This is a genomic window from Pseudomonas sp. Z2-11, assembly GCF_054161305.1.
The window spans coordinates 5,675,344-5,733,014 of sequence record NZ_CP096395.1; the positions used below are offsets into that span (position 1 = coordinate 5,675,344).

General features: G+C 61.6%; 45 protein-coding genes (2 of these 45 only partly in view). 23 read left to right on the forward strand and 22 right to left on the reverse strand.

The window, feature by feature from the left end; genetic code table 11:
* The 5 genes from M1E16_RS25300 to M1E16_RS25320 all read left to right on the forward strand — a co-directional run.
* Positions 1–40 carry the 3' end of a hypothetical protein gene (locus tag M1E16_RS25300; protein ID WP_458128657.1) on the forward strand. 539 nt of this gene lie to the left of the window's left edge, so only the last 40 of its 579 coding nucleotides appear in the window; the start codon falls outside the window, past its left edge; its stop codon occupies positions 38–40.
* A gap of 194 nt (positions 41–234) precedes the next feature.
* Positions 235–942, forward strand: a complete 708-nt coding sequence (locus M1E16_RS25305) for a lytic polysaccharide monooxygenase auxiliary activity family 9 protein (protein WP_434696589.1) — start codon at positions 235–237, stop codon at positions 940–942.
* A gap of 40 nt (positions 943–982) precedes the next feature.
* Positions 983–1,984, forward strand: coding sequence for an RHS repeat-associated core domain-containing protein (locus M1E16_RS25310; protein ID WP_458128658.1), 1,002 nt, complete (start codon positions 983–985; stop codon positions 1,982–1,984).
* A gap of 128 nt (positions 1,985–2,112) precedes the next feature.
* Complete coding sequence (locus M1E16_RS25315; RefSeq protein WP_458128659.1) at positions 2,113–3,156, forward strand: RHS repeat-associated core domain-containing protein; 1,044 nt, start codon at positions 2,113–2,115, stop codon at positions 3,154–3,156.
* Between the two features lie 29 nt (positions 3,157–3,185).
* Positions 3,186–4,169: an RHS repeat-associated core domain-containing protein gene (locus tag M1E16_RS25320; protein WP_458128660.1), complete on the forward strand. Its 984-nt coding sequence runs from the start codon at positions 3,186–3,188 to the stop codon at positions 4,167–4,169.
* 81 nt (positions 4,170–4,250) lie between these two features.
* Here M1E16_RS25320 and fdhA read toward each other — a convergent pair whose 3' ends face one another.
* The 8 genes from fdhA to M1E16_RS25360 form a co-directional block, all read right to left on the reverse strand.
* Positions 4,251–5,450, reverse strand: coding sequence for a formaldehyde dehydrogenase, glutathione-independent (fdhA, locus tag M1E16_RS25325; RefSeq protein WP_003177608.1), 1,200 nt, complete (start codon positions 5,448–5,450; stop codon positions 4,251–4,253).
* Positions 5,451–5,597: 147 nt separating this feature from the next.
* The gene (gene purU / locus M1E16_RS25330) at positions 5,598–6,455 is read right to left on the reverse strand and encodes a formyltetrahydrofolate deformylase (protein ID WP_458128661.1); all 858 of its coding nucleotides are present in this window, start codon (positions 6,453–6,455) and stop codon (positions 5,598–5,600) included.
* A 158-nt stretch (positions 6,456–6,613) separates the two neighbouring features.
* Positions 6,614–7,246 (reverse strand): sarcosine oxidase subunit gamma, encoded by a 633-nt coding sequence (locus M1E16_RS25335; RefSeq protein WP_458128662.1) that lies wholly within the window; start codon positions 7,244–7,246, stop codon positions 6,614–6,616.
* A 163-nt stretch (positions 7,247–7,409) separates the two neighbouring features.
* Positions 7,410–10,427, reverse strand: coding sequence for a sarcosine oxidase subunit alpha (locus M1E16_RS25340; protein ID WP_434699028.1), 3,018 nt, complete (start codon positions 10,425–10,427; stop codon positions 7,410–7,412).
* Entirely contained in the window at positions 10,424–10,753 is a 330-nt protein-coding gene (locus tag M1E16_RS25345; RefSeq protein ID WP_434561923.1) for a sarcosine oxidase subunit delta, read from the reverse strand. The genes M1E16_RS25340 and M1E16_RS25345 overlap by 4 nt, the downstream gene beginning before the upstream one ends.
* A 14-nt stretch (positions 10,754–10,767) precedes the next feature.
* Positions 10,768–12,018, reverse strand: a complete 1,251-nt coding sequence (locus M1E16_RS25350; protein WP_305498311.1) for a sarcosine oxidase subunit beta — start codon at positions 12,016–12,018, stop codon at positions 10,768–10,770.
* A 21-nt stretch (positions 12,019–12,039) separates the two neighbouring features.
* Positions 12,040–13,293: a serine hydroxymethyltransferase gene (gene glyA, locus M1E16_RS25355; RefSeq protein WP_030139294.1), complete on the reverse strand. Its 1,254-nt coding sequence runs from the start codon at positions 13,291–13,293 to the stop codon at positions 12,040–12,042.
* Positions 13,294–13,601: 308 nt separating this feature from the next.
* Complete coding sequence (locus tag M1E16_RS25360; RefSeq protein WP_458128663.1) at positions 13,602–14,306, reverse strand: TraX family protein; 705 nt, start codon at positions 14,304–14,306, stop codon at positions 13,602–13,604.
* 194 nt (positions 14,307–14,500) lie between these two features.
* On the opposite strand from M1E16_RS25360, the gene M1E16_RS25365 reads away from it, so the two are divergent.
* Positions 14,501–15,541 carry a threonine aldolase family protein gene (locus M1E16_RS25365; RefSeq protein WP_458128664.1) on the forward strand — a complete coding sequence of 347 codons (1,041 nt, stop codon included), beginning with the start codon at positions 14,501–14,503 and terminating at the stop codon, positions 15,539–15,541.
* A 187-nt stretch (positions 15,542–15,728) separates the two neighbouring features.
* Here the strand turns inward: M1E16_RS25365 and gbcB are convergent, their stop codons facing one another.
* A complete protein-coding gene (gene gbcB, locus M1E16_RS25370; RefSeq protein ID WP_305498306.1) occupies positions 15,729–16,829 on the reverse strand; it encodes a glycine-betaine demethylase subunit GbcB in 1,101 nt (366 codons plus the stop codon).
* Positions 16,830–17,110: 281 nt separating this feature from the next.
* Between gbcB and gbcA the strand changes: the two genes are divergently transcribed.
* Positions 17,111–18,406, forward strand: a complete 1,296-nt coding sequence (gbcA, locus tag M1E16_RS25375; protein WP_305498304.1) for a glycine-betaine demethylase subunit GbcA — start codon at positions 17,111–17,113, stop codon at positions 18,404–18,406.
* 114 nt (positions 18,407–18,520) lie between these two features.
* On the opposite strand, the gene M1E16_RS25380 is transcribed toward gbcA, so the two are convergent.
* From M1E16_RS25380 to M1E16_RS25420, 9 genes are all read right to left on the reverse strand, one after another.
* A complete protein-coding gene (locus M1E16_RS25380) occupies positions 18,521–19,765 on the reverse strand; it encodes a metallophosphoesterase (RefSeq protein ID WP_434696581.1) in 1,245 nt (414 codons plus the stop codon).
* 27 nt (positions 19,766–19,792) lie between these two features.
* Complete coding sequence (locus tag M1E16_RS25385; protein ID WP_458128665.1) at positions 19,793–21,661, reverse strand: c-type cytochrome; 1,869 nt, start codon at positions 21,659–21,661, stop codon at positions 19,793–19,795.
* A 154-nt stretch (positions 21,662–21,815) separates the two neighbouring features.
* Positions 21,816–25,268 (reverse strand): GMC oxidoreductase, encoded by a 3,453-nt coding sequence (locus M1E16_RS25390; protein WP_458128666.1) that lies wholly within the window; start codon positions 25,266–25,268, stop codon positions 21,816–21,818.
* A 1,138-nt stretch (positions 25,269–26,406) separates the two neighbouring features.
* Positions 26,407–27,177: an electron transfer flavoprotein subunit beta gene (gene etfB, locus M1E16_RS25395; protein WP_458128667.1), complete on the reverse strand. Its 771-nt coding sequence runs from the start codon at positions 27,175–27,177 to the stop codon at positions 26,407–26,409.
* A gap of 15 nt (positions 27,178–27,192) precedes the next feature.
* Complete coding sequence (gene etfA / locus M1E16_RS25400) at positions 27,193–28,413, reverse strand: electron transfer flavoprotein subunit alpha (RefSeq protein WP_458128668.1); 1,221 nt, start codon at positions 28,411–28,413, stop codon at positions 27,193–27,195.
* Entirely contained in the window at positions 28,413–30,362 is a 1,950-nt protein-coding gene (gene dgcB / locus M1E16_RS25405) for a dimethylglycine demethylation protein DgcB (RefSeq protein ID WP_458128669.1), read from the reverse strand. Before dgcB ends, etfA begins: the two co-directional genes overlap by 1 nt.
* Before the next feature lie 171 nt (positions 30,363–30,533).
* On the reverse strand, positions 30,534–32,594 hold the full coding sequence (gene dgcA, locus M1E16_RS25410; protein WP_305498294.1) for a dimethylglycine demethylation protein DgcA: 2,061 nt from the start codon (positions 32,592–32,594) through the stop codon (positions 30,534–30,536).
* 15 nt (positions 32,595–32,609) lie between these two features.
* The gene (locus M1E16_RS25415; RefSeq protein ID WP_018612374.1) at positions 32,610–33,140 is read right to left on the reverse strand and encodes a DUF5943 domain-containing protein; all 531 of its coding nucleotides are present in this window, start codon (positions 33,138–33,140) and stop codon (positions 32,610–32,612) included.
* A 79-nt stretch (positions 33,141–33,219) separates the two neighbouring features.
* The gene (locus M1E16_RS25420; RefSeq protein ID WP_030139307.1) at positions 33,220–34,197 is read right to left on the reverse strand and encodes a dipeptidase; all 978 of its coding nucleotides are present in this window, start codon (positions 34,195–34,197) and stop codon (positions 33,220–33,222) included.
* Between the two features lie 232 nt (positions 34,198–34,429).
* Here M1E16_RS25420 and M1E16_RS25425 point away from each other — a divergent pair, with 232 nt between their 5' ends.
* Both M1E16_RS25425 and M1E16_RS25430 read left to right on the forward strand, forming a co-directional pair.
* Positions 34,430–34,831, forward strand: a complete 402-nt coding sequence (locus tag M1E16_RS25425) for a lysozyme inhibitor LprI family protein (protein WP_434655090.1) — start codon at positions 34,430–34,432, stop codon at positions 34,829–34,831.
* A gap of 58 nt (positions 34,832–34,889) precedes the next feature.
* Entirely contained in the window at positions 34,890–35,306 is a 417-nt protein-coding gene (locus M1E16_RS25430) for a DUF3010 family protein (RefSeq protein WP_458128670.1), read from the forward strand.
* Positions 35,307–35,489: 183 nt separating this feature from the next.
* On the opposite strand, the gene M1E16_RS25435 is transcribed toward M1E16_RS25430, so the two are convergent.
* Positions 35,490–36,449, reverse strand: a complete 960-nt coding sequence (locus M1E16_RS25435) for a GlxA family transcriptional regulator (protein ID WP_434627534.1) — start codon at positions 36,447–36,449, stop codon at positions 35,490–35,492.
* 193 nt (positions 36,450–36,642) lie between these two features.
* Here M1E16_RS25435 and choX point away from each other — a divergent pair, with 193 nt between their 5' ends.
* The 6 genes from choX to M1E16_RS25465 all read left to right on the forward strand — a co-directional run bounded on the left by choX (position 36,643) and on the right by M1E16_RS25465 (position 42,120).
* On the forward strand, positions 36,643–37,587 hold the full coding sequence (choX, locus tag M1E16_RS25440; RefSeq protein ID WP_458128671.1) for a choline ABC transporter substrate-binding protein: 945 nt from the start codon (positions 36,643–36,645) through the stop codon (positions 37,585–37,587).
* A gap of 71 nt (positions 37,588–37,658) precedes the next feature.
* Entirely contained in the window at positions 37,659–38,546 is an 888-nt protein-coding gene (locus M1E16_RS25445) for a beta-keto acid cleavage family enzyme (RefSeq protein WP_305498288.1), read from the forward strand.
* Positions 38,547–38,705: 159 nt separating this feature from the next.
* Positions 38,706–39,671: an L-carnitine dehydrogenase gene (locus M1E16_RS25450; protein ID WP_458128672.1), complete on the forward strand. Its 966-nt coding sequence runs from the start codon at positions 38,706–38,708 to the stop codon at positions 39,669–39,671.
* Positions 39,672–39,813: 142 nt separating this feature from the next.
* Complete coding sequence (locus M1E16_RS25455; protein WP_458128673.1) at positions 39,814–40,290, forward strand: thioesterase family protein; 477 nt, start codon at positions 39,814–39,816, stop codon at positions 40,288–40,290.
* 20 nt (positions 40,291–40,310) lie between these two features.
* A complete protein-coding gene (locus M1E16_RS25460; protein ID WP_458128674.1) occupies positions 40,311–41,474 on the forward strand; it encodes a gamma-butyrobetaine dioxygenase in 1,164 nt (387 codons plus the stop codon).
* 382 nt (positions 41,475–41,856) lie between these two features.
* A complete protein-coding gene (locus tag M1E16_RS25465) occupies positions 41,857–42,120 on the forward strand; it encodes a hypothetical protein (protein ID WP_305498284.1) in 264 nt (87 codons plus the stop codon).
* 127 nt (positions 42,121–42,247) lie between these two features.
* Here M1E16_RS25465 and gbdR read toward each other — a convergent pair whose 3' ends face one another.
* Together gbdR and M1E16_RS25475 are read right to left on the reverse strand one after the other, a co-directional pair.
* Positions 42,248–43,351: a choline metabolism transcriptional regulator GbdR gene (gene gbdR / locus M1E16_RS25470; protein WP_003177576.1), complete on the reverse strand. Its 1,104-nt coding sequence runs from the start codon at positions 43,349–43,351 to the stop codon at positions 42,248–42,250.
* 573 nt (positions 43,352–43,924) lie between these two features.
* Positions 43,925–45,301: an L-serine ammonia-lyase gene (locus M1E16_RS25475; protein WP_458128675.1), complete on the reverse strand. Its 1,377-nt coding sequence runs from the start codon at positions 45,299–45,301 to the stop codon at positions 43,925–43,927.
* Between the two features lie 434 nt (positions 45,302–45,735).
* Here M1E16_RS25475 and M1E16_RS25480 point away from each other — a divergent pair, with 434 nt between their 5' ends.
* The 3 genes from M1E16_RS25480 to choV all read left to right on the forward strand — a co-directional run bounded on the left by M1E16_RS25480 (position 45,736) and on the right by choV (position 48,769).
* A complete protein-coding gene (locus tag M1E16_RS25480) occupies positions 45,736–46,683 on the forward strand; it encodes a choline ABC transporter substrate-binding protein (RefSeq protein WP_434627513.1) in 948 nt (315 codons plus the stop codon).
* A 65-nt stretch (positions 46,684–46,748) separates the two neighbouring features.
* Positions 46,749–47,594 carry a choline ABC transporter permease subunit gene (gene choW / locus M1E16_RS25485; RefSeq protein WP_305498280.1) on the forward strand — a complete coding sequence of 282 codons (846 nt, stop codon included), beginning with the start codon at positions 46,749–46,751 and terminating at the stop codon, positions 47,592–47,594.
* Entirely contained in the window at positions 47,591–48,769 is a 1,179-nt protein-coding gene (gene choV / locus M1E16_RS25490) for a choline ABC transporter ATP-binding protein (RefSeq protein ID WP_434602082.1), read from the forward strand. The genes choW and choV overlap by 4 nt, the downstream gene beginning before the upstream one ends.
* Positions 48,770–49,008: 239 nt before the next feature.
* On the opposite strand, the gene M1E16_RS25495 is transcribed toward choV, so the two are convergent.
* A complete protein-coding gene (locus M1E16_RS25495; RefSeq protein WP_458130366.1) occupies positions 49,009–50,544 on the reverse strand; it encodes a BCCT family transporter in 1,536 nt (511 codons plus the stop codon).
* 366 nt (positions 50,545–50,910) lie between these two features.
* Between M1E16_RS25495 and betI the strand changes: the two genes are divergently transcribed.
* The 5 genes from betI to M1E16_RS25520 form a co-directional block, all read left to right on the forward strand.
* Positions 50,911–51,531, forward strand: a complete 621-nt coding sequence (gene betI / locus M1E16_RS25500; protein WP_305498277.1) for a transcriptional regulator BetI — start codon at positions 50,911–50,913, stop codon at positions 51,529–51,531.
* Between the two features lie 79 nt (positions 51,532–51,610).
* Entirely contained in the window at positions 51,611–53,083 is a 1,473-nt protein-coding gene (gene betB / locus M1E16_RS25505) for a betaine-aldehyde dehydrogenase (protein ID WP_458128676.1), read from the forward strand.
* Positions 53,084–53,300: 217 nt separating this feature from the next.
* Positions 53,301–55,004, forward strand: coding sequence for a choline dehydrogenase (betA, locus tag M1E16_RS25510; RefSeq protein ID WP_458128677.1), 1,704 nt, complete (start codon positions 53,301–53,303; stop codon positions 55,002–55,004).
* A gap of 403 nt (positions 55,005–55,407) precedes the next feature.
* Complete coding sequence (locus tag M1E16_RS25515) at positions 55,408–56,850, forward strand: TldD/PmbA family protein (RefSeq protein ID WP_434699045.1); 1,443 nt, start codon at positions 55,408–55,410, stop codon at positions 56,848–56,850.
* Positions 56,850–57,671, forward strand: partial view of a TldD/PmbA family protein gene (locus M1E16_RS25520; protein WP_458128678.1) — the 5' portion only. The gene runs 516 nt beyond the window's last position; the window shows 822 of its 1,338 coding nt (coding positions 1–822); its start codon is at positions 56,850–56,852; its stop codon lies off the right edge, out of view. Before M1E16_RS25515 ends, M1E16_RS25520 begins: the two co-directional genes overlap by 1 nt.

A 57,671-nucleotide genomic window follows, 5' to 3' on the forward strand; every position in this document is an offset into this window, starting at 1 on the left:
CTGCCAGCGGGTCGGCGAAGCCATAACGAGCCAACCCTGAACGCGGCCATGCCGCATGCTCCGGTTTTTTTTGACGCAGTACTGTCAACTCTGACAGTAGGCAGCAGTTCAACCCGGTCCTAAGCTCGGATCGTCGAAGGTAAAAACCTTGGCAGATACCGTTCCTTTGCGCTGAAAACAGCCCGGACGTCGTGTTCGAAATAAAGGAATTTTCTCTAGAAAAAGGAATTTACAATGAAATATTCCAGCCTAGCCCTGAGCTGCATTCTTCTGTCCGGCATCGGTCTGATCAGTTGTACTGATGTCAAAACCCCGTCCAAGAGCCCGGAGATAAAACACGGTACCTCGCAGATGCCGCCGTCTCGCCAGTACTATTGCTGGGATCAGCAGGACTTCAACAATGGCAGCGCAAACATCAAGAACGCTGCGTGCCGGGAAGCCTTTACAGCGGCAGGCGACGCCGATTGGGAACGCGCCCGTCTGTTCAACGATTGGAACGCCTACTCGCAAAACATCCCCGAAGGCACAAAGCCGGAAGATGTCGCTCCCGATGGGAAACTGTGTTCCGCCGGGCAGGATCGCTTCGACAGCATCAATATCAAAAGCGCTGCCTGGCACACCACCAACCTGGACGTGAAGGATGGCCGCGTGCAGCTCACTTACGTGGCGAGCCAGATGCATGACCCCAGCGAATTCAAGGTTTACCTGACCGACCCGGACAATCTCAACTGGGCCGCGCTGAAGCAATCCCCTGACGTCAAGGTGAGGCTCGCTCCGGACACCAAGGGACCGGGTACTTATTACCTGGACGTTCAATTACCTGCAGGCTACGCCACGGACAGCCGGTCAGTGATCTTCATCATGTGGCAACGCCATGAAGACCCTGCCCGTGAAACATTCTTCAGTTGCAGCGATGTGGTGCTGGCAAATGGGAAAAGCTGACGACTGATCCTTATCGTTAATTTCACTAATGGTCGACTCCATGCCGAAGAACCAGCGAACCCTACTCTGCCACTATTATTACGATCCACTGGATCGCTTGGCCGACTTCGCAGGAGCGGACCAGACCAGCACCCGGCGCTTCTACCTGAAAGAGCGCCTGACCAGCGAAATCCTGGGCTCGGTCCAACGATCGATTTTCCAGCAGGACGACCAACTCCTGGCGCAACAACAGCGCCAGGACGGCGTCGTCGAAACCACCTTGCTCGCCACCGACCTTCAGCGCTCGATATCGCACGCGCTCGATGCCACGCAGCCTCATTCCCTCGCCTACACACCCTACGGACATCGCGCCCCGCAAAATGGCTTACTCAGCCTGCTTGGCTTCAACGGCGAACGAGCGGATCCGGTGACCGGGCATTATCTGTTGGGTAATGGCTATCGGGCGTTCAATCCGGTGTTGATGCGATTTAACAGCCCGGACAGACGCAGCCCATTCGATAAGGGTGGAATAAACGCTTATGCCTATGCCTTGGGAAATCCTGTTAATCACACGGACCCGACAGGCGAGTTCGCCCTGGCGATATTGGCTCCGATACAACGCAGTTTAACCATTGCGCTGCACACCATAGTGCCTGCGGGCATGATCTTAGGACCCAAAGTGAGTGGCGCTGCGCTGTGGGCCACCCGTGTCAGCCTGTCAGGCTCCGCAGGTACTGCAGCGGGGGCAGTCATGCAACTTGCCGGCAACCCGATTGGTCCCTATGTTTCGGCCGTGGGCACGGCAGCGTTAATCGGAGGAGCCGCTACCCGCGGCGTCCTCGCGCTACGCACCGCGCAAAAAGCCGGCCCGCTATGGAACAAGATAAAAGGTAACGTTAGACAAATTTTCGGATTTTCGAAGAAAGAAAAACTGCCCGTCAAAATACCGGAGGCAGGTACGCCGAATCTCTCCTCTTCCTCCCCTTCAATTGCTATTTCCGTACCTGACGATCTCAACCAAACAGCCGAGTCGATAAGGGTATCAAGCGATTCTCACATTTGATTGTGTATAGGTTGAAGGTCGGAAAACGTGAGCAGCCAAACTAACACTTCCGCTAGCTAGACAACCATTCGCATCTGCCTGAGCCTTATACCTGCGTCCGAGGTTTTCTTTTATTCAGAGCGAAGCCCATGCCTTCTATCGACGAAACGCTTCTTTGCCGCTATCACTACGATCCTCTTGATCGCCTGGCCAATTGCATAGCAGCGGCCCAGGCCAGCACCCAGCGCTTCTACTTGAAGAATCGGCTGACCTCAGAAATCCAAGGCTCGGTGCGACGATCGATTTTCCAGCACCACGACCGGTTGTTGGCCCAGCAGCAATGGAAAGATGAGACCAGCGAGACTGTATTGCTCGTCACCGATCAGCAGCGTTCTGTTTTGCAGATGCTTGACGCAGCACAACCCCATCCCCTTGCCTACACGGCCTACGGTCACCGCCCTCAGGAAAACGGCTTGCTAAGCCTGCTTGGCTTCAACGGAGAACGACCCGATCCGGTGACCGGGCACTATTTACTGGGTAATGGATATCGCGCATTCAACCCGGTGCTGATGCGCTTCAACAGTCCGGACAGTTTGAGTCCGTTTGGCAAAGGTGGGTTGAATCCATATGCCTATTGCTTAGGGGACCCGGTAAATTATGAGGATCTCACAGGACATATACCGCTCAGGGGGTTATTCAGAAGCTTGAGACAACTTTTTACGCCAACAAGAAAAACACAAAGCTCAACAAAAAATGCCAAGCAGTCTTTATCGCCACCCGTTTCGCCAGCGGCGAAAACATCTACGGATAGAAGAAGAGACTTCATTGGTTTCCACGGCACGAGCCGCGAAAATGCAGAGCAAATCATAAAAAAAGGCATTCGAAGCAAGAGCAAAGGAGACTCCTTTTTTGTCACCAACACTTTTGACAGCGCAAACAACTATTCCAGTCTTCAAAAGAACGGTGCCGTCCTCGAGATCTACAGCAACGACATTGACCAGGTTCGGTCGCTTTCAACACGTAGCATGGTCAAGCAATCGAATATCCCACAATTGAAGATCCCCGAGGCAGCGCATAGATCCTTGAGTTTCAAGATTGTCTCCTCCACCGATAGAAGCTCTAACTTCAACAGATTCATGACTGAGCAAGAAAGTGCCGCTTATTGGATTGGCGTATTTCGAAAACAGCTGTAAATAAAAACGGGCTTTTACGGAGCAATTTTATGTTGACAGAGAGAACAGATACGCTTTGCCGCTATCACTATGACCCGCTCGATCGCTTGGTCGACTGCACCCCAGCGGCCCAGGCCCGCACTCAGCGCTTTTACCTGAAGGAGCGCTTGGCCAGTGAAATCGAGGGGCCGGTGCAACGATCGATTTTCCAGCACAACGACCAATTGCTGGCACAGCAGCAACGGGAAAATGCGATTAGCAAAACCACGGTGCTCGCCATCGATCAGCAGCGTTCTGTTTTACAGATGCTCGACGCAACGCAACCTTACGCCTTCGCTTACACGGCCTACGGTCACCACCCTCATGTAAACGGCTTGCTCGGCCTGCTTGCCTTCAATGGAGAACGACCCGACCCGATGACCGGCCATTATTTATTGGGTAATGGATATCGCGCATTCAATCCTGTGCTGATGCGGTTCAACAGTTCGGACAGTTTGAGTCCGTTTGGCAAGGGTGGGTTGAATGCTTATGCGTACTGCATTGGAGATCCGGTTAACAAGTCCGATCCCTCTGGGCATTTCCCTAACGTATGGAAAGGTCTTCTAAACCTTATCCGGCTCAGGACACCTCAACGCTACAAAGCACCACTTGGAGCGTTTGAAAAGATCAAGGGAGCGCCACATATCCTTAAGGAAATCGTCAGCTATTTACCTGCACCGGACATGGTCTCGCTTGCTTCGACATCACGGGCCATGAAACAAGAAGTCTATTCGATTGCCAAGTCACCTGCCCGCCTCTTCAAACCGGAACTAGGAGAAGCCTCAATAGATAGTGTCAAATCCGCAGCACGGGGTCACATGAACGGAATAGTTCCTGCTCACGCGATCGAAATGATAAATGCTTATCAACAAAAAAAACGCGCATTGAATACTCTTCTTATCCGTAGGGCTGTGGCGAGGGAGGATGCCTACCACGCCGAATTTGGGCGGTATGATAGTTTAGGAAGAGAACGTGGAGTTTATTTACCTGACTGATTCTGCCCGCCTCGAAAACGCCGTGAGCACATAAAAGGGGCGGCATCTCACTGCCGCCCTTTCATTACTGCAGACCCAACCTCACGCCGCACTAAACAACTTATGCGGATCAATCACAAACTTCTTCGGCACACCCGCATCGAACTCGCCATAGCCCTTCGGCGCGTCATCCAGGCTGATGACCTGCACGCCGACGATTTCAGCAATGTTGATGCGGTCCCACATGATCGCCTGCATCAGCTGGCGGTTGTACTTCATCACCGGGGTCTGGCCGGTGTGGAAGCTGTGGGATTTGGCCCAGCCCAGGCCGAAGCGGATGCTCAGGCTGCCCATTTTTGCGGCTGCATCGACTGCGCCCGGGTCTTCGGTGACGTAGAGGCCGGGAATGCCGATCTTGCCGGCCACGCGGACCACGCCCATCAATGAGTTGAGTACGGTGGCCGGGGCTTCGTGCTTGACGCCGTCATGGCCGTGGCCGCGGGCTTCGAAGCCCACGCAATCGACGGCGCAGTCCACCTCCGGTTCGCCCAGCAGCGCGGCGATTTGCTCGTGCAGTGGGGTGTCTGTGGACAGGTCGACGATTTCAAAGCCTTGGGCCTTGGCGTGAGCCAGGCGGATGGAGTTGACGTCGCCGATGATCACTACCGCAGCACCCAGCAGGCGGGCGGAAGCGGCAGCCGCGAGGCCAACCGGGCCGGCGCCAGCGATGTAGACGGTGCTGCCAGGGCCGACGCCGGCGGTGACGGCGCCGTGGTAGCCGGTCGGCAGGATGTCGGACAGGCAGGTCAGGTCGCGGATTTTCTCCATGGCCTTGTCGCGGTCCGGCAGTTTCAGCAGGTTGAAGTCGGCGTACGGCACCAGCACGTATTCGGCTTGGCCGCCGGTCCAGTCGCCCATATCGACGTAACCGTAGGCACCGCCGGCACGGGCCGGGTTGACGGTCAGGCAGACACCGGTGTGTTGCTCCTTGCAGGAACGGCAGCGCCCGCACGCAACGTTGAATGGCACCGAGACCAGATCACCGATTTTCAGGTTTTCGACGTCGCTGCCCTTTTCGATCACTTCACCGGTGATCTCGTGACCCAGGACCAGGCCGGTCTGGGCAGTGGTACGGCCGCGCACCATGTGTTGGTCGGAGCCGCAGATGTTGGTGGAGACTACGCGCAGGATGACGCCGTGCTCGATCTTCCTGCCGCGCGGGTCCTGCATTTTGGGATAGTCGATTTTCTGTACTTCGACCTTGCCGTTGCCGAGATACACGACACCACGATTACCAGACATGCTTTCACCTCGCTGTTGTTTTTGTGGAACTGCGTTGCCCAGGCAGGCAGCGCGTTGATTGCTCGGGTTGATGCCTGAGCTTCAAGCGGCAAGCACAAGCCGCAAGAAGCACGCATACCGCCTTTTCTTGCGGCTTGAAGCTTGTGGCTAAAGCACCACGGTACGATTGGCGTTCAGAAATACTCGTCGCTCGATGTGGTACCCCACCGCGCGGGCCAAGGTGAGCCCTTCGATATCGCGTCCCTTGGCGATCAGGTCTTCGGGATAGTGGCTGTGATCCACCACTTCCACGCCCTGGGCGATGATCGGGCCTTCGTCCAGGTCGTTGTTGATGTAATGCGCCGTGGCGCCTACCAGTTTCACGCCTTTGTTGTAGGCCTGGTGATACGGCTTGGCGCCCTTGAAGCCCGGCAGCAATGAGTGATGGATGTTGATGGCCTTGCCGTCGAGCTTGCGGCACAGTTCCGGCGACAGCACTTGCATGTAACGGGCAAGAATCACCAGCTCGGCGCCGGTCTCCTCGATCACCTGCCACACCTGCCGCTCCTGGGCCGGCTTGTCGTTCGGGTCCAGGGGGAAATGGTAGTAGGGAATCTGGTGCCAGTCGGCCAGCGGCTGGAGGTCCGGGTGATTGGAGACCACCGCCACCACGTCCATCGACAACTGGCCGATGCGTTGGCGGTAGAGCAAGTCGTTGAGGCAGTGATCGGCCTTGGAGACCATGATCACTACTTTCGGCCGGTAGTTGGGCGGCGTCAGTTCGAAGACCATGCCGAAGGCTTGCGCCCGCTCGGCCAGGCCGGCGCGGAAGCTCTGCTCGTCGAAACCGTCAGGTTGGCGAAACTCCACGCGAATGAAGAAGCGCGCCGAGAGCCGGTCGTCGAAGGAATGGTGCTCGGTGACGTAGCAGCCCTGCTCGAACAAAAAGCGGGTCACCGCATCCACCGTGCCGAGCACGCTGGGGCAGTCGGCGGTCAAGATCCATGTGTCTGGGGCGCGGCTCATTGCGGTGACTCCTGTTCCAAATTAACGAAGCGACACAGAACTCCGTGGCGAGGGAGCTTGCTCCCGCTGGGCTGCGAAGCAGGCCCAGGATCTTGCGGTCGCTGCGCAACCGAGCGGGAGCAAGCTCCCTCGCCACGACAGCATTCCAAGGCCAAGAATCAGGCCTGCACGCTCAACCCATACTCAGCCGCCGCATCCTGCAACCACAGCCACCAGTAATCGGAAAAGCTGCGGCGGATCACCAGTTCCCAGGTGTCTTCAGCCGTGTGGCGGATCACCAGTTGCGACTTGGCGAACACCGTGCCCACGGCCTTGCCCACCGGGAAGTTGCTTGGGTGTACATCGTAGCTGGTGGATTTCATCAGCACGTCGCGCACGTTCGGGCCCGACAGTTCAAGGATCTGCTGGCCGCCGCTGACGTTGACGATCTGGATGTGCAGGTCGCCCAGGGCTTCGCGCAGGTTCTTTTCGGCGACGAACTCTTCGCCAGAAGGCACCATCAGCAGCCATTCATCCGGACCCAGCCATTGCAGGCTGGTTTCGCCCTTGACGATGACAGCCAGCGCACCCGGCAACTCCAGGCCCAGGGCCTTGTGCACGCCCGCGGCGAACGCCGGATCGTGGCCATCGCCACGAATGGTCAGGTGGCCGAGGAGTTTTTTCTCGCGCACGGTCACGCCGGCGTTCTTGCGGCCCTTGCCCACCAGGCTGGCGAGGTCGGCATGGTGCAGCGACGACTCGGCCTTGGCCCCGGTGGTGGGGCGTTGTTGGTACACGTTGACTGCGGTCATATGGAGCACCTGTCTTGAATTCTTAATTCGGCCCTTGTGGAGCTGTTCTGCCGCCTTCGCGAGCAGGCTCGCTCCCACAAGGGTTATGCGGTCTCCTGTGGGAGCGAGCCTGCTCGCGATGCAGACGACGCAGAACAACTGCTCCCACCAGGACCTCAAGTCATTAAACGTTCTGCCGATCCCCCTTCGGATCGAAGAACACCGAAGAAACGATCTCTGCCTCGATCACCCGGCCATCCGCCAGCGGGGCGAAGACTCGCTCGCCGAGGCGCTTCAAGCCGCCCTTGACCACGCCCATCGCAAACGAATAACCCAGGGAGTTATGCGCATAGCTGGAGGTCACGTGGCCGACCATCGACATCGGGATCGCCTGCTTGGGGTTAAACACCAGCTGCGCGCCTTCCGGCAGCCAGACATTCGGGTCGATCGGCTTGAGGCCCACCAGTTGCTTGCGCTCTTCACGCACGCAATCTTCGCGATTCATCCCACGCCAGCCGATCCACGAGAACGGCTTGGTCCGGCCGACACACCAGCCCATGTTCAGGTCGTCCGGGGTCATCGAGCCGTCGGTGTCCTGGCCGACGATGATGAAGCCCTTCTCGGCCCGCAACACGTGCATGGTCTCGGTGCCATACGGGGTCAGGTTGTACTTCTTGCCGGCCTCGACGATCTGTTCGAGCACGCCCATGGCGTAGTCGGCCTGCACGTTGATTTCGTACGACAGCTCACCGGTGAACGAGATGCGGAACACCCGCGCCGGCACGCCGCCTACCAGGCCTTCCTTCCAGGTCATGAACGGGAAGCCGTCCTTGTCCAGGTCGATGTCGGTGACTTCGCTCAGCAGCTTGCGGCTGTTGGGCCCCGACAGGGTCATGGTTGCCCAGTGGTCGGTAACCGAGGTGAAATACACCTTCAGGTCCGGCCATTCGGTCTGCTGGTAGATCTCCAGCCATTGCAGTACACGGGCCGCACCGCCAGTGGTGGTGGTCATCAGGAAGTGGTTGTCGGCCAGACAGGCGGTCACGCCGTCGTCGAAGACCATGCCGTCTTCCTTGCACATCAGGCCGTAGCGGGCCTTGCCCACGTCGAGCTTGGTCCAGGCGTTGGTGTAGATGCGGTTGAGGAACTCACGGGCATCCGGGCCCTGGATGTCGATCTTGCCCAGGGTCGAGGCGTCCAGCAGGCCGACGCTGTCGCGCACGGCCTTGCATTCGCGCTTGACCGCGGCATGCAGGTCTTCGCCGTTCTTCGGGAAGTACCAAGGCCGTTTCCACTGGCCGACGTCTTCGAACTCGGCGCCGTTTTTCACATGCCAGGCATGCAACGCGGTAAAGCGCACCGGTTCGAAGATGTGCCCGCAGTGCCGACCGGCCACCGCGCCGAAGGTCACCGGCGTGTAGTTCGGACGGAACATGGTGGTGCCCATCTGCGGGATGCTCACGTTCAGCGAGCGGGCCGCGATGGCCAGGCCGTTGACGTTGCCCAGCTTGCCCTGGTCGGTGCCGAAGCCCAGTGCGGTGTAGCGCTTGACGTGTTCCACCGACTCGAAGCCCTCGCGGGTGGCAAGTTCGATGGCGGCGGCGGTGACGTCGTTCTGCAGGTCGACGAATTGCTTCGGCGCCCGTGCGGTGGTTTTTTCATGCGGCACCTGGAACAACGCCAGGGTCGGTTCTTCATGACGGCTCAGCGCCTTGGGCAACACGCCCTCCACAGCCTTGAAGCCGGCTTCGCTGGCCGCGCGCACGCCGCCTTCAAAACCGTCGGCCAAGGAGTCGCCGAGACCGTAGACGCCATTCACACCACCGACGCACACGCGTTTCTGCGGCGCTTCGCCCGGCACGAAACCGAGGATGTCTTCACGCCAGATCGGCTTGCCGCCCAGGTGCGAAGCCAGGTGGACCACCGGGCTGTAGCCGCCGGAACTGGCCACCAGGTCGCAGTCCAGCCATTCGCCAGGGCTGGTGACCTTGTGGGCGCGGACGTCGATCGCGGCAACACGAGCCCCGGTGACGCGCTTGCTGCCACGGGCCTCGATCACGGCGCTTCCGGTGAGGATGCGGATGCCCTTGGCGCGGGCTTCTTCCACCAGCGCGCCACGTGGATTGCTGCGCGCATCGGCGACGGCCACCACTTGCAGGCCGGCGTCGAACCAGTCCAGGGCGACGCGATAGGCGTGGTCGTTGTTGGTGCTCAGCAGCAGTTTCTTGCCCGGTGCCACGCCGTAGCGGCGGATGTAGGTAGAAACCGCACCCGCCAGCATGTTGCCCGGCACATCGTTGTTGCCGTAGACCAGCGGGCGCTCGCAAGCACCAGTCGCCAGCACCACGCGCTTGGCGCGAACCCGGTTGATGCGCTGGCGCACCTGGCCGATCGGTGCGCGGTCACCAAGGTGATCGGTGAGGCGCTCGTGGATGGTCAGGAAGTTGTGGTCGTGGTAACCGTTCACCGTGGCGCGAGGCAGCAGCACCACCTCGGGCATCGAGCGCAGTTCAGCCACCGCCGCCGCGACCCACTCGGTCGCCGGCTTGCCGTCCAGGCTCTCGCGGGAATCGAGCAGGCTGCCGCCGAACTCTTCCTGCTCATCGGCCAGGATCACTCGCGCACCGCTGCGGGCCGCGGCCAATGCAGCGGCCAGGCCAGCAGGGCCAGCGCCGACGATCAGCACGTCGCAGTGACGGTTCATGTAGTCGTAGGTGTCCGGATCGTTCTCGGTCGGCGAGCGACCCAACCCTGCGGCTTTGCGGATGTACTTCTCGTAAGTCATCCAGAACGATTGCGGGTACATGAAGGTTTTGTAGTAGAAGCCCGGCGGCATCAGCTTACCGCCGACCTTGCCGAGAATCCCCATCATGTCGTTGTTGACGTTCGGCCAACCGTTGGTGCTGGTGGCGACCAGGCCCTGGTACAGCGCCTGTTGCGTGGCGCGCACGTTCGGTATCTGCGTGGCTTCGGTGGCGCCAATCTGCAACACCGCGTTCGGCTCTTCCGCACCGGCGGCAAAGATGCCGCGCGGACGAGAATACTTGAAGCTGCGACCAATGATGTCGACGCCGTTGGCCAGCAGCGCAGCGGCCAGGGAATCGCCTTCGAAGCCTTTGTAGCTCTGGCCGTTGAAGGTGAATGTCAGCACTTTGTTGCGGTCGATCCGTCCGCCGTTGGACAGGCGATTGATCTGGCTCATACCTTCTCTCCCAGAGCCTGCGCGGCCGCTTTCGGACTGTCAGCCTTGTCGGTGAATTGCGGCTTTTGACCGATCTTGTAGGTTTCGAGAATCTCGTAGGTCACGGTGTCACGGGTCGCGTTGAAATACTGGCGGCAACCGGCGGCGTGAATCCACAACTCATGGTGCAGGCCGCGAGGGTTGTCGCGAAAGAACATGTAGTCGCCCCACTCCTCGTCGGTGCAGGCGTTCGGATCCAGCGGACGCGGGATGTGCGCCTGGCCGGATGCGTGGAATTCCTCTTCGGAGCGCAGTTCGCCGCAGTGAGGACAGAAGATGTGCAACATGGGGATTTCTCCTGTTAGTGGGCAACCGCAGCAGCGCCGTGTTCATCGATCAACGCACCGTTGTGGAAACGGTCGATGGAGAAAGGGGCGGCCAATGGGTGCATTTCGCCCTTGGCCAAACTCGCGGCAAACACGTTGCCCGAGCCAGGTGTCGCTTTAAAGCCGCCGGTGCCCCAACCGCAGTTGAAGAACATGTTCGGCACTGGCGTCTTGGAGATGATCGGGCAGGCGTCCGGCGTGGTGTCGACGATGCCGCCCCACTGGCGGTTCATGCGCACCCGCGAGAGCACCGGGAACATCTCGACGATGGCCTGGATGGTGTGCTCGATCACCGGGTACGAGCCACGCTGGCCGTAGCCGTTGTAGCCGTCGATACCGGCGCCGATCACCAGGTCGCCTTTGTCGGACTGGCTGATGTAGCCGTGCACGGCGTTGGACATGATCACGCTGTCGATAATCGGCTTGATCGGCTCGGACACCAGCGCTTGCAGCGGATGGGATTCGACCGGCAGGCGGAAACCGGCAAGCTTGGCCATGTGCCCGGAGTTACCTGCGGTCACCACGCCGACGCGCTTGGCGCCGATGAAGCCCTTGTTGGTCTCCACGCCGATGCACACGCCGTTTTCCTTGCGGAAACCGATCACTTCGGTCTGCTGGATCAGGTCCACGCCCAAGGCGTCCGCCGCCCGGGCAAAACCCCAGGCCACGGCATCGTGACGGGCCACGCCGCCGCGACGCTGGACGGTGGCGCCCATCACCGGATAACGGGTGTTCTTCGAGCAATCCAGGTACGGAATCTCGTCAGCCACTTGCTTGGCATCGAGCAGTTCGCCGTCCACGCCGTTGAGGCGGTTGGCGCTGACGCGGCGCTCGGAATCACGGATGTCCTGCAAGGTGTGGCACAGGTTGTAGACGCCACGCTGGGAGAACATCACGTTGTAGTTCAGGTCCTGGGACAGGCCTTCCCAGAGTTTCATCGCGTGTTCGTACAGGTGGGCCGATTCGTCCCACAGGTAGTTGGAGCGCACGATGGTGGTGTTGCGCGCGGTGTTACCGCCGCCCAGCCAGCCCTTCTCGACCACGGCCACGTTGGTGATGCCGTGCTCCTTGGCCAGGTAGTAGGCGGTCGCCAGACCATGCCCGCCGCCGCCGACTATGACCACGTCGTAGACCTTTTTCGGGGTCGGCGTGCGCCACATCCGCTGCCAGTTTTCATGATGGCTGAGTGAGTGTTTGAAGAGGCCGAAGCCCGAATAGCGTTGCATAGTCATTACTCCAAAACCGACTCAGCGATAAACCGGGAAGTCCGCGCACAAGGCCGCCACTTGCTGCGCGACATTGGCCTCGACATCGGCATCGCCGAGGTTGTCGAGGATGTCGCAGATCCAGCCGGCCAGCGTGACGCACTGGGTCACCTTGAAGCCGCGGGTGGTCACTGCCGGCGTACCGATGCGCAGGCCCGAGGTCACGAACGGCGATTGCGGGTCGTTCGGCACGGCGTTCTTGTTCACGGTGATGTGGGCGCGGCCCAGGGCGGCGTCCGCGTCCTTGCCGGTCAGGCCCTGGCGGATCAGGCTGACCAGGAACAGGTGGTTGTCGGTGCCGCCGGACACTACATCGTAGCCGCGCTTGATGAACACGCCCGCCATGGCCTGGGCGTTGTCGATCACTTGCTGCTGGTAAGCCTTGAAGCCCGGCTCCGCCGCTTCCTTGAAGCACACCGCCTTGCCAGCGATGACGTGCATCAGCGGACCGCCCTGGGCCCCAGGGAATACGGCGGCGTTGAGCTTTTTCTCGATCTCTTCGTTGGCCTTGGCCAGGATCAGGCCGCCGCGTGGGCCGCGCAGGGTCTTGTGGGTAGTGGTGGTGACCACGTCGGCGTACGGCAGCGGGTTCGGGTACAGGCCGGCGGCAACCAGGCCGGCGACGTGAGCCATGTCGACGAACAGCAGCGCACCGACCTTGTCGGCGATCTGGCGAAAGCGGGGGAAATCCAGGGTCTTGGAATAGGCAGAAAAACCGGCCACGATCATCTTCGGCTTGCACTCGACCGCCAGGCGCTCGACTTCGTCGTAGTCGATCAGGCCCGTGGTGGTGTCGATGCCGTATTGCACCGCGTTGTACAGCTTGCCCGAGGACGACACCTTGGCGCCGTGGGTCAGGTGACCGCCGTGGGCCAGGCTCATGCCCAGGATGGTGTCACCGGCTTGCAGCAAGGCCAGGTACACGGCGCTGTTGGCCGACGAACCGGAATGCGGCTGGACGTTGGCGTAATCGGCGCCGAACAGTTGTTTGGCGCGCTCGATGGCCAGGGCTTCGACCTTGTCGACGTGCTCGCAGCCACCGTAGTAGCGCTTGCCCGGGTAACCTTCGGCGTACTTGTTGGTCAGGCCGCTGCCCTGGGCCTGCATCACGCGCTTGCTGGTGTAGTTCTCCGACGCGATCAGTTCGATGTGATCTTCCTGGCGTTGCTCCTCGGCATTCATCGCCGCCAGCAGTGCATCGTCGTAACCCTGGATCTGGTCTTGCTTGCTGAACATCGCGTCTCTCCCAGCGGCGGCAGTGCGCCTTTCGTCTCGGTGAGGCACGGACCGTTTCGGTCGTGCCCTTTGGATGCGATGGTATGGCCGGCGCAGGCAGGTCAAATGCCTATGGACGCCACGCAAAGGTGCGTTTACGACATGGGATCAAATGGAATCGAAGACGGCCCTTGTGGCGAGGGAGCTTGCTCCCGCTGGGCTACGAAGTAGCCCTAAGACCAGACGCCTCGGCACATCAGGTAAATCCGGGGAGGCCTTTTGGGAGGGCTTCGCCCTCCAGCGGGAGCAAGCTCCCTCGCCACGAAGGGTTATGCAATGACCTGGCGGACCGCGAGCAATATAAGGAAATGCCCGGGATACAGCGCATACGCCCAGCGCCGCATGGGCACTGGACGAAAACGCCCCGCCTGTCGCAAAAGCGCCAGCCCAAGCCATGGCGCGATCAGGCAAGCCACCAGACCCCAGAGCGCCACCGTGTCGCCCAGCCATGCCGCGCCATACAACACCCGCCATTGATTGGCGGCCACGCAGACCATTCCCGGTAGCAACGCGAAATACCAAGGCCGGCGATGCACCAGCAACATCGCCAACGGCAGCAGCACGCCGTAGAACCCGAACATCAACTGTGACGAGCACAGCGCCGCCAGCAGCAGCGTCGCCACCGCCAGGCATCGCGCCTGCAAGGTGGGGGTTTGCCAACAGCGCGCCAGCAACAATCCCAGCACCAGCGTCGGCATCACGTTCAACGTAGTGGGGTTGGGAACGAACAAGCGGTAGGGGATTTCACTGATGGCGCTGAACAGCAACAGCCAGCCCAGGTAACGCCACGGAAGCGAGCTGGCGCCGTTGCGTGCGAGGTTGGCCGCCATCGCCAGGCAGAACCAGGGAAATGCCAAGCGTCCCGGCACATAAAGCCAATCGGCGGAAAAACCGACATATCGCAGATGATCGAGGACCATCGCCAACAGTGCCAGCCACTTGAGCAGGTCCAGCGCAGCATCGCGCTGACTCATGCGTACTGCGGCCCGCTGATTTTGTGATTTTCTGACCTAAACATCCCGTGTGCTCCCTCGCTAATCTTGGGTAAAGTGCGCACCACTATCGACCACGGCGCTGTGGACCCAAACACGCCGAACCATGGAACCCCTCACCCGGGAATTCCACCAGGGATCTCTTACCCAGGACTCTCTATTCAAGGAGCAAGGCCATGACCGACAAGAGCCAACAATTCGCCAGCGACAACTATTCCGGCATTTGCCCCGAAGCCTGGGCGGCCATGGAAGAAGCCAACCAGGGCCACCAGCGCGCCTATGGCGACGATGAATGGACCCACCGCGCGGCGGATGATTTCCGTGCCTTGTTCGAAACCGACTGCGAAGTGTTCTTCGCGTTCAACGGCACTGCGGCCAACTCCCTTGCCCTGTCGTCGCTGTGCCAGAGTTACCACAGCGTGATCTGCTCGGAAACCGCCCACGTCGAAACCGACGAATGCGGCGCGCCGGAGTTCTTCTCCAACGGCTCCAAGCTCTTGGTGGCGCGCACCGAAAACGGCAAGCTGACCCCCGAGTCGATCCGCGAGATCGCCCTCAAGCGCCAGGACATCCATTATCCCAAGCCGCGCGTGGTGACCCTGACCCAGGCTACGGAAGTCGGCAGCGTTTATACACCGCAAGAGATCCGCGCCATCAGCGTTACCTGCAAGGAACTGGGTTTGAACCTGCACATGGACGGCGCGCGCTTCTCCAACGCCTGCGCCTTCCTCGGCTGCACCCCGGCCGACCTGACCTGGAAGGCCGGCGTCGACGTGCTGTGCTTCGGCGGCACGAAAAACGGCATGGCGGTGGGCGAAGCGATCCTCTTCTTCAACCACGACCTGGCGGAAGATTTCGACTATCGCTGCAAACAGGCCGGCCAGTTGGCCTCGAAGATGCGCTTCCTCTCCGCCCCCTGGGTCGGCCTGCTGCAGAACGACGCCTGGCTCAAGCATGCCCGCCACGCCAACCGTTGCGCGCAATTGCTGGCGCAACTGGTCAGTGACATTCCCGGCGTCGAGCTGATGTTCCCGGTCCAGGCCAACGGCGTGTTCCTGCAACTCTCGGAACCGGCCATCGCCGCGCTGACCGCCCGGGGCTGGCGCTTCTACACCTTCATCGGCAAAGGCGGCGCACGGTTCATGTGCTCGTGGGATACCGAAGAAGCGCGAGTGCGGGAGTTGGCGGCGGATATTCGGGAAGTGATGAGCGCCTGAGGCAACCACCGATGCATCAAGGCCGTTTGCCCTTTAAAGCTTCAGGGCTTTCGTGGCGAGGGAGCTTGCTCCCGCTCGGCTGCGCAGCAGTCGCCTCCGGTAAGCACGAGCTATCTGATGGATCGCATGGGGCTGCTGCGCAGCCCAGCGGGAGCAAGCTCCCTCGCCACAGGGGGCTCGCTGCGGGTTAAAACTCGATCCGCACATCCCCCTTCGGCACGCTGCAGCACGACAGGATGTAACCCTCGGCCTCGTCGTCCTCGGTGATGCCGCCGTTGTGTTCCATCTCCACTTCGCCGCCCAGCTTCATGACTTTGCAAGTGCCGCAGATGCCCATGCCGCACGCCTTGGGAATCATCAGGCCGAGCTTGGCTGCTGCCGCGTGGACGGTTTCGCCCGGTGCTACGCCGATGCTCTTGCCCGACGCGACGAATTCCACCTGATGCAGGTCCGCCTGGTCGACTTCAGGCGCATCCGCCGCCTGTTCGGCCTGCTCCACCGCATCGGCGCGAGCTTCCGGTGGCGTGGCGCCGAAGGATTCCTCGTGGTAGCGCTTCATGTCGTAGCCGGCCGCTTCCAGCAGACGCTTGACCGCGCTCATGTACGGCGTCGGGCCGCAGCAGAACACTTCGCGCTCAAGGAAATCCGGCACCATCAGTTCCAGCATCTTGTGGTTCAGGTAGCCACGATACCCGGCCCACGGCTCGCCCAAACCATGCTTTTCGCAGATCAGGTGCAAGCTGAAGTTATCGATCCGCGACGCCATGTGCTCCAGCTCGCGGTGGTAGATGATGTCCTTGGGCGAGCGGGCGCTGTGGACGAAGGTCATGTCGACGTTGGCGTTGGTGTCGTAGAACCAGCGGGCCATGGACATGCATGGCGTGATTCCGACGCCACCGCTGAGGTACAGGACCTTCGGGCTCGGGAAATCCATGGCATTGAACAACCCCACCGGCCCGTGCACCGCCAGTTCCTGGCCTTCGTGCAGCGTGTCGTGCAGCCAGTTGGAAACCTTGCCCCCCGGCACGCGCTTGATGGTCACCGAGAAGCTGTAGGGCACCGACGGCGAACTGGAGATCGTGTAGGAGCGCATGATCGGCTGGCCTTCGATTTCCAACTCCAGGGTGACGAACTGCCCGGGCTTGAAAAAGAACATGATCGGCTGGTCGGCCATGAAGCAAAAGGTGCGCACATCCCAGGTTTCCTGGATGACTTTGACGCAACGAACGATATGTCGGCCATTGGCCCAGGTCTGGGTGGTGACCGGGTTCAGGAAATTGTTGGACATGCTGATCTCCACGGCCGACTGTCGGCCTTCATGATGGCGATTGTGCGCAGGCGCCTGCACCGCCATTTACCTATCTGCGACATTCACATACTTATCGCGACCAGCCCCCAACTACCGGGGCTCGCGCGTCGGGAACAGATTGGGCCATGTCGCCCATGGATAAGGTTGCGCCCCTGCGCGGCCCCACACTCGCCCCAACGGATAAACAATATTTCTGCCTTGCGTAGCACCCTTGATTAGCCACTTTCGCCGGCCACAGAGATGGCCATGAGGATAAAACGATGGACGTCACCACTACCCTGAGCCTGGGCGATCCGCTGGAACCCGCACGCAAGGCCACCGCGCAAATGCTGCAAGAGCGCGAGCGGACCTTTTCGCTGCCGCAGCCGTTCTACTCCGATGAGCGCCTGTTTGATATCGACATGCAGGAAATCTTTCAGAAAGAATGGTTGATCGCCGGCATGACCTGCGAAATCCCGGCCAAGGGCAACTACCTGACGCTGCAGGTCGGCAAGAACCCGATCATCGTGATTCGCGGCGCCGAAGGCGTGGTGCATGCGTTCCATAACGTCTGCCGCCACCGTGGCTCGCGGTTGTGCACCAGCGACAAGGGCAAGGTCGCCAAGCTGGTCTGCCATTACCACCAATGGACCTACGAACTGGACGGTCGCCTGCTGTTCGCCGGCACCGAGATGGGCGCCGACTTCGACATGAAGCAGTACGGCCTCAAGCCGGTAAACGTGAAGACCGCCGGCGGCTACATCTTCATCAGCCTGGCCGAGAACCCGCCGGCCATCGATGATTTCCTGTCGACCCTGAACCACTACATGGAACCCTACGACATGGAAAACACCAAGGTGGCGGTGCAAACCACCTTGATGGAAAAGGCCAACTGGAAACTGGTGCTGGAAAACAACCGCGAGTGCTACCACTGCAACGCCTCGCACCCCGAACTGCTCAAGACCCTGCTGGAATGGGACGACGTCACCGATCCGCGGGCCGACCAGGCGTTCAAGGACCACGTGGCCGCTTCCGCCGCCGCCTGGGATGCCGAGAAGATCCCTTACGCCCACGCCAGCTTCGGCCTGCGCAACCGCATCGTGCGCATGCCGCTGCTCAAGGGCACCGTGTCGATGACGATGGACGGCAAGCAGGGCTGCGCCAAACTGATGGGCCGCATCAAGAACCCGGACCTGGGCTCGATGCGCATCCTTCATCTGCCGCACTCATGGAACCACTGCATGGGCGACCACATCATCGTCTTCACGGTGTGGCCGATCAGCGCCCAGGAAACCATGGTCACCACCAAATGGCTGGTGCACAAGGACGCGGTCGAAGGCGTGGACTATGACGTAGAGCGCATGCGCCAGGTCTGGGACGCCACCAACGACCAGGACCGTCGCCTGGCCGAAGAAAACCAGCGCGGCATCAACTCCACCGCCTACCAGCCGGGCCCGTACTCGAAGACTTACGAATTCGGCGTGGTGAATTTCGTCGACTGGTACAGCGAGCGCATGCTGAACAACCTCGGGGCCGAGCCGGCGCCGTACCTCAAGGGTGTTCCGGTCCAGGGCTAAAAACTAAAAGCTTCGCGAGCAAGCCCGCTCCCACAGTTGACCGAGTTTCTTCAGAAGGAATGCGGTCGAATGTGGGAGCGGGCTTGCTCGCGAAGGCGGTCTAACAGCCAACGACTAATGTGAAGACCACCGCACACTGCCATCCTCCCCATAAAACGTCTCGACAATCTCCTCCCCCGCCAGCTGCACCTTCACATACCCGTTCAACACCCGCTCCGGATACGCCTCGTCCCCCGCCAATTGTGTTTCCGACCACAACACCCGAGGATGCCCGTTCAACTCGCTGGTGGTGCCGTAGGGAATCGCTCCATGCCCGACGCAACGTGCCTGCAGCCCGCCTTGCGGCGCATAGCAGATGCCGTTGTGCAGATGGCCCCAATACCAGTAATCCGGCTCACGCCCCAAGGCGTCGCACACCGGTTGGTAGAGCGCGGTCTTGTGGTGTCCGGAAATATCAAAACCCTGGTGATGACTGAGCACCATCAGTTTCTTGCGCTTGGGCAGGCTTTTCATCCACTCGATCTGCTGGGTGTTGAGGGTGCCGTCCATGTACAGGTTCATCGCGTCCGAAGCGTAGGCGCTGTCCAGGCCAACCACCAGCCAGTCATCGTTGTACAGGGCGAAGTAGCTGGTGCCTTGCTGCACCGGAAAGCGCTTGGCCAACTCCCGGAAATAACCGTGGGCGCCGCTGTACATCTCGTGATTGGAATTGAGCGTGAAAGAGCCGTGCCTGCCCTGGGGCCAGCCGGCCATGTCGACGTCTTCCTGGGAGTGGGTGCCGGCGTAATAGACGTCCCCCAGGTGAATGGTGAAATCGGCCTGGGCCAGTTGCATCTGGTTGGCGACAGCCACAGCGGGTGCGTGACTGTCGAACGGGCCGGTGCCCCAGTCGCCGGCAATGGCCAGCACCACGTCATTATCCATTTTCACCAGCGCCGGGGTGGTAGCGAACGGTGCGTGGTGACGCAGGTTCTCGATCCACTTGAGCAGCGCCTCGCTCCACAACAGGTCCAGCAGCTCCCATTTACGGCAACCGAGCAAGGTGCCGTCCTTGAGCACTCGGGTTGGCAGTTCCTCTTCCTTTTGCGGCAAAGGCGTGGCGTTGCCGATTTTCAGAATCGACAGGCCGTGGGCCAGTTCCCACGGCACGGCCGGTTCATCGTCGGGCAAATCACCATGATCAATGACATGCCGGGCTTGAGCGTGGCCACGCTCGAGCAGCTTGACGATGGCCTGGAACTCCTCGGGCTCCAGGTCGTTGACGAGTTTTTTCCAGGACATTTCCAGCCGCGTGACCAACCCGTGCAAGCGGACCTTGACCTTGTCGAACTCATGTTCCCAATGGTGCAGTAATGACATGTGAACGCTCCTTCGTTTTGCCCCGGACTACAGGGTCTTCATGAATTCGATCAAAGCCCGCTTGTCGACGTCCGACAGCTGCGTGCCGTACAGGTGGCCGCCGTTGTGGTTGCCTTCGAGCCACGTGTCGTATTTGAAATCCGCCGACGCCTTCATCTGCGCGCCGCTGGTGATGAAACCAACCTTCTGCGGGTCGTAGATGTCGGAGCCGGTGTAGAACACTTGCGGGCGCTGCTCGGGTGTTTGCAGCAGATCCCACAGGGTCGGCACCGAACCGTTATGCAGGTACGGCGCGCGCAGCCAGATGCCGTCGGTGGGCGTGTTGCTGTAGCTCTGGGTCTTGCGGTAGGCGCCAAAGTCGAACGGCGGTTTCTTGAAACCATGGAACGCCGCCACCAGCCCGGTGGTGAAGGAATTCAGCCGATGGGGATCGGTGCCCAACTGGTCGATGTTGGTGGTGACCTGGCCGGTGTCGCTGCGGCCGAAGTCGTGGCAACCGGCACAGTTCTGCTCCCAGATCGGTTTGCCCTGGGCGACTTTCGCCTGATCCAGGGCGAACGGCCAGGCCGGTGGTTTGTGGCCCAGCAACCAGTTGGTCACCCGGTTGAAGCTCGGCGGCAGCACCGATTCCGGCGTCGCGCCCACGGCCATGGCTGCGGCGTAGTTGCGTTCGTGGATCTTGTTGTTATTGCCGTCCCAGTGCAGGTACATGGACTCGCGGGGTTTCTGGTTCCACACCTGCGGCAAGTCCACGGTGCCGATGGTGGAGTCATCCGGGAAGCCGAAGACCACCATCTTGGTCGGGTTGAACGTGTCGGTCCGCCCCGGCCCCTGGGCCGGACGCAGCTTCTGCCAGGCGTACGCCTGTTTCTGCTTGAGCAGCGCACTCTTGGCCATCGGAATGATCAGGTAGCGGTTATAGAGCTTTTCGAAGAACCCCAACTGGAACTTGCCGTTGATCGCCGCCATCACCGCGTCCGGGGTGAATTTCGGATCGCTGGCACACTCGTAGGCGAACCACTGGAAGGCTTGCAATTGCAGGGTATTGGCCGGCGCGGCGGCGACCGGCACCGCTACGTCAGTGGCATTGGCCCGGTAGGAACCGGTGTGGCACAGCGCGCAGTTGGGCTCCACCGTGGGGTAACCGAGCTGCCGCTTGGCCATGCCGATGGGCAAGTCGTTGCCGTTTTCATAGAGGAAGCCGAACACCTCATAACCGCCTGGCTTGGGCAGTTTTTCCGGGCACATCTGTGGCAGCACGGCGAACAGGTAGTAGGGAATCCGCGCTTCGATGCCCAGGCCGATGGCGGCGTATTTGTAATGATCTTCGTCGGAGGCGAAGTCCGGCTGCGGCACCTCGCGGATCATCTGATACCAGGTCTGGTAGCCGATGAAGCCAAGCACCAGCAGCACAATCAGCGCGCCTACCTTGAAGCCATGGCTTTGCCAGCGATGTGCCCAGCCTTGACGCCATTCGCGCCAGCCGGCCCGGAGCAAGGCCAGCGGACGATTGGCCGCCGGGCTGCCCAGATACAACAGCACGCCCAGAATCAGGAACATGCTCAGGTCGCCCATCAACATTGGCACGAACAGTTGGCCCTGGTTGTTGGTGTTGATCAGGTAGATCCAGAACACCACCGCCACCAGACGCGACAGCACGCATAACCACGAATGCACCACGAAACGCGGCGCGTTGAACCCCGAGGGCATGTAGAACAGGCTGATCCCCACCAGCAACATGCCGGCGTTTTCCAGCCATGGATCGGACAGCACCGGCGGCAGGCCAAGCATGGACGTCAGCAACGCCGGCGCGAACAGCGCCGGGATCGCGAAGACCATGTTCATGACGATTCCGATCCAGATGATGCGTTGGAACCAGCGGATACAAGTGTTCATGGCATCCTTTTCCTTATTCCTGACTCACCACAAAACCCATGTGGCGAGGGAGCTTGCTCCCGCTGGGCCGCGTAGCGGCCCCCAAGACTTCAAAAGCGACGACTGCTTCGCAGCCGAGCGGGAGCAAGCTCCCTCGCCACGGGATAGTCATACTTCAACCGTGCGCCGTCTTCTCCAGGTGCCCGAGGATGATCGGATACACATCCACCACCGCGTCCTTGCCGAACATGCAGTCGATGTGGCCGTAGCCGGGGACCTCATGACGGCTGAACAGCTGCGGACCGTGCATCTCGCATAACCGTTCGTAGGTCTTGAGGGTGCTCTGCGGCAAGTAGCACTGGTTGTCGGCGCCGCTGATGAAGCAGATCGGCAACTTCAACCGATCGAAATGCGGCATGTAGACGTCGTTGCCCTTGAAGTCCACCAGGTGCCCCTTGCGCACGATCAGCGCCAGGTGCTCGAAGGTCTGGATGTTCGACTCGCCGAACAATTCATGCAGATTGTCGTGCAGGGTTTCATTGAGGGTGTCGTGGCGGTACAGCGACGCATACATGAACGTGATGCGGTGGCAGACCGGATTGGTGCAGTAACCCTGGGCCTCGATCCGCGCGTAACCGTTGAGGGCCTTGTCGTAGAGTTTGTTGAACCAGCTTTCCTTGGTGTCGGCATAGGCCGTCATGGACTTGATGCCGATGGCATCGAGCATCCCCGGCAAATGCAAACCGGCCTTCAACCCGGTGGCGGTGGCGACCACCGTGTCGGCGGCGATCTGCGAGCAGACCACCGAGCGCACGCCCTGCAAGCCCGCCAGCATCGACATGAAGAACGTCGTCGCGCCGTAGCAATGCACCACGCATTGCACGTCACGAGCCGAGGTCGCCTGCTGGATCTGCCCGATAGCGGCCTTGAAGTCGTATTGGGCCACCTGATCGCCGTTCCATTCGTTTTTGCTCGCTGGGAGCAGGATACTCACCCGCAAATCCAGCAGCCAGACGTCGTACTCGTGCTTGCACAGGTACTCCAGCAGGTTGGTGTGGATGGTGTCGGTGGAAAAGATATTCGAGCCCACGCCCAGGCCATGGACCAGCATCACCGGGCCCTTGCTGCCTGCCTGGTAGCGCGTCAGGCGCAGCTCGACGTGGTCTTCGGTCTGGAAGAAATGCACCACCGGGGCCGGTGCATCCAGCGGCCGTTTCAAGCGCGGCGGCGCGTCCGGATTGAAATAGACGTCGCCGGCGAATACCCCGCCGTAGCTCTCCCACAGGATGCCCGCGAAGAACTTGCCGAATCGCGCAAGCGCCTCCACCCGCTCACGCTCGTTGCGAGCGTTGAGCACTTTCATGGTGGTCATCTGCTTGGCAAAATCCGCCGGCAGGATGTGCATCACCCCCGAGCCGAGCACCGCGCCAGTCTTGTCCGGCCCGCGATAGAGCGTGACGTAGAGGGTGCTGGTGTCGTGCCAGATGTTCAGCACGCCGTTGTCCTCCGGCACAGTCTTGAACGCACTGAAGAAATAGTCGCTGCCGTCTTCGGCGGTCAGTTTCATGTCGTAGTTCATGTGCCGCACGCCGACCTGATCCTGATACTGCTCGAACAGGTTGAACACGCCGTTGCTGGCGACCAACGGCTTCGCCGACAGCAGGGGGGCATCGAGGGTACCCACCAGGGTCGCAGCGTGCTCCGGCTCCTTGATCAAACGATCAAGGTCGGCAGCAGTGATGGTCAGCGTAAATTCGATGGGCGAGTTGTCAGTCTTGCCGCGCTTGGCAGCTTCCTCGTAAAGCGGCAGGTCGGTGCCCTGGGGCTGGGTAAAGGCGCTGGAAAAATAGCCCTTCATGGTTTCGGTGAATTGCACACCGAGGGTCGGCGCCGCCACTGGTTTGCGCGGGGCCGACGGCAGCGTGTAGTCGATCAGCCAACCGCGATCGGCCGCCAGCAGGCCCATGTTGCGTTCACTCACCGCTGAAATGGTCAGCAGCGGATTGACCGCCAGGGACGTCGGGATCACCGAGCCGTCCGTCACGTAAAGACCGGAATAGACGTCGGTGCCGCTGGCGCCACTGAATACCTGCCCCTTGTGATTGACCACGCCTTGGGCGGCGTCCTCGCCCATCACGCAACCGCCCAGTGGATGGACCGAGACAATGCTGTGCTTGAGCAGCTTGGTCCAGATCGGGTTTTCGACCCAGATCCCGCCCAAGGCCTTGGTGCTCTGGTGCAGACGCTCGTTGCCGAGGGTAACGTTTTCCTGCTCGCCGACACCGGACCAGTCGATGCGCAGCTGGTCCTTGTTATCGAGGACCATGCGGCCCTTGCCGTTGTCATGGCTCATGATCAGGTAGGTCTGCATGTTATGCAGCGCGCCGTAGTACGGCCCGCGCAGGAAGCTTTCGGCTTCGCGCCCCTTGTACCTGAGGGCGGCACCAAAACCGGTGTCGGTGGGCACGCCGATCATCTCGGCGAACGCCGCCATGCTCGGCACCATGGCCCGGCCGAGGGCGCCGGGGATCGAACCTTCTTCAATGACCATGCGGCTGCGCCAGTCGCCTTCGGTGCGCATGTCGATCACCGAGGTGATGCACGGCCCCACCGGCTCCAGCTCCTTGGCCGAATGAGCGCCAAAACCGATGCCGTTGATGACCTGGTCGCAGTTGTGGCCGAAGCCGAGGATGTCACCGTTGCCGCTCATGTTCTCGCCCAACTGGGCAGACATCGACAGGCCCTTGTCCCGCGAGCGCAACATGATCTCGGTGGAGCCCAGGGTACCGGCGGACACCACCACGATATCGGCGCGCACGAACAGCGTTGGCGCCGAGAACATTTCACGACCACTGTCCAGGTACTGGAAATGCACGATCCAGCCGTCGCCATCGCGCTCCAGGTGCCGCACCTCAGCCTGGCAGAAAATCTCCGTGCCATGGTTCCAGGCGTCCGGCAGATAATTCATCAGCGTGGTGTTCTTGGCCTTGTTGTTACAGCCCGAGACGCAGTCGCCACAGCCATTGCACGGCAACTGCTCGACGCCGACGTGGTTGAGGTTGTTCGGCAACTTGTCGAAAGTTACGTTGATCGGCGGCTTGTAGAAATGCGCGCCCTGCTTGAGGTAATCGGCGGACTTCTTATGGGCGTCGAGCTTGGACAGGTTCGGCGAGGACGCAGGATAAGGATTGGGCTTGAGCATTTCCCGAGCCCGCGCGTAGCCCTCCTGGAGCAGCGTGTCGCTGTGCTCACGCATCGCCAGCGGCCAGCGCGGATCCTCGAACACGCCGGGCTCTGCTTCCAGGGCGACGTTGGCGTTGATCAGTGACGTGCCGCCCAGGCCACACCCGACCACCACGTTCTGCTGGGCGTTGACGTGCAGGTCGAACAGCCCGGTGCGCGAACCGATGTGGCCGTCGGGGTCGTGCACCTGCAACTCCTCGGTGGCAGCGAGCAATGTATTGGGGTATTCGCCCGGCTGGATTTCCCGGCCACGTTCCAGCAGGCAGACCTTGCGCCCGGCCCGGGACAGGCGCGACGCAGCAATGCCGCCGCCGTAGCCGGAACCGATGACGATCACGTCGTAGTGTTCCTTGATTTCACTGATGGGGGTCGATATCCGTGTCATGTTCAAGTCCTCTCAGGCAGAAGGGGCAACTCTGCGGTTGCCTGTAGTTTCAAGGCGCGCGAACGCCTGGCCGCTATCCCGTATGGGTTGGAGCGGCAGTCAACGGTGATGATGGGAGGGAAACTCAGGCGCTATAGGCGTGCACGCTGATTGGCGGCACGCCGACCGTTGCGCCGGGGTAACGAGGTCATAGGGGTGGGCATGCACGTCGGGGTTGAAGCGGGATACGAATTGGGGGGCTTGCTATCCATCATGCGTTCTCCCTGAACCGGCATGGATAAAGTCGCGCTGTCCTTGTGCCATGAGTGAAGACAGGCGACACCCATACGTCAAGGCGGTTCCTTAGAACTGTATGAAATTTGATCTATCACGTTCCGCGCTAAGCCTGCCGTGACCTGTAGCGTTCGACGAACAAGTTATCCACATGACAACCCACAGCTAATGGGGACAAGTGATGAGGTGATCTGGATTTTGTGAGGGCTAATGTGAATAAAATCCGTGACTTATTCGCAAACAGTCGTTTCATGGCTGATTGACCAGTTTTTGATCAATACGCCGTAAGCCCCACACAGCGTGGCCTGGAGGACAGAGCGAACATGTTATCCACAGAAGCGCCAACAGCGTTTGGGGGTAATTTGACGATTTTGTGGAAAACAGGCTGAGCAGCCACCAACCCGGTGTTATTGCGGTGGTTTTTATACCTGAAGTCGATGATTGATCATTAATCGATCAACTCACTGGAAGCCCCGTACTGCATGGGTTGCAGCGTTGAGCGAACATCTTATCCACAGAAGCGCCAACAGAGATTGGGGGCAAGTCTGACTTGGCATGCTGCGTTGCTCGCAGACAAAAGCTAATGAAAACCGCCAGTTAGACTGGTTGTTATTTGAGCGAAGGTCTACAGAGAGCAATTTACATGGGTTGCAGCGAGGGGCAAACAGGTTATCCACAGCTGGACACACAGGGTTTGTGGGTAACCCTCCCACAACACCGGGCTAGGCAGGAGATAGCGGGGCTCCACCAATCCCCTGTAGGAGCGAGCCTGCTCGCGAATGCGGTGGAACTGCCATGCAACGGTGACTGACGAAATGCATTCGCGAGCAGGCTCGCTCCCACAGGGTTTTCGGTGGTTCTGGATCTAGCGAACCACCCCTTCCTCCACCAGCAGCTTCAGAATCGCCTCGGCCCCCGCCTCCGGGGTGACACCCTTGAGCACCTGCCCACCTCCACCGCTGGCCTTGGCCGTGGCGGCTTTCATGCGGTCGGCGCCGCTCTTGGCCTTGATGACCTTCAGGCGCTTGGGCCGTGGCTTGGCCGGTTGCAGGGTTGCCACCGCCAGCAGGCTGTCGTCGACAACTTCGACTTCTTCCCCCTGCAACGCCCCACGCCGCGCCGGGCCATAAGCGCTCTGCCGTGGTTTCGGCGCGGCGTTATCCACAGTGGCCAGAAACGGCAGACGCACCTTGAGCCGACGGCGCTGACCGCGGGGCAAGGCTTGCAGCACCAGGGCCACGCCGTTGTCGATGGATTCCACCTGGGCCAACCCCACCACCAACGGCCAACCGAGGTTTTCCGCCAACAGAAACGGCAGCATGCCCGAGCCTTCACCGGTTTCCGCCTGGCTGCCGGTGAGCACCACTTGGGCGCCAGCGTCTCGCAGATATTCGGTCAACGCCGGCAACGCATCGGCGCCCTCCGGATTATCCAACACGTGAAGCTCATCCAGGCCCATGCCCAGGTAGGCGCGCAGTGCCGGTTCGGCCACGTCGCCGGCATGCAGCACTTGCAGTTCATTGCCGGCCAGTTGCAGGCCCAGCTCCACGGCGCGGGCGTCCTGTTCGGCGCGCCGGGGCCGACCAGAGGTCGGGTGGGCGCCGATGGAGACGAGGCTGATCACTTGGGTACTCATGAACATTTCCTTAGCTTAAGCCGCATCGCGCCTGGCTTCGTTGCGGTAAGCCTCTACCGCCGCGATCAGGGCCTGGAGAATCGCCGCGCTGTCGCCGATCACCGACAAGTCCGCGCGCTTGATCATGTCGCAGCCAGGATCAAGGTTGATCGCCACCACCTTGTCGCAGGCACCGATGCCCTGCAGGTGCTGGATCGCCCCGGAAATCCCCACGGCCACGTAGACCCGTGCGGTGACCCAGGTGCCGCTGGCGCCCACCTGGCGATCGCGGGCCATGAAACCGTCGTCCACCGCCACCCGCGAGGCGCCTTCGGTCGCGCCCAAGGCCGCCGCGGTTCTGTGGAAAAGGTCCCAATCCTTGACGCCGTTGCCGCCGGAGAAAATGAATTCGGCCTCGGCCATCGGGATCGCGCCCGGATCCACCGCCACCGCACCAAGATCCTCGATCCGCGACAAGCTGCGCGCCACGCTTGTGGATAACTCCACCGGCAAGGCCTCGTGGCGGGTCTCGCTAACCGGCTCGGCGCATTCGGCCGCTGCCAGGATCAGTCGCGCCAACGGCCGAGCCAAGTCTTGCAGACCCGCACCGGCACGGCCGATGCACTCTTCGCCCTTGACCTGCCAGACACGAGTGGCCGGGCGTTCGCCCAAAGCCGCGGCGAAGCGCCGACCCAGTTCACCGCCTCCGCTGCGGCTGTCAGGCAACAGCCAATGGCGAGGGTTGAACTGGTTATCCACAGCCCGCAGGCCTTGGACCCGTTGTTCCGGTGCATAACCGCTGAATTCCTCGCCCTCAAGCACCAGCAAGCGGTCGACGCCCGCCGTGGCGAAGGCATTCTCTTTATGCTCGCCGAACACCACCGCCAGGACCGCGCCGTCCGCGCCCGCCAATTGATGGGCGAGGCCCAACAGGTCGCGGTCGTGACTGCTGAGACGGCCACCGACCATGTCCGGGACCACGCTGATGTAAAACGCCGGTTGCGGCACCTGATGCAGCGGTAGTTGCACTTCAGTGGTCGCAGTGCGCTTGGTCGCGCCGCCCTGCTGGGCGCCGCTGCGGTCGATGCGCTTGATGCCGTTGGGGCCGATGAAGCCGACCCCGTGGACGTTCTTGCGAATGACGCCGTTAGGGCCCATCCAGCTGTGCTGCACCGGTTGCATGGCCGCGTGCAGCGGGTGGAGCCGGTTACGGGCGATCCACTCGGCGCGAGGGTCGCGGCGGATGATGTCGCTCATCAATGCACCTCCGCAGGTTCACGTTTGGCCGGAGCCACCGGCTTGCTCGGGGTCGTATCCTCGAGCAGCGCATCGGCCACCAGTTCGGCAATGTCCTTGATCATTGGTCGTGGTTCGACCACGCCTTCCAGCATCGCGGTGCACTGTGGACAACCCACGGCCACCAGTTCGGCGCCGGTTTCGCGGATGTCTTCCATGCGCATGTCAGGAATACGCTGCTTGCCCGGGATGTCGGTGATCGGCGCACCGCCACCGCCGCCGCAGCAACGGGAACGGAAACCGGAGCGCTGCATCTCCTTGACCTCGATGCCCAGCGCACGCAGCACCTGGCGCGGAGCCTCGTATTCGCCGTTGTAGCGGCCCAAGTAGCAGGGGTCGTGATAAGTCACGCTGTCGCCCTTGTGCTGGCCGAGGTTCAGCGCGCCGGCGTCGATGATTTCCGCCAGATAGGTGCTGTGGTGCTGCACCAGGTAGTTGCCATCGAAGGCGCCGTACTCGTTTTTCAGCACGTGGAAGCTGTGGGGGTCGCAGGTGACGATGCGGTTGAAGCGGTATTTGGCCAGGGTCTGGATGTTGCGCTTGGCCAACAGCTGGAACGTCGCTTCATCACCGAGGCGCCGGGCCACGTCGCCGCTGTCGCGCTCTTCGAGGCCGAGCACGGCGAAGTCGATCTTCGCCGCCTTGAGGACTTTGACGAAGGCGCGCAAGGTGCGCTGGTTGCGCATGTCGAAGGCACCGTCGCCGACCCAGAACAGCACGTCGGTGGATTTCTTCTCGCTGAGCAGATTAAGGTTCAGGTCCGCCGCCCAGTTCATCCGCCCGCCCGGGGCGAAGCCGCCAGGGTTGTCGGTGGCGATGAGGTTTTCCAGCACCTCGGCGCCCTTGTTCGGCGTGGCGCCCTTTTCCAGGGTCAGGTGCCGGCGCATGTCGACGATGGCGTCGACGTGCTCGATCATCATCGGGCACTCCTCGACACACGCCCGGCAAGTGGTGCAGGACCACAGGGTCTCGGCGTCCACCAGACCGTTGACGATCGGCTGATGTGGATTACCAGCGTGCTCGCCAACGGGTTTGCCTGGGTAAGGACTGCCGGCGAACTTCGCATCGGTGCCGCCGGCCAGGCCGACGACCATGTCCTGGATGAGCTTTTTCGGGTTCAGCGGCTGGCCGGCGGCGAACGCCGGGCAGGCCGCTTCGCACTTGCCGCACTGTACGCAGGCGTCGAAGCCGAGCAACTGGTTCCAGGTGAAATCCTTGGGTTTCTCCACACCCAGCGGTGCGGCGGGGTCGTTCAGGTCCAGCGGTTTGAGGCCGGTGGAACGGCCGCCACCAAAACGTTCTGCACGGCGGTGCCAGGCCAGGTGCAGGGCACCGGCGAAGGCGTGCTTCATCGGCCCGCCCCAGGTCATGCCGAAAAACATCTCCGAGACGCCCCAGAGCACGCCCAGCCCCAACAGCGCCACCAGCAACCAGCCACCGAAGTCCGCCGGCAGAATCCCGGCCACCGGCAAGGTGACCAGGAAGAAGCTGATGGAAAACGCGAACAGGCTTTTCGGCAGGCGCATCCAAGGGCCCTTGGATAGCCGCGAGGGCGGGTTGCGACGGCGCAGGGCGATGAAGATCGCGCCGCTGAACATCAGCAACGTGGCGAACAGCAAGGCATAGCCGAGGATACGGTTCTGCAGGCCGAAACCGTGCACCAGGATTGCCAGCACCGCCGCCAGGACAAACCCACCCGCCGTCGCGACGTGGGTATTGGCGATGTATTTGTCCCGCGCCACCACGTGGTGCAAATCCACCATGTAGCGCTTGGGCATGGCGAAGAGGCCACCGATCAGGTCGACTTTCGACGGTCGGCCCCGGCGCCACATGTTCACCCGCCGCAAGGCACCCAGGGCCGCGAGGCCGAGGGCTGCGAACAGCAGGATTGGAAGAAGGGTGTTCAACATAGGTGTTGCTCCCAAAGGCCTCAGGGTCTTGCAGGCCAAACTGCGTGGATGCCTTGCCCGATTCCTGTGGGAGCGAGCCTGCTCGCGAAAGCGCTGGATCAGTCAATCCAACAGTGACTGACAAAATGCATTCGCGAGCAGGCTCGCTCCCACAGGGTTATCCACAAGCCGTTAGAAATCCTTGCACAGCCGCAGGGCGTCGTAGATGGCCGCGTGGGTATTACGCTGGGCCACGCAGTCGCCGATGCGGAACAGCAGGTAGCCATCGCCACTCTGCTCAAGGCACGGCTGCGGCTTGATCGCGAACAGGGCTTCGACGTCGATCTGGCCCTTGTTGCGCGAACCCTCCTTCAGCGCGTAGTAGATTTCTTCGTCCGGCCGCACGCCGTTCTCCACCACCACCTGGTCCACCACGCGCTCTTCCTTGGCGCCGGTATATTCGTTCTCCAGCACCGCTACCAGCTTGTCGCCTTCGCGGTAGACCTTCTCCAGCATCATGTCCCCGGTCATGATCACTTCCTTGGGGTACATGCTGCGGTAATAGGTCGGGAACGACGTCCCGCCAATGGCCACGCCCGGCTTGATGTCGTCGGTGACGATTTCGACCTGGCTGCCCTTGTCGGCGAGGAAGTCGGCCACCGACATGCCGGTGAACTCGCAGATGGTGTCGTAGACCAGCACGTTCTTGCCCGGTGCAACCTTGCCGTCGAGTACGTCCCAGCTGCTGACCACCAACCCTTCGGCGGCGCCCCAGTGCTCGTTCTGCTCGACGTTCGGGTGGCCGCCGACGGCCAGCACCACCACGTCCGGACGCAAGTCCATGATGGTTGGCGCATCCGCCGCCACGCCCAGGCGCAGATCGACTTTCAGCCGCGCCAGCTCCAGCTGGAACCAGCGGGTGATACCGGCGATCTGGTCCCGTTGCGGGGCTTTCGAGGCGGTGGTGATCTGTCCGCCGATGAACTCTTTCTTCTCGAACAGCGTCACGTCGTGCCCACGCTCGGCGGCCACGCGCGCCGCTTCCATCCCGGCCGGGCCGGCACCGACCACCACGACTTTGCGTTTCGGCCCGGTGGATTTCTCGATGATGTGCGGCACGCCCATGTATTCACGGGAGGTCGCGGCGTTCTGGATACACAGCACGTCCAGGCCCTGATACTGGCGGTCGATGCAGTAGTTGGCGCCGACGCACTGCTTGATCTGGTCGATCTGGCCCATCTTGATCTTGGCGATCAGGTGCGGATCGGCGATGTGGGCGCGGGTCATGCCGACCATGTCGACGTAGCCGCCCTCGAGGATCCGCGTGGCCTGGTTCGGGTCCTTGATGTTCTGCGCATGCAGCACCGGAACCTTGACCACTTCCTTGATACCGGCGGCCAGGTGCAGGAACGGTTCCGGTGGATAACTCATGTTCGGAATGACGTTGGCCAAGGTGTTGTGGGTGTCGCAACCCGAGCCCACCACACCGATGAAATCCAGCATGCCGGTGTCGTCGTAGTACTTGGCGATCTGCTTCATGTCCTCGTGGGACAAGCCGTCCGGGTGGAACTCGTCACCGCACAGGCGCATGCCCACGCAGAAATCGTCACCCACTTCGGCGCGCACGGCCTTCAACACTTCCAGGCCGAACTTCATGCGGCCTTCGAAACTGCCGCCCCACTCGTCGGTGCGCTTGTTGACCCGCGGACTCCAGAACTGGTCGATCATGTGCTGGTGCACGGCGGACAACTCGACACCGTCCAGGCCACCGGCCTTGGCCCGGCGCGCGGCCTGGGCGTAGTTGCCGATCACCCGCCAGATTTCTTCCGGCTCGATGGTCTTGCAGGTCGCACGGTGCACCGGCTCACGCACACCGGACGGCGACATCAGGGTCGGCCAGTTGAAACCGTCCCAGCGCGAGCGACGGCCCATGTGGGTAATCTGGATCATGATCTTGGCGCCATGCTTGTGCATGGCGTCGGCCAGGTTCTGGAAGTGCGGGATGATGCGGTCGGTGGACAGGTTCACCGAACTCCACCATTCCTGCGGGCTGTCGATGGCAACCACGGACGAGCCGCCGCAGATTGCCAGGCCGATGCCGCCCTTGGCCTTCTCTTCGTAATATTTCACATAGCGGTCGGTGGTCATGCCGCCGTCGGTGGCGTAGACCTCGGCGTGCGCGGTGCTGAGCACGCGGTTGCGGATGGTCAGTTTGCCGATCTGGATCGGCTGGAACATTGCTTCAAAAGCCATGGCGCGATCCTCGACTTACAACGGCTTGACGATGAACAGGCCGTCGTCGTGGCCTTCTTCGGAACCGCCGTAGACCTGCTCAGCCACGGTGCGGATCTGGCTGCCGCGAGCGGCGAGAATCTGATCCATGGCGCCGGCGAACCAGCCGGTGAACATGTAGTCGACCTTGCGCCCGACCTTGCCGTACACGTAGACGAACGCCGAATGTTCGAGCTTGACGCTGGCAGTGCCTTTATCCAGGTCGATGTCCTGGATCTTGAACAGGCCCCAGCCACGCTGGGACAAGCGCTTCATGTAATGCTCGAACACCGCGACGCCTTCCAGGCCGTGACATTCGGCTTCTTTTTCACACCAGTGCCAGGCGGATTTGTAGCCGGCCTTGTAGAGGATTTCGGCGTAGGCATCGGCGCCCAGCACTTCCTCGATGCCCATGTGGTTGTTGACGAAGAAGTGCCGCGGCACGTACAGCATCGGCAGGGCGTCGGAGGTCCAGACACCGGTTTCGCTGTCGACTTCGATTGGCAGTTGCGGGGCGATCTTGGCCATGAAAACGTGACTCCGGAAATTCGTGATGTGCCTGCGGCGCGAGTGGCCGCAGGTAAAGGATTCGGTGACGCGGCGGGGTTTATTCGCCCCAGACATCTTTCAAAACGTTCACCCAGTTCTCGCCCATGATCTTGCGTACCACACGCTCAGGATGGCCGCGCTTGAGCAAGGTCTCGGTCAGGTTCGGGAACTCGCCCACGGTGCGGATGCCCAGGGGGTTGATGATCTTGCCGAAGCTGGTCAGACGACGGGCATAGCCCTTGTCGTGGGTCAGCATCTCGAAGAAATCCTGGCCATGGCCCTGGGTGAAGTCAGTACCGATGCCGATGGCGTCTTCACCGACGATGTTCATGGTGTATTCGATGGCTTCGGCGTAGTCGTCGATGGTCGAATCGATGCCCTTGGCCAGGAACGGCGCGAACATGGTCACGCCGACGAAACCGCCGTGGTCGGCAATGAACTTCAATTCCTCGTCGGACTTGTTGCGTGGGTGCTCTTTCAGACCGGACGGCAGGCAGTGGGAGTAGCAGACCGGCTTCTTCGATTCGAGAATGACTTCTTCGGAAGTCTTGGAGCCAACGTGGGACAGGTCGCACATGATGCCGACGCGGTTCATCTCGGCGACGATTTCACGACCGAAGCCCGACAGGCCGCCGTCGCGCTCGTAGCAGCCGGTGCCCACCAGGTTCTGGGTGTTGTAGCACATCTGCACCACGCCGACGCCCAGCTGCTTGAAGATCTCGACATAGCCGAGCTGGTCCTCGAAGGCATGGGCGTTCTGGAAGCCGAAGATGATGCCGGTCTTGCCCTGCTCCTTGGCGCGACGGATGTCGGCGGTGGTCTTCACCGGGATCACCAGGTCGCTGTTTTCGCGGATCAGTTTCTGGCTGGCGACGATGTTGTTGATGGTGGCCTGGAAACCTTCCCACACCGACACGGTGCAGTTGGCTGCGGTCAGGCCGCCCTTGCGCATGTCTTCGAACAGGTCACGGTTCCACTTGGCAATGATCAGCCCGTCGATAACGATGCTGTCGGCGTGCAATTCGGCTGGGCTCATCAGGCAGTCCCCTTGTTGGCGATTCATGCGCCGAATCGTGTGCCGGCGCTTTGGGGCCAGCATATGCCTGAGGGCCGTCGCGACCGGGTGCAAAAACGACAGGGGAATTGCCGAAAGCGTCAATCCGCGACAATGGGCTGCGACAGGCCCACCCTGCCCATCTGTTCTTTACCCGGCGCTTGCGCCAGAATCCGCTGCACCACTGGATTCAACCGGACTCGAGCGACAACCGATGAAATCGATTTTCTTCGCCCTGGCACTGATCAGCACCGTCGCCCACGCGACCGAAGACACCGAACCCAACCCCTGCGACGAAGTTGAAAACGACGTCCAGACCCTGGCCTGTTCGGCCTACGGCAAAGCCGCCGCCGAACAACTGCTCAACGAAAACCTGCAAAGCCTCAACGAACGCCTGCAAACCCGCTACGCCAGCGACAAGGCCCAGCTCAACGACATCACCGCCAAGATCAAGGCCGCCCAGCAACTGTGGCAAAAGCAGCGCGAAGCCGACTGCGCGATCGCCGCCTTCCCGGCCAAACCTGGCAGCGACGCCTACAAAATCGCCGAAAACGACTGCATGGCCCAGGTGAGCGATGACCGGTCGGAGTTTTTGGAGTCGATTGGGCAGGAGTGATGCATTAAGAAGCCGTTCAGCACGGTAAGCTGTGTGCATCTTCGGTAAAGGGATTCACATGAAAACTTGCGGCATCGAAATCAAAGGCAGCGAAGCGATCATCGCCGTTGCCTCGCTGGACCATCAGGCGTTAAGCCACGTCGCGCTCAGCACCAAGAAGATCGCCCTCGACGACGATGACGAAGCCGCCAACGTCAAGGCCTTTGCCGCGCAGGTTCGGGCGTTCGTGACGGACAACGGCATCGAACGCATCGCCATCAAGAAGCGCAGCAAGAAAGGTGAATTCGCCGGTGGGCCGACCACCTTCAAGATCGAGGGCATTTTCCAGTTGCTGGAAGGTTGCGAGGTGATGCTGCTGTCGCCGCAGACCATCAACGCGCAGAGCAAGAAACACGACTTCGCCCTGCCGGCGACGCTGAACAAGTATCAGCATGAGGCGTACAAGGCAGCCTGCTCGGCACTGATGAAGAAATAGACCTTCCCAGCCGAACACAGCACCCCGTGGCGAGGGAGCTTGCTCCCGCTGGGCTGCGCAGCGGCCCCGAAACCCGGCACCCTGGTGTGTCAGGTTGATTGAGTCGATGACATTGGGGCTGCTCCGCAGCCCAGCGGGAGCAAGCTCCCTCGCCACGGTGTACTTCCAGACTAATAAAACCTGTCAAACCACCTCCCGCTCATCCCCCTGCCGTCGCCGATCCTCCCGTGGACACCGGGCAAAGCGTGCCCGATAGCTGCGGGTGAAATACGACGGCGACTCGAACCCGCAGGCGATGCTCACCTCCAGCACGCTCATGTCGGTCTGACGCAGCAGTTGCCGGGCCTTTTCCAGGCGCAGGCGCAGGTAGAAGTTGCTCGGGGTGTCGTTCAGGTGCAGGCGGAACAAGCGCTCCAGCTGACGCCGCGTCACGTTGATCGACTCGGCCAGGGCCAAGGTGCTCAAGGGCGGTTCGCTATGGGTCTCCATCTCGCCAATGACCTGCACCAGCTTCTTGTTGCGGATGCCATAGCGCGTGGCGATTTCCATGCGCTGGTGATCCTTGCGCGGACGAATGCGACCGAGCACGAATTGCTCGCTGACCTGGATCGCCAGCTCCGGGCCGTGGGCCTGGCCGATCAGGTCGAGCATCAGGTCGATGGAGGCGGTGCCGCCGGCGCAAGTGATGCGACGGCGGTCAATCTCGAACAGTTCCTGGGTCACGCCGAGCTGTGGATAAGATTCCTTGAACGCCTCGATCGCCTCCCAGTGCAGCGTCACCCGGTGTCCATCAAGTAGCCCCGCCTCGGCCAGGACCACGCTGCCGGTGTCGATACCGCCGAGGATCACACCTTCATTGTCCAGTCGATGCAACCAGCGCTCCAACGCCGGGCTGGCAAATTTCAACGGTTCGAAACCCGCCACGACCCACAGCGTCGCACCCTTCTTCAGCGGCTCCAGCGCGGCGTCGGCGTTGACCGACATGCCGTTGCTCGCCAGCACCGCACCGCCATCGGCGCTCAGTACATGCCAGCGGTACAGCTCGCCGCGAAAACGGTTGGCGACCCGCAAGGGCTCGATGGCCGAGATGAAACCGATGGCCGAGAAACCCGGCATCAACAAGAAATAGAAATCCTGGGACATGGAGCGCACTCGGTTGACGGGCAGCGTGCGGACCTTGATACGCCACTTGCAAGCGTCCTTCAAGCGCACAGGTCGCTGCAGTGCAAGAGCAGGTCGCCGCTGTGCGTTTTGCGCGGGGCCCGGCTGCGTACTTTGGCATCACCGGCGCGCAGATGCCGGAACCCATAACAACAAGCTGCCGAGGAACCTGACAATGAAACACCTGATCAGTTACTGCGTTCTTGCAATCAGCGCCACGTCTCTCCTGAACCAGGCTGCCCTCGCAGCCGAACCCGCTGCCTGCCAGAACGTGCGCCTGGGCGTGGTCAACTGGACCGACGTCATTGCCACGAGCGCCTTGACCCAAGTGATGCTCGATGGCCTCGGCTACAAGACCAAGCAAACCAGCGCCTCCCAGCAGATCATTTTCGCCGGCATCCGCGACCAGCGCCTGGACCTGTTCCTGGGCTACTGGAACCCGCTGATGACCCAGACCATCACCCCGTTCGTCGAGGCGAAGCAGGTCAAGGTGCTGGAGCAGCCGAGCCTGAAGGACGCCCGCGCCACCCTGGCCGTACCCACTTACCTGGCCGACAAGGGCCTGAAGACCTTCGCTGATATCGCCAAATTCGAAAAAGAGCTGGGCGGCAAGATCTACGGCATCGAGCCCGGTTCCGGTGCCAACACTCAGATCAAAGCGATGATCGCCAAGAACCAGTTTGGCCTGGGCAAGTTCCAGCTGGTGGAGTCCAGCGAGGCCGGCATGCTCGCAGCGGTGGACCGCGCCGTGCGGCGCAAGGAAGCCGTGGTGTTCTTCGGCTGGGCGCCGCACCCGATGAACGTCAATGTGCAGATGACCTATCTCACCGGCAGCGAAGACGCCCTCGGCCCGAACGAAGGCATGGCCAGCGTCTGGACCGTCACCGCGCCGAACTACGCCGAGCAATGCCCGAACGTCAGCCGCCTGCTGAGCAACCTGACCTTCAGCGCTGAAGACGAGAGCCGGATGATGCAGCCGCTGCTCGACCACAAGGACCCACTGGAATCCGCCCGGCAATGGCTGAAGGACCACCCGCAAGACAAGCAGCGCTGGCTCGAAGGGGTGACCACTTTCGACGGCAAGCCGGCCATAGACAACCTGAAACTGACCAGCAATTGATCAACCGTTATCCCTCTGCGCAGCTCCAAAGGGCTGCGCGGTGACTCACCACGCCTGAAGGAATCCGCACCATGAACCACGACGTCATCATCACCTGCGCACTCACCGGTGCTGGCGACACGACCGCCAAGAGCCCGCACGTGCCGGTCACCCCGAAACAGATCGCCGCGGCGGCCGTCGAGGCGGCCAAGGCCGGCGCCACCGTGGTCCACTGCCATGTGCGCGACCCACAGACCGGCAAGTTCAGCCGCGACGTGGCGCTGTACCGCGAAGTGATGGAGCGCATCCGCGAGGCCGACGTCGACATCATCGTCAACCTCACCGCCGGCATGGGCGGCGACCTGGAAATCGGTGCGGGGGAAAATCCAATGGAATTTGGCCCCAACACCGACCTGGTGGGTCCGCTGACCCGCCTGGCCCATGTCGAGGAGCTGCTGCCGGAAATCTGCACGCTGGATTGCGGCACCCTGAACTTCGGCGACGGCGACACCATTTACGTCTCCACCCCGGCGCAACTGCGGGCCGGCGCCAAGCGCATCACCGAATTGGGGGTCAAGGCCGAGCTGGAGATCTTCGACACCGGGCACCTGTGGTTCGCCAAGCAGATGATCAAGGAAGGCCTGTTGGACAACCCATTGTTCCAGCTCTGCCTGGGTATCCCGTGGGGCGCGCCGGCGGATACCACCACCATGAAGGCCATGGTGGACAACCTGCCCGCCGACGCGGTGTGGGCCGGCTTCGGTATCGGCCGCATGCAAATGCCGATGGCGGCACAGGCCGTTTTGCTGGGCGGCAACGTGCGGGTCGGGCTGGAAGACAACCTCTGGCTGGACAAAGGCGTGCTCGCCACCAATGGACAACTGGTGGAGCGTGCCGGCGAAATCCTCAGCCGCCTCGGGGCGCGTGTGCTTACGCCGGCTGAAGGCCGCAAGAAAATGGGCCTGACCCAACGCGGCTGAGCCGAACCTACTTATCCCCCTTTGTGGGAGCGAGCCTGCTCGCGAAAGCTGTGGAACAGGCCACACATGCATCGACTGACACTCCGTCATCGCGAGCAGGCTCGCTCCCACACAGGCTCGTTCCACATTTTGGATCATCGAATCATTAGGGAAACCACCATGAGCTTCATCACCAACATCAAAACCTTCGCCGCCCTGGGCAGCGGCGTCATCGGCAGCGGTTGGATCAGCCGCGCCCTGGCCCACGGCCTGGACGTGGTCGCCTGGGACCCGGCGCCGGGTGCCGAAGCGGCCTTGCGCAAACGCGTCGCCAACGCCTGGGGTGCCTTGGAAAAACACGGCCTGGCCCCCGGCGCATCGCAGGATCGCTTGCGCTTTGTTGCGACCGTCGAGGAATGCGTGCGCGATGCCGATTTCATTCAGGAAAGCGCTCCCGAGCGGCTGGAGCTCAAGCTTGAGCTGCACGCCCAGATCAGCGCCGCCGCCAAGCCGGATGCGCTGATCGGCTCGAGCACCTCGGGGCTTTTGCCGAGCGAGTTCTATGCAAACTCCACTCATCCGGAGCGCTGCGTGGTCGGGCATCCATTCAACCCGGTCTACCTGCTGCCCCTGGTGGAAGTGGTCGGTGGCAAACACACCGCGCCTGAAGCCGTGCAAGCGGCAATGCAGGTCTACGAATCCCTTGGCATGCGCCCGCTGCACGTGCGCAAGGAAGTCCCCGGTTTCATCGCCGATCGCCTGCTCGAGGCGCTGTGGCGCGAGGCCCTGCACCTGGTCAACGACGGCGTGGCGACCACCGGCGAAATCGACGATGCCATTCGTTTTGGCGCCGGCCTGCGCTGGTCGTTCATGGGCACTTTCCTGACCTACACCCTGGCCGGCGGTGATGCCGGGATGCGTCATTTCATGGCCCAGTTCGGCCCGGCGCTGCAACTGCCGTGGACCTACCTGCCGGCGCCGGAGCTGACCGAAAAGCTGATCGACGATGTGGTGGAAGGGACGAGCGAGCAACTGGGGCGCCACAGCATTTCGGCGCTGGAGCGCTATCGTGATGATTGCCTGATGGCGGTGCTGGAGGCGGTGAAGGCCACCAAGGAAAAGCATGGAATGACCTTCAGCGAATAACACTGGTTCAGGGTCAGCAAGTCTGGCCCCTTCGCGAGCAGGCTCGCTCCCACAGGTTGCATGAACGAGACAGAACTAATGTGGGAGCGAGCCTGCTCGCGAAAGCGCCAGCCCAGTCACCCTGCCCGCCGGAACCATAATCATGCCCACCCTCACCACCTACCAAACCCCCATCCTCCCGGAATGGGTCGACTACAACGGTCACTTGCGCGATGCGTTCTACCTGCTGATCTTCAGCTACGCGACCGACGCGCTGATGGACCAGCTCGACCTGGACAGCCAGAACCGCGAAGCCAGCGGCCATTCGCTGTTCACCCTCGAACTGCACCTGAACTACCTCCACGAAGTGAAGCTCGGGGCCGAGGTAGAGGTGCACACACAAATCATCGGCCACGACACTAAACGCCTGCACCTCTACCACAGCCTGCACCTGGTGGGCGGGGATAAAGAGCTGGCCGGCAATGAACAGATGCTGCTGCACGTCGACTTGACGGGCCCGCGCTCAGCGCCTTTCACCGAGCAGACCCTGGGCCGACTCAAAGCCCTGATCGACGAACAATCCGACCTACCGGCTCCGAACTACATAGGCCGTGTCATCGCCCTGCCGCCCGCCCGATAAGTCTCGAACAGGAGACCGCCATGAACATCGCCGCCGCTATTGCCGACTTCCGACGCTACCCTCTTGTCCAGGCATTGAGCGCTGTAACACCCTTGGCCGACCGGGTTCACGTCACGTGGGCCGACGGTCGGATCAGCCCGTTTCACCATGATTGGCTGCGGGACAACTGCCCCTGCGCGCAGTGTGTCTACAGCGTCACCCGCGAGCAGGTCCTGGAGATCGTCGACGTTCCGGAAGACCTGACGCCCGGCGAAATCGACATCGACGGCGCGGGCTGCCTACACGTGGTTTGGCAGGACGGCCATCAGAGCCTTTTCGACCCGGGTTGGTTGCGCGCCCATGCCTATGACGATCAATCCAGGGCCGAGCGACTGGCGGGCAAACCACAACGCCAACTATGGCAGCACGATCTGTCACTGCCAGTGTTCGAATACCAGGCCCTGATGGAGGACGCCGACACCTTGCTGAAATGGCTACTGGCAGTACGCGACATCGGCCTGACCCAGGTACGGGGCGTCCCCACCGAACCCGGCTCGCTGAAACTGATTGCCCAGCGCATTTCCTTTATCCGCGAAAGCAATTTCGGCGTGCTGTTCAACGTGCAGTCCAAGGCCGATGCCGACAGCAACGCCTATACCGCCTTCAATCTGCCGCTGCACAGCGACCTGCCAACACGGGAACTGCAGCCGGGTTTGCAGTTCCTGCATTGCCTGGTGAACGACGCCGACGGTGGCGAGAGCATCTTCGTCGACGGTTTCGCCATCGCCCAGGCGCTGCGCCGGGAAGACGCCGAAGCCTTCGACGCGCTGTGCCAGATCCCGGTGGAATTTCGCAACAAGGATCGCCACAGCGACTACCGCTGCCTGGCGCCGATCATCGCCCTGGATACGCTGGGGCAGGTCTCGGAGATCCGCATGGCGAATTTCTTGCGCGGACCGTTCGATACGTCGGTGGAGCAGATGCCCAGGCTCTATCAAGCCTATCGCCGCTTCATTGCCCTGACCCGCGAGCCTCGGTTTCGCCTGGTACAAAGGCTTGAACCCGGCCAGCTCTGGTGCTTCGACAACCGTCGCACCCTCCACGCGCGCAATGCGTTCGACCCAGCCTCCGGGGCGCGGCACTTCCAGGGGTGTTATGTCGATCGGGATGAGTTGCTGTCGCGGATTCTGGTGTTGCAACGTTAGACCGCGTCATCGTTCTTCGCGAGCAGGCTCGCTCCCATAGGGGTTCTGTGTCGATCACAAAATCTAATGTGGGAGCGAGCCTGCTCGCGAAAGCACCCGATCAAACAACTCATTTCCCGCTGATTCACACAGACAAAAAAATCCCCGATCAAGCCGTGACAGGATCGGGGCAGGAGCGTTACTGGAGGAGCCGTTGCGCGAGGGTGACCAAACCATCGTGATTCAGCTTGGGGCCAGTGTGCCCACTCCCGAGGCGGGCGAGTTAGCCGAAAACGACCCGCTCATAGTCATTCAGGCCAGATCGACGATTTGCCCTTGCCGCCGCTTCGGACGGCTACCAGAATCCAGTCACGACCCCAATCCCTGAACAAGGAAAAGCGTCATGATGTACGCCGATTTGATCGACCAGGAAGACCTGCTGGGCCACCTCAAGGCCCTGGGGCTGCAGATACCCAGCGGTGCGACCGCCGAGCAGGCCTGTGAATGCGCGGTGCGCGGCCTGGACCGGGCGCGCGCCAATGAACTGCGGCGCATGGTCAAGGACATGTACACCAGCAGCGCGACCATCCTGCCGGCGGTGCGCCAGGCGATCGACAAGCAACTGCTGCCAGCGCTGACCGAATACCAGCAGAACCATAGCGGCTGACCTTGTGGCGAGGGAGCTTGCTCCCGCTGGGCTGCGTAGCAGCCCCAAAAAGCTTGGGACCGCTGCGCGCTGGAGCGCCAGCCCGGTCCAGCGGGAGCAAGCTCCCTCGCCACAAAAGCCCTCGGTCTTAAAGCCTCACACTGGCAAACGTCGACTCATTGCGCGCCTGGCTCAAGGCCGACAGCGGGCCGGACAATGGCGACAGCACCAGGGCCTGCGGCAACGGCATCATCGCTACCTGCTGCGTAGTGTTGGAACCGACGCGCTCGTCGCGCGGTGGAATGCCGAAGTATTCGCGGTAGCACTTGGAGAAGTGCGGGGTGGAGACGAAGCCGCACACCGAGGCCACTTCGATGATCGACATCGGCGTCTGCTTGAGCAGCTGCCGCGCGCGGATCAGCCGCAGCTTGAGGTAGTAGCGCGACGGCGAACAGTGCAGGTACTTCTGGAACAGCCGCTCAAGCTGACGTCGGGACACGGCGACATACACCGCCAGCTCGTCCAGGTCGATCGGCTCTTCGAGGTTGGCCTCCATCAGTGCGACGATTTCCTGCAACTTCGGCTGATTGGTGCCGAGCATATGCTTGAGCGGCACGCGCTGGTGATCCTGCTCGTTGCGGATGCGCTCATAGACAAACATTTCCGAGATCGCTGCCGACAGTTCGCGACCGTGATCGCGGCTGATCAAGTGCAGCATCATGTCCAGCGGCGCGGTGCCGCCGGAACTGGTGAAGCGATTGCGGTCGAGGGTGAACAGGCGCGTGCTCATCGACACCCGCGGGAAGGCTTCCTGCATGGCCGCCAGGCATTCCCAGTGCACGCTGCAATCGAAACCGTCCAGCAGGCCGGCACAGGCCAGGGCCCAACTGCCGGTGCAGACCGCGCCGAGGCGACGGGACTGCCGGGCCTGGCTTTGCAGCCAGGAGACATGCTCACGAGTAACGGTGCGCTGGATGCCGATGCCGCCGCAGACGATGACGGTGTCGAGGGCCGGCGCTTTGTGCATGGAGGCGTCAGGCGTGATCTGCAGACCGTCACTGGCCCAGACCTGCCCGCCATCGACGGTCAGGGTGGTCCAGCGATACAACTCGCGACCGGACAGCTGGTTGGCCATGCGTAGCGGTTCCACCGCGGACGCCAGGGAAATCAGCGTGAAATTGTCCAGCAGCAAAAAGCCGATGGATTGAGGCGCACGGTTCTGGGGTTGAGCCCCAGAGTTGGACGTCGTCATCGCGGTATCTCCTCACACAAAGCGGGTGATGGCCTCAGGCGGAGGCTCTTGTTATTGCCCATCATTCTCTTGCGTGAGACGGGGCTTTATTAGGACAGAGCAATTGCCATGCCTAAATTTGAATGCGCGTTCAATAAATCCTGAAAACGACATGCCGAGCTGTCTATTCAAGGGGCCTGTCAGGGCTGGTTTGAAAGTGCCATCAACCGCCCCAGGCACCCGCCACAGTGGGCTGTGAGCAGATCGGTAGCACTTGTGGTAACTGGGCTGCGCCGCTTGCACGGCGGATGTCACCGCAAGCGCGGGGACGGACGGTAGCGCGGCGGACAATGGCGTGACCGATAAGTCAGGTCTTGTCTGTTTGCGACGCGCCAAAACGTGGCGTGTTTTTGCAGCGGTGTTCATTTTACGAGCGGTTTTTCTCGATACCTGTGGCGAGGGAGCTTGCTCCCGCTGGGCTGCGGAGCGGCCCTGAGTCGGGCACCTCGGCGTGTCAGAAAACCGCAAAGGGGACGCTTCGCGCCCCAGCGGGAGCAAGCTCCCTCGCCACGGAATTATCTTGTGAATCCTGAATCAGCACTCCACCGCACTCACCGCCAACCCGCCCCGCGATGTCTCTTTATATTTGTCATGCATGTCGGCGCCGGTGTCGCGCATGGTGCGGATCACCCGGTCGAGGGAGATGAAGTGTTGACCGTCGCCGCGCAGGGCCATTTGCGCGGCGTTGATGGCTTTCACCGCGGCAATCGCGTTGCGCTCGATGCAGGGCACCTGGACCAGGCCGCCGACCGGGTCGCACGTCAGGCCAAGGTTGTGCTCCAGGCCGATTTCCGCGGCGTTGCACAATTGCTCCGGCGTGGCCCCGAGGATTTCCGCCAGGCCCGCCGCCGCCATGGCGCAGGCCGAGCCGACTTCGCCCTGGCAGCCGACTTCGGCGCCGGAGATCGAAGCGTTCTTCTTGCACAAAATCCCCACCGCCGCTGCGCTGAGGAAATAGTCCACCACGTTGGCGTCGGTCACCGCTTCGCTGAATTTCATGAAGTAGTGCAGCACCGCCGGAATGATCCCCGCCGCGCCATTGGTCGGCGCCGTGACCATGCGCCCGCCCGCGGCATTTTCCTCGTTGACCGCCAGGGCGAACAGGTTGACCCATTCCATGGCACTCAAGGTCGAGCCGATCACGTTCGGTTTGTTCAGTTCCTGCAGGCTGCGATGCAACTTGGCCGCCCGCCGCCGCACGTTCAGGCCGCCGGGCAGGATGCCTTCGTGCTTGAGGCCTTGCTCAACACAATCCTGCATGGCCCGCCAGAGTTTCATCAGGCCGCTGCGGATCTCTTCCTCGGAGCGCCAGACCTTTTCATTCGCCATCATCAACTCGGCCACCCGCAGGTTGTTCGTGCGGCACAGTGCCAGGAGTTCTTCGGCGCTGGAAAAATCGTACGGCAGTTCGGTACTGTCCAGGTCCACCACGCCGCTGGAAGCCTGGGCCTGGTCAACAACAAAACCTCCGCCGATGGAATAGTACGTGTCGCGGTGCAATTCGCCGCTGGCGCCTTCAGCAATCAAGGTCATCGCGTTAGGGTGGAACGGCAGGTTCTCGTCGATCAGGCGCATGTCGCGCGACCAGACAAAAGGCACCGGCAGACGCCCATCCAGCAATAAGGTCCCGGTTTCGCGCAGCAGTTCGATGCGCGTGCCGATCTGCGACGGGTCGATCGCGTCAGGCCATTCGCCCATCAGGCCCATGATCGTAGCGTTGTCGCTGCCATGGCCGATGCCGGTCGCCGACAGCGAACCGTACAACTGCACCTCGACCCGGCGCACATCGTGCAGCAACGCCTTCGCCCGCAGCGCTTCAACGAACAGCGCCGCGGCGCGCATGGGGCCCACGGTATGGGAACTGGACGGGCCGATACCGATCTTGAACAGGTCGAACACGCTGATTGCCATGCCTTGGATCTCCAGAACGGTCACATCCGGGCGCAGGAGCGCCCGGTGGCGGAGCTGCTACGCTCAACGCCGGGATGGCCGCATCATCCGGCTTTTGAATCGGTTTTCGACGTCTGACACCGACGCAATCATGCCCAGCAGCGCCGCGCCCGTATCGCCCAGGTTTTACGACGTTTTTTCGCGTGGCAGAAGCCAGCCGGGGGCGGAAAAAATCTGTAAACGACGTCACCAACACTGGATGCGACCCTCCCTGTACTGGATACGACGCACCCTGTAGGCGTCGGATTTGCACTGGTACATGATCGGTTACGGCTCGTTTGCAAGGCCGCGTGTCACCCAGGGTGCCCACGCGCCACCAACCGCAACATTAAAAAAGCAAAAAAGCGCGGTTGTCCCCGACCGGACACTGCCGATAAAACACCAGGAGTCCACCCATGAAAGGTTCCAAGCCGTTGTTGTTGGCCGCCATGCTGAGTCTTCCGATGCTGGCCAACGCTGCAGAGCCCGCTCAGTGCAGCACCGTCAACTTCTCCGATGTCGGCTGGACCGACATCACCGTTACCACTGCTACCACCAGCGTCGTGCTCGACGCCCTCGGCTACAAGACCAAGACCACCATGATCTCCGTACCAGTGACCTACAAATCCCTGGCCGACGGCAAGAACATGGACGTTTTCCTTGGCAACTGGATGCCGACCATGGAAAACGACATCAAGGCCTACCGCGAAGCCGGCACCGTGGAAACCCTGCGCGCCAACCTGGAGAACGCCAAGTACACCCTGGCCGTCCCCGAAGAGCTGTATGAAAAGGGTCTGAAGGATTTCGCCGACATCGCCAAGTTCAAGAAGGAACTGGACGGCAAGATCTACGGCATCGAACCGGGCAACGACGGCAACCGCTTGATCCAGAGCATGATCGACAAGAACGCCTTCGGTCTCAAGGACGCTGGCTTCAAGGTCGTCGAATCCAGCGAAGCCGGCATGCTGTCGCAGGTCGATCGCGCCCAGCGCCGTAACACCGCCGTGGTGTTCCTGGGCTGGGAACCGCACCCGATGAACACCCGCTTCAAGATGAAATACCTCACCGGTGGTGATGAATTCTTCGGTCCGAACTTCGGCCAGGCGACCATCTACACCAACACGCGCAAGGGCTACGCCCAGGAATGCGGCAACGTCGGCCAACTGCTGAAAAACCTGGTCTTCACCCTCGACATGGAAAGCACGCTGATGGGCAACGTGCTGGACGACAAGATGAAGCCTGAAGCCGCCGCCAAGGCCTGGCTGAAGAAAAACCCACAGGTGCTCGACACCTGGCTCGCCGGCGTCACCACCATCGACGGTAAACCTGGCCTGGAGGCCGTGAAAGCCAAGCTCGCGCAGTAAAAGCTTATGCCGGGCGAGTTCACTCGCCCGGGCTGTTTATTCCTTGCATGCGGAAGTTCACTACCATGCTTATTGATCAGAAAATACCCTTGGGCCAGTACATCGCGGGCTTTGTCGAATGGTTGACGCAAAACGGCGCCAACACTTTCGATGCCATCGCGATGTTTCTGGAAACGATGATTCACGGCGTGACGTTTGCGCTGACCTGGTTCAATCCCCTGGCCCTGATCGGCCTCATTGCCCTGCTGGCGCATTTCATCCAGCGCAAATGGGGCCTGACCGTTTTTGTCATCGCCTCGTTCCTGCTGATCCTCAACCTGGGTTACTGGCAGGAAACCATGGAAACCCTCGCCCAGGTGCTGTTCGCGACCCTGGTCTGCGTGCTGATCGGCGTGCCGCTGGGCATTGTTGCCGCGCACAAGCCGATGTTCTACACCATGATGCGTCCGGTGCTCGATCTGATGCAGACCGTACCGACCTTCGTCTACCTCATTCCTACCCTGACCCTCTTCGGTCTGGGGGTGGTCCCGGGCCTGATCTCCACGGTGGTGTTCGCGATTGCCGCGCCCATCCGCCTCACCTACCTGGGCATCCGCGACGTTCCGGACGAACTGATGGACGCCGGCAAAGCCTTCGGCTGCTCCCGTCGCCAACTCCTCTCTCGCATTGAATTGCCCCATGCCATGCCGAGCATCGCCGCCGGCATCACCCAATGCATCATGCTGTCGCTGTCGATGGTGGTCATCGCGGCGCTGGTCGGTGCCGACGGCCTGGGCAAACCCGTGGTCAACGCACTGAACACCGCCGATATCGCCCTGGGCTTCGAAGCCGGCCTGGCGATCGTATTGCTGGCGATCATGCTCGACCGAATCTGCAAACAACCCGACGCCAAAGTAGGGGGTGACGCATGAGCATAATCCGCTTCGAAGAGGTCGACGTGATCTTCTCCAAAGATCCACGCGAAGCCCTCAAGCTGCTCGACAAGGGCATGACCCGCAACGAAATCCTCAAGCAGACCGGGCAGATCGTCGGCGTGGAAAAGGCCAGCCTGGATGTCGAAAAAGGCGAGATCTGCGTATTGATGGGCCTCTCCGGCTCCGGCAAGTCGAGCCTGCTGCGCTGCATCAACGGCTTGAACACAGTGAGTCGGGGCAAATTGTTCGTTGAACACGAAGGCCGCCAGATCGACATCGCCTCCTGCACCCCCGCCGAGTTGAAGATGATGCGCACCAAGCGCATCGCCATGGTCTTCCAGAAATTTGCCCTGATGCCCTGGCTGACAGTGCGCGAGAACATCAGCTTCGGCCTGGAAATGCAGGGCCGCCCGGAGAAGGAACGCAAGAAGCTGGTGGATGAAAAGCTGGAGCTGGTGGGCCTGACCCAGTGGCGCAACAAGAAGCCCGACGAGCTGTCCGGCGGCATGCAACAACGGGTCGGCCTGGCCCGTGCCCTGGCGATGGACGCCGATATCCTGCTCATGGACGAACCCTTCTCGGCCCTCGACCCGCTGATCCGCCAAGGCCTGCAGGACGAACTGCTGGAGCTGCAGCGCAAGCTGAGCAAGACCATAGTATTCGTCAGCCATGACCTCGACGAGGCCCTGAAACTGGGCAGCCGCATCGCGATCATGAAAGACGGCCGCATCATCCAGTACAGCAAGCCGGAACAGATCGTGCTGAACCCGGCGGATGACTATGTGCGCACCTTTGTCGCCCATACCAACCCGCTCAACGTGCTCTGCGGCCGCAGCCTGATGCGCACCCTGGACAACTGCAAACGCATCAACGGCTCGGTCTGCCTGGACCCGGGCGGCGATTCCTGGCTCGACCTGGCCGAAGGCAACACCATCAAGGGCGCCCGCCAGAACGGCGCCGCGCTGGACTTGCAAAACTGGGCACCGGGCCAGGCCGTCGAGGGCCTCGGCCGCCGTCCGACCCTGGTGGACTCCAGCATCGGCATGCGCGACGCCTTGCAGATCCGCTACCAGACCGGCAACAAGCTGGTGCTCCACGATAACCAGAAGGTCGTCGGGATCCTCGGCGACAGCGAGCTGTACCACGCGCTGCTCGGCAAGAACCTGGGCTGAGCCCGGGCACACAAAAACGCCGCGAGATGACCGCGGCGTTTTTGTTTGGACAAGATTTGGAATGCTATCCCGTGGCGAGGGAGCTTGCTCCCGCTCGACTGCGCAGCAGTCGCAATCCAGGTGACACTAACCTTCAGGTTCACCGTGTTGGCCGGTTTGGGGTCGCTTCGCAACCCAGCGGGAGCAAGCTCCCTCGCCACAAAAGCCCCTCTGCCACAAGCGCTGGGCCAGACAGAGGGTCAGCTAAAAACCCTACCCAACCCCGCCAACCCCGCCCGCTCCTGCTCAACCCGCACATCCTCGCGCATGGCCTTGTGCAACCCGAACATGAAGAACACCAGCACCACCGAGAACGGCAGTCCGGCCAGCACGACCATGGTTTGCATGGCTTCGAAGTTACCGGCAAACAGCAGGCCGATGGTCACCAGCGTGATCACTACCGACCAGAAGATCCGCAACCAGTGGGGGGCATCTTCATCGACGTTGCCGCCCGTGCACGAGAGATTGGCCATCATCACCGCGCCGGAGTCCGCCGGAGTCAGGAACAGCACAAAACCGACAAAGATCGACACGCCGATCACCACTTTCGACGCCGGGTAATATTCCAACAGCTGATAGATCGACATCGACGGCTGCGTCAGTGCGGTCTTGCCCAGCTCCACCGCACCGTGGTTCATCACCAGATCCAGCGCCGAATTACCGAAAATCGACAGCCAGGCCAAGGTAAAGCCCAGGGGAATCAGCAGCACACCGGCCACCAGCTCGCGCACGGTGCGGCCGCGGGAAATCCGCGCGATGAACATGCCGACAAATGGCGCCCAGGAAATCCACCAGGCCCAGTAGAACAGCGTCCACAGGCCCATCCAGCGGCCCGACTTGGCATTGTCATCTGCATACACGTACAAGTCGAACGTCTTGAGCACAACGCCATTGAGGTAGTCGCCAATGTTCTGCACGAAGCCATTGAGCAAGTGCAGCGTGGGCCCGCACAGCAAGACGAAGATCAGCAAACCGCTGAACAGCACGATGTTCAGGTTGGATAGTCGGCGGATGCCGTTCTCCACGCCGGATACGGCGGCGATGGTCGCCACGCTGCTCATCACGATGATCACGATCAGCAGGTTGGTGTTGCTGTGCTCCATGCCGAACAGGTTTTCCAGCCCAGAGGCGACTTGCAGCGATCCGATCCCCAGGTTGGTCACCAGCCCCAGCAACGTCACGAACATGCCGAAGCCGTCCACCGCGTGACCAGCCGCGCCCTTGACCCAGCGTTCGCCCATCAGTGGGTAAAGGGCCGAACGCAGCGCCAGCGGCTGGTTGTGCCGGTAGGCGAAATAGGCCACGGCCAGGCCCACGAGGGCGTAGATCGCCCAGCCGTGCAGACCCCAATGCAAAAACGTCAGCTGCACCGCCTGGCGCGCAGCCTGATTGCTGCCAGCGACGCCTTCGGGCGGGTTGAAAAAATGGTCCAGTGGCTCGGATGCGCCAAAGTACAACAGCGAAATGCCGATGCCCGAGGAAAACAGCATCCCGGCCCAGGCGCCATAACTGAAATCCGGCGTGTCGTCCTTGCTGCCCAGCTTGAGCTTGCCATAGGAGGAAAACGCCAGGCCGACCACAAACACCAGGTAAGCGGCGATGACCACCATGTAGTACCAGCCGAAGCTGCGCGATAGCCACGCCTGGGCAATGCCGAGCAACCGGCCGGCCTCCTGCGGGGCGATGATCAGAATGGCCGTCAACAACAGAATCAGCGCGGTGGAGGTGTAGAACACCCAACCGTTGACCGTCACCTTCTGCGGCGGGGTCTTTATTAGCAAGGCAGAACTCATTGCACGGATGCTCCAGGCAGTGCGAGAGAAGGACTAGGCAACGCAATACCCGCCCGATCGATGAGTTGGCAGCCGACCGGCGGGTGTTATAAAGACACCCTGGAAGCCCTTGCCCCCGCGATGCGTGGGTGTGAGGGCCCTTGATGTCCGTTTATTTACGCCGTTTACGCGTAGGAAATTTCGTAAATCGCGACGATTTGTCGCAGAGCTTATTCTTTGTTGATTGAACGTTCAATCAAAACAAAATAGACTGGCCCTCATGAAGGCAGGCGAAGACTCGTCCGCCCGATGGCCTAAGGAGATGTGCAGATGCCCAAGGTCGGTATGCAACCCATCCGCCGCCAGCAGTTGATCGAAGCCACTTTGCAGGCTGTCGACCAGGTCGGAATGGGGGACGCCAGCATTGCGCTGATCGCCCGTTTGGCCGGCGTTTCGAACGGCATCATCAGTCACTACTTTCAGGACAAGAATGGCCTGATCGCGGCCACGGCCCAGTACCTGATGAGTGTCTTGAGCGAGAACGTCACCGCGCGGCGTCAAGCGCTGACGGATCCAAGCCCGCGAGCTCACCTGAAGGTGATCATCGAAGGCAATTTCGACGCCAGCCAGGTCAACGGGCCGGCAATGAAAACCTGGCTGGCCTTCTGGGCCACCAGCATGCATCACCCGTCATTGCACAGGTTGCAGCGGATCAACGATCACCGTCTGTATTCGAACCTGTGTTGCCAGTTCCGCCGCGTCTTGCCCGTTGACCAGGCACGCAGCGCGGCACGGGGCCTGGCCGCCCTGATTGACGGTTTGTGGCTGCGCGGGGCGCTGTCGGGAGACGCGTTCGATACCGCCCAGGCACACCAGATCGCTTACGAATACATGGATTTCCAACTGGCCAAGGCAGGAGCGCCAGAGCACACAGAACCGCTCGACTCCTGAACCGTCACCGCAGCGCGTAGTCAGCTATAAACGACACGCTCGGTGGCCAGCCAACCACTCATGCACTTGCGAGGACTTTATGGCCCGTTTCGAACTGCAAAAACTCTACATCGATGGCGCGTACAGCGATGCCAGCGGCGACGCCACTTTCGAAGCCATCAACCCGGCCAACGGTGAAGTTCTCGCCCTGGTGCAGCGCGCGACGTTCGAGGACGTCGAGCGCGCCGTGGTCAGCGCCGAAAAGGGCCAGAAAATCTGGGCCGCGATGACCGCCATGCAGCGCTCGCGCATCCTGCGCCGCGCCGTCGACATCCTGCGCGAACGCAACGATGAACTGGCCGCCCTGGAAACCCTGGACACCGGCAAATCCTTCTCCGAAACCAAATATGTCGACATCGTCACTGGTGCCGACGTGCTGGAATATTACGCAGGCCTGGTGCCCGCCATCGAAGGCGAGCAGGTTCCGCTGCGCAGCACTTCGTTCATCTATACCCGTCGCGAGCCCCTGGGCGTGGTCGCTGGTATCGGCGCGTGGAACTACCCGATCCAGATTGCCTTGTGGAAGTCCGCCCCGGCCCTGGCAGCCGGCAACGCGATGATCTTCAAGCCCAGCGAAGTGACCTCGCTGACCACCCTGAAACTGGCCGAGATCTACACCGAGGCCGGTGTTCCAGCGGGCGTGTTCAACGTGCTGACCGGCAGTGGCCGTGAAGTCGGCACCTGGCTGACCGAGCACCCGCGCATCGAGAAAATCTCCTTCACCGGCGGCACCGACACCGGCAAGAAAGTCATGGCCAGCGCTTCGAGTTCTTCGCTCAAGGACGTGACCATGGAGCTGGGCGGTAAGTCGCCGCTGATCATCTTCGACGACGCCGACCTGGATCGCGCCGCCGACACCGCGATGATGGCCAACTTCTACAGCTCCGGCCAGGTGTGCACCAACGGCACCCGCGTGTTCGTGCCGAGCCATCTGAAGGCAGCGTTCGAAGCCAAGATCGCCGAACGCGTAGCGCGCATCCGCATCGGCAACCCGGAAGACGAAAACACCAATTTCGGCCCGTTGGTGAGCTTCGCCCACATGGAAAGCGTGCTGGGCTACATCGAGAAGGGCAAGGCCGAGGGCGCGCGCCTGTTGTGTGGCGGCGGTCGCCTGACCGAGGGCGATCTGGCCAAGGGCGCATTCGTCGCACCGACCGTATTCACCGATTGCACCGATGACATGACCATCGTGCGTGAAGAAATCTTCGGCCCGGTGATGAGCATCCTCACCTACGACACCGAAGAAGAAGTGATCCGCCGCGCCAACGATACTGACTTCGGCCTGGCCGCCGGCGTCGTGACCCGCGACCTGAACCGCGCCCACCGCGTGATCCATCAGCTCGAAGCAGGCATCTGCTGGATCAACGCCTGGGGCGAGTCCGCGGCGGAAATGCCGGTCGGTGGCTACAAGCAATCGGGCGTGGGTCGGGAGAATGGCATCAGTTCGCTGACCAACTACACGCGCATCAAATCGGTACAGGTCGAAATGGGCGATTACGCCTCGGTGTTCTGATCTGACACGAACCTGAGGTGGGGCTTTTGTGGCGAGGGAGCTCGCTCCCGCTGGGCCGCGAAGCGGCCCCACTTCAGCCCCCAAGGTCATCCAGACAGAACACGGTCGCCCTGTTTGCGACTGCTGCGCAGCCGAGCGGGAGCAAGCTCCCTCGCCACGCAAGATAGGGCATCTCGGCAGCCGCGACCTGAACCCAATTCAAAAGAGGGTGCATTTCATGTCCCAAGAATTCGATTACATCATCATCGGTGCCGGCTCGGCCGGTAACACCCTGGCCACCCGCCTGACCGAAGACGAAGGCGTCACCGTCCTGCTGCTCGAAGCCGGCGGCCCGGACTATCGCCTGGACTTCCGCACGCAAATGCCCGCCGCCCTGGCGTTCCCGCTGCAAGGCCGGCGCTACAACTGGGCCTACGAGACCGACCCGGAGCCGCACATGAACGGCCGCCGCATGGAATGCGGTCGCGGCAAGGGCCTGGGCGGTTCTTCGCTGATTAACGGCATGTGCTACATCCGCGGCAACGCCCTGGACTATGACAACTGGGCCAAGCTGCCAGGCCTGGAAGACTGGACCTACCTGGACTGCCTGCCGTATTTCCGTAAAGCCGAAACCCGCGACATCGGCCCGAACGACTACCACGGCAGCGACGGTCCGGTCAGCGTGACCACGCCCAAGCCCGGCAACAACCCGCTGTTCCACGCCATGGTCGAAGCCGGCGTGCAAGCCGGTTATCCACGTACCGAAGACCTCAACGGCTACCAGCAGGAAGGCTTCGGTCCGATGGATCGCACCGTGACGCCCAATGGCCGTCGCGCCAGTACCGCGCGCGGTTACCTGGACATCGCCAAGAAGCGCTCCACCCTGACCACCGTCACCCACGCGCTGACCGACAAGATCCTGTTCGAAGGCAAGCGTGCGGTCGGCGTGCGTTACCTGGTGGGCGCCGCTGAAGAGCGCGTCGAAGCGCGGGCCCGCAAGGAAGTGCTGCTGTGCTCCGGCGCCATCGCTTCGCCGCAGATCCTGCAACGCTCCGGCGTCGGTCCGGCAAAACTGCTCGAAAACCTCGACATTCCGGTGGTCCACGACCTGCCGGGCGTTGGTGAAAACCTCCAGGACCACCTGGAGCTGTACCTGCAATACGCTTGCACCCAGCCGGTTTCGCTGTACCCGTCGCTGCTCTGGTACAACCAGCCGGCCATCGGTGCCGAGTGGCTATTCAACGGCACCGGCATCGGCGCCAGCAACCAGTTCGAGGCCGGCGGTTTCATCCGCACCCGCCCGGACTTCGAGTGGCCGAACATCCAGTACCACTTCCTGCCGGTGGCGATCAATTACAACGGCAGTAATGGCGTGAAGGAGCACGGCTTCCAGGCGCACATGGGCTCCATGCGTTCGCCGAGCCGTGGCCGTATCCAGGCCAAGTCCAAGGACCCGCGCCAGCACCCGAGCATCCTCTTCAACTACATGGCCACCGAACAGGACTGGCAGGAATTTCGCGATGGCATCCGCCTGACCCGCGAGATCATGCAACAGCCGGCGCTCGACCCGTTCCGCGGCCGCGAGATCAGCCCGGGCATCGAAGTGCAAACCGACGAGCAACTGGACCAGTTCATCCGCGAGCACGCCGAAACCGCGTTCCACCCGTCCTGCTCGTGCAAGATGGGCACCGACGACATGGCGGTGGTCGATGGCGAAGGCCGTGTGCATGGCATGCAAGGCCTGCGGGTAGTCGATGCCTCGATCATGCCGATCATCACCACCGGCAACCTGAACGCGCCGACGATCATGATGGCCGAGAAAATCGCCGACAGGATCCGCGGCCGCAAACCGCTGCCTCGAAGTGCCGCGCCGTACTACGTGGCCGGCGATGCGCCGGTGCGCGGCAAGCCTCTGCGTGAAGTGGCGACTGCCGCCCAGTAAGGTTCAAGACCCAGGCGCGGCCTTCGTCGGATCGCCGCCCGGAGCGAGCTCGCTCCCACAAAGCTTGATTGTGGGCATAGATTTTGTGACCACCAACAATCCCAATTGTGGGAGCGAGCCTGCTCGCGAAAGCGGTGGGTCTGTTTGCATCAATGTTGGATGTGCCGCCGTCTTCGCGAGCAAGCTCGCTCCCACACTGGATCTGTGATGGCTCAAAATCCGTTCCATCGCAGGTCGCCTGTGGGAGCGAGCTTGCTCCGGGCGGCGATCCGACGATGGCGTCCGACCTGCCAACGCAAATATCCATCTGCCTTGATCCCTCCCCCACCCCAGGCCTACTCTAGAGCCGCCCGCGTCAACGCGCCGCACCTCGCTGCACCGCCGCTCCAGACAAGGAGGTTTCATGTTCGATTTCCACCCCCAGCTCAAGCAGCGGTTTGCTGCATTGCGCACGGGCGCTGAATTCTTTTCCCTGCGTTACGTCCGAGAGTCCGGTCAGCACCTGTCGGTGCGCAAGAATGTCGCCGAGCCGCCCAGCCTGAGCCGCGACGAAGGTGCGATGCTCACCGTGCGGGTCAATGGCGTCGAAGCCTATGCGGCCACCAACGATTTGTCCCAGGCCGGCCTGCAAGCGGCGCTCGAACGCGCCGAGCAACAGGCCCGCCGGCTCAAGCCCCACGCTTTGCTCGACTTGCGCGAGCAGCCGGTCTCCAGCGACCGCGCCGATTATTTCTCACCGCATTTCGACCAGGCGTTCCCTCCACTGAGCGATTGCTACCAACTGCTCGGCGACGAATCGGCAGCGGTGCCGACGGACGAGCGCCTGGTGAACTGGCAGGCCAGTATCGGCCTGACCCAGGTCGAGCAGATCTACCTCAACAGCGCCGGCGCCGAACTGCGCCAGGCCCAGCGCTTCATCTACCCGGCCCTGGACGTCACCGCCTTCGACGGGCACGACAGCCAGACGCGCACCCTGGGCCGCGAGAACTTCGGTCAGCAGGGCGGCTTCGATGTGATCAACCGCTGCGGCCTGATCGGTGCCGGGCCGAAGATCGCCGACCAGGCCCTGCAATTGCTGATGGCGCCAAACACCCCGCAAGGCCCACGCGACCTGTTGCTGATGCCCGACCAGATGATGCTGCAGATCCACGAATCCATCGGTCACCCGCTGGAACTGGACCGCATCCTCGGCGACGAGCGCAATTACGCCGGCACCAGTTTCGTCAAGACCAGCGATTTCGGACACCTGCAATACGGCTCCAACCTGCTGAACGTGACGTTCGACCCGGACATCCCGGAAGAACTGGCCAGCTACAGCCATGACGACGACGGCAGCGCTGCCAGCAAACAGTTCCTGATCCGCGAAGGCTTGCTGTTGCGCCCCCTGGGCGGTGCGCTGTCGCAGTTCCGCGCCGGCCTCGACGGGGTCGCCAACAGCCGCGCCTGCAGTTGGAATCGTCCGCCCATCGACCGCATGGCGAACCTGAACATCGAGCCCGGCGACCAATCCCTGGAGCAACTGATCCAAGGCATCGAGCACGGCGTGCTGATGCGCACCAACCGCTCCTGGTCCATCGATGACGCCCGTAACAAATTCCAGTTTGGCTGCGAATGGGGCCAGTTGATCGAAGACGGCGAGCTCAAGGGCGTGGTGAAAAATCCGAACTACCGGGGCATTTCCGCGCAGTTCTGGAAAAGCTTGAGGGCCGTGGGCGACGCCAGCACTTCCCAGGTCCTCGGCACGCCGAACTGTGGCAAGGGTGAACCGAACCAGGTCATCCGCGTCGGCCATGCTTCGCCGGCCTGCGTGTTCAGCAACGTTGACGTATTTGGGGGAGATGCCTGATGAGCACCGTCACAAATGAGGCCGGGGCGTTCAAGGCGTTGGTCGATTGGCTGCGCAATGCGTTGCGCGAACCCGAACAGTTCACCCTCGGCTATGCCGCCGAGTCTTCGGCTTTCGTGCGCTTCAACCACGGCAAGGTTCGCCAGGCCGGGCAGGTCCAACAGGCCAATATCAACCTCAAGCTGATCAACGACGGCCGCCATGCCGACTTGCAGATCACCTTGTCCGGCGACACCGAGACCGATCTGCGACGCCTGGGCGAAGGCCTGCAACAGTTGCGCGAGACGTTGCCGTTGTTGCCCGCCGATCCCTACCTGCTGCTCAACCACAACCACTGGCAGAGCAACAATGTGCAGGATCACCCATTGCCCGAGACGGCGCAGGCGGTCGGCGAAATCACCCGCGCCGCAGAAGGCCTGGACCTGGTGGGGTTCTATGCGGCCGGGCCGATCAGCCGGGGCTTCGCCAGTTCCTCGGGTGCCTTCGGCTGGCATCAGGCCAACAGTTTCAATTTCGACTTCAGCTTGTTCCATGAGAACGGCCAGGCCGTTAAGGCCAGCTATGCAGGCCACGCCTGGAGCAGCGAAGGGTTCGCCCAACGTTTCGAACAGGCACGCGACCAGCTGCAATTCCTCGGCCGACCACTGCGCACGCTGCCGCCCGGTGAATACCGCGCCTACCTGGCGCCAGCCGCGCTGGAAGAAATCATGGGCATGCTCAGTTGGGGCGGGTTCTCGGCCCGTGCAATCGCCAGCAAGCAAAGCCCGCTGCAGAAGTTCTACGCCGGCGAAGCCCACTTCAGCCCCAACGTCTGGTTGACG

Excerpts from the sequence above, each read along its gene's own strand:
- M1E16_RS25460 (WP_458128674.1), top strand. The coding sequence starts at position 40,311 with ATGAACATCGCCGCCGCTATTGCCGACTTCCGACGCTACCCTCTTGTC.
- M1E16_RS25415 (WP_018612374.1), bottom strand. The coding sequence starts at position 33,140 with ATGGCCAAGATCGCCCCGCAACTGCCAATCGAAGTCGACAGCGAAACC.
- etfA (WP_458128668.1), bottom strand. The coding sequence starts at position 28,413 with ATGAGCGACATCATCCGCCGCGACCCTCGCGCCGAGTGGATCGCCCGT.
- M1E16_RS25380 (WP_434696581.1), bottom strand. The coding sequence starts at position 19,765 with ATGTCATTACTGCACCATTGGGAACATGAGTTCGACAAGGTCAAGGTC.
- betB (WP_458128676.1), top strand. The coding sequence starts at position 51,611 with ATGGCCCGTTTCGAACTGCAAAAACTCTACATCGATGGCGCGTACAGC.
- M1E16_RS25420 (WP_030139307.1), bottom strand. The coding sequence starts at position 34,197 with ATGAGCCCAGCCGAATTGCACGCCGACAGCATCGTTATCGACGGGCTG.
- choW (WP_305498280.1), top strand. The coding sequence starts at position 46,749 with ATGCTTATTGATCAGAAAATACCCTTGGGCCAGTACATCGCGGGCTTT.
- M1E16_RS25350 (WP_305498311.1), bottom strand. The coding sequence starts at position 12,018 with ATGCAACGCTATTCGGGCTTCGGCCTCTTCAAACACTCACTCAGCCAT.
- dgcB (WP_458128669.1), bottom strand. The coding sequence starts at position 30,362 with ATGTTGAACACCCTTCTTCCAATCCTGCTGTTCGCAGCCCTCGGCCTC.
- choX (WP_458128671.1), top strand. The coding sequence starts at position 36,643 with ATGAAACACCTGATCAGTTACTGCGTTCTTGCAATCAGCGCCACGTCT.
- M1E16_RS25340 (WP_434699028.1), bottom strand. The coding sequence starts at position 10,427 with ATGAGCCAGATCAATCGCCTGTCCAACGGCGGACGGATCGACCGCAAC.
- M1E16_RS25445 (WP_305498288.1), top strand. The coding sequence starts at position 37,659 with ATGAACCACGACGTCATCATCACCTGCGCACTCACCGGTGCTGGCGAC.
- M1E16_RS25345 (WP_434561923.1), bottom strand. The coding sequence starts at position 10,753 with ATGTTGCACATCTTCTGTCCTCACTGCGGCGAACTGCGCTCCGAAGAG.
- glyA (WP_030139294.1), bottom strand. The coding sequence starts at position 13,293 with ATGTTCAGCAAGCAAGACCAGATCCAGGGTTACGACGATGCACTGCTG.
- M1E16_RS25455 (WP_458128673.1), top strand. The coding sequence starts at position 39,814 with ATGCCCACCCTCACCACCTACCAAACCCCCATCCTCCCGGAATGGGTC.
- choV (WP_434602082.1), top strand. The coding sequence starts at position 47,591 with ATGAGCATAATCCGCTTCGAAGAGGTCGACGTGATCTTCTCCAAAGAT.
- M1E16_RS25425 (WP_434655090.1), top strand. The coding sequence starts at position 34,430 with ATGAAATCGATTTTCTTCGCCCTGGCACTGATCAGCACCGTCGCCCAC.
- etfB (WP_458128667.1), bottom strand. The coding sequence starts at position 27,177 with ATGAGTACCCAAGTGATCAGCCTCGTCTCCATCGGCGCCCACCCGACC.
- purU (WP_458128661.1), bottom strand. The coding sequence starts at position 6,455 with ATGAGCCGCGCCCCAGACACATGGATCTTGACCGCCGACTGCCCCAGC.
- M1E16_RS25335 (WP_458128662.1), bottom strand. The coding sequence starts at position 7,246 with ATGACCGCAGTCAACGTGTACCAACAACGCCCCACCACCGGGGCCAAG.
- dgcA (WP_305498294.1), bottom strand. The coding sequence starts at position 32,594 with ATGGCTTTTGAAGCAATGTTCCAGCCGATCCAGATCGGCAAACTGACC.
- M1E16_RS25310 (WP_458128658.1), top strand. The coding sequence starts at position 983 with ATGCCGAAGAACCAGCGAACCCTACTCTGCCACTATTATTACGATCCA.
- M1E16_RS25480 (WP_434627513.1), top strand. The coding sequence starts at position 45,736 with ATGAAAGGTTCCAAGCCGTTGTTGTTGGCCGCCATGCTGAGTCTTCCG.
- M1E16_RS25305 (WP_434696589.1), top strand. The coding sequence starts at position 235 with ATGAAATATTCCAGCCTAGCCCTGAGCTGCATTCTTCTGTCCGGCATC.
- M1E16_RS25385 (WP_458128665.1), bottom strand. The coding sequence starts at position 21,661 with ATGAACACTTGTATCCGCTGGTTCCAACGCATCATCTGGATCGGAATC.
- gbcB (WP_305498306.1), bottom strand. The coding sequence starts at position 16,829 with ATGTCCAACAATTTCCTGAACCCGGTCACCACCCAGACCTGGGCCAAT.
- M1E16_RS25390 (WP_458128666.1), bottom strand. The coding sequence starts at position 25,268 with ATGACACGGATATCGACCCCCATCAGTGAAATCAAGGAACACTACGAC.
- betA (WP_458128677.1), top strand. The coding sequence starts at position 53,301 with ATGTCCCAAGAATTCGATTACATCATCATCGGTGCCGGCTCGGCCGGT.
- M1E16_RS25465 (WP_305498284.1), top strand. The coding sequence starts at position 41,857 with ATGATGTACGCCGATTTGATCGACCAGGAAGACCTGCTGGGCCACCTC.
- M1E16_RS25315 (WP_458128659.1), top strand. The coding sequence starts at position 2,113 with ATGCCTTCTATCGACGAAACGCTTCTTTGCCGCTATCACTACGATCCT.
- gbdR (WP_003177576.1), bottom strand. The coding sequence starts at position 43,351 with ATGACGACGTCCAACTCTGGGGCTCAACCCCAGAACCGTGCGCCTCAA.
- M1E16_RS25475 (WP_458128675.1), bottom strand. The coding sequence starts at position 45,301 with ATGGCAATCAGCGTGTTCGACCTGTTCAAGATCGGTATCGGCCCGTCC.
- M1E16_RS25435 (WP_434627534.1), bottom strand. The coding sequence starts at position 36,449 with ATGTCCCAGGATTTCTATTTCTTGTTGATGCCGGGTTTCTCGGCCATC.
- gbcA (WP_305498304.1), top strand. The coding sequence starts at position 17,111 with ATGGACGTCACCACTACCCTGAGCCTGGGCGATCCGCTGGAACCCGCA.
- M1E16_RS25430 (WP_458128670.1), top strand. The coding sequence starts at position 34,890 with ATGAAAACTTGCGGCATCGAAATCAAAGGCAGCGAAGCGATCATCGCC.
- M1E16_RS25450 (WP_458128672.1), top strand. The coding sequence starts at position 38,706 with ATGAGCTTCATCACCAACATCAAAACCTTCGCCGCCCTGGGCAGCGGC.
- M1E16_RS25360 (WP_458128663.1), bottom strand. The coding sequence starts at position 14,306 with ATGAGTCAGCGCGATGCTGCGCTGGACCTGCTCAAGTGGCTGGCACTG.
- M1E16_RS25515 (WP_434699045.1), top strand. The coding sequence starts at position 55,408 with ATGTTCGATTTCCACCCCCAGCTCAAGCAGCGGTTTGCTGCATTGCGC.
- M1E16_RS25365 (WP_458128664.1), top strand. The coding sequence starts at position 14,501 with ATGACCGACAAGAGCCAACAATTCGCCAGCGACAACTATTCCGGCATT.
- betI (WP_305498277.1), top strand. The coding sequence starts at position 50,911 with ATGCCCAAGGTCGGTATGCAACCCATCCGCCGCCAGCAGTTGATCGAA.
- M1E16_RS25320 (WP_458128660.1), top strand. The coding sequence starts at position 3,186 with ATGTTGACAGAGAGAACAGATACGCTTTGCCGCTATCACTATGACCCG.
- fdhA (WP_003177608.1), bottom strand. The coding sequence starts at position 5,450 with ATGTCTGGTAATCGTGGTGTCGTGTATCTCGGCAACGGCAAGGTCGAA.